Origin of the sequence: Bartonella sp. PS7NMGDW, from assembly GCF_042193585.1 — a bacterium.
GTDB lineage: Bacteria > Pseudomonadota > Alphaproteobacteria > Rhizobiales > Rhizobiaceae > Bartonella > Bartonella grahamii.
Map to the genome: position 1 here is coordinate 1 of NZ_JBHILX010000005.1, position 57,671 is coordinate 57,671.

General features: G+C 36.4%; 43 protein-coding genes, 2 tRNA genes and 1 pseudogene (1 of these 46 running past the window's edge). 37 read left to right on the top strand and 9 right to left on the bottom strand.

Annotated elements, in window-relative coordinates:
- Positions 1-135: 135 nt before the first annotated feature.
- Positions 136-211, bottom strand: a tRNA-Val gene (locus ACFIKJ_RS03750).
- A 173-nt stretch (positions 212-384) separates the two neighbouring features.
- Between ACFIKJ_RS03750 and ACFIKJ_RS03755 the strand changes: the two genes are divergently transcribed.
- The 23 genes and pseudogenes from ACFIKJ_RS03755 to ACFIKJ_RS03865 all read left to right on the top strand — a co-directional run bounded on the left by ACFIKJ_RS03755 (position 385) and on the right by ACFIKJ_RS03865 (position 27,569).
- Positions 385-461 (top strand) — tRNA-Asp (locus ACFIKJ_RS03755).
- Between the two features lie 298 nt (positions 462-759).
- Positions 760-1,125 carry an NADH-quinone oxidoreductase subunit A gene (locus ACFIKJ_RS03760; protein ID WP_005773599.1) on the top strand — a complete coding sequence of 122 codons (366 nt, stop codon included), beginning with the start codon at positions 760-762 and terminating at the stop codon, positions 1,123-1,125.
- Entirely contained in the window at positions 1,116-1,697 is a 582-nt protein-coding gene (locus ACFIKJ_RS03765; protein WP_273723174.1) for an NADH-quinone oxidoreductase subunit B family protein, read from the top strand. Before ACFIKJ_RS03760 ends, ACFIKJ_RS03765 begins: the two co-directional genes overlap by 10 nt.
- Before the next feature lie 14 nt (positions 1,698-1,711).
- Positions 1,712-2,323, top strand: a complete 612-nt coding sequence (locus ACFIKJ_RS03770) for an NADH-quinone oxidoreductase subunit C (RefSeq protein WP_375670268.1) — start codon at positions 1,712-1,714, stop codon at positions 2,321-2,323.
- 121 nt (positions 2,324-2,444) lie between these two features.
- Positions 2,445-3,635 (top strand): NADH-quinone oxidoreductase subunit D, encoded by a 1,191-nt coding sequence (locus tag ACFIKJ_RS03775; protein WP_375625911.1) that lies wholly within the window; start codon positions 2,445-2,447, stop codon positions 3,633-3,635.
- A pseudogene (gene nuoE / locus ACFIKJ_RS03780) lies at positions 3,635-4,307 on the top strand (NADH-quinone oxidoreductase subunit NuoE). The gene ACFIKJ_RS03775 and the pseudogene nuoE overlap by 1 nt, the downstream one beginning before the upstream one ends.
- Positions 4,308-4,453: 146 nt before the next feature.
- Positions 4,454-5,761 carry an NADH-quinone oxidoreductase subunit NuoF gene (gene nuoF, locus ACFIKJ_RS03785; protein ID WP_375627308.1) on the top strand — a complete coding sequence of 436 codons (1,308 nt, stop codon included), beginning with the start codon at positions 4,454-4,456 and terminating at the stop codon, positions 5,759-5,761.
- A gap of 63 nt (positions 5,762-5,824) precedes the next feature.
- On the top strand, positions 5,825-7,894 hold the full coding sequence (gene nuoG, locus ACFIKJ_RS03790; protein WP_375670296.1) for an NADH-quinone oxidoreductase subunit NuoG: 2,070 nt from the start codon (positions 5,825-5,827) through the stop codon (positions 7,892-7,894).
- A gap of 21 nt (positions 7,895-7,915) precedes the next feature.
- The gene (gene nuoH / locus ACFIKJ_RS03795) at positions 7,916-8,962 is read left to right on the top strand and encodes an NADH-quinone oxidoreductase subunit NuoH (protein ID WP_375625919.1); all 1,047 of its coding nucleotides are present in this window, start codon (positions 7,916-7,918) and stop codon (positions 8,960-8,962) included.
- Between the two features lie 14 nt (positions 8,963-8,976).
- Positions 8,977-9,468, top strand: a complete 492-nt coding sequence (nuoI, locus tag ACFIKJ_RS03800) for an NADH-quinone oxidoreductase subunit NuoI (protein WP_273723184.1) — start codon at positions 8,977-8,979, stop codon at positions 9,466-9,468.
- 93 nt (positions 9,469-9,561) lie between these two features.
- The gene (locus ACFIKJ_RS03805) at positions 9,562-10,182 is read left to right on the top strand and encodes an NADH-quinone oxidoreductase subunit J (protein WP_273723185.1); all 621 of its coding nucleotides are present in this window, start codon (positions 9,562-9,564) and stop codon (positions 10,180-10,182) included.
- A gap of 14 nt (positions 10,183-10,196) precedes the next feature.
- Positions 10,197-10,505: an NADH-quinone oxidoreductase subunit NuoK gene (nuoK, locus tag ACFIKJ_RS03810; protein WP_015856359.1), complete on the top strand. Its 309-nt coding sequence runs from the start codon at positions 10,197-10,199 to the stop codon at positions 10,503-10,505.
- 6 nt (positions 10,506-10,511) lie between these two features.
- Positions 10,512-12,476, top strand: a complete 1,965-nt coding sequence (gene nuoL, locus ACFIKJ_RS03815) for an NADH-quinone oxidoreductase subunit L (protein WP_375625917.1) — start codon at positions 10,512-10,514, stop codon at positions 12,474-12,476.
- Positions 12,476-13,945 (top strand): NADH-quinone oxidoreductase subunit M, encoded by a 1,470-nt coding sequence (locus tag ACFIKJ_RS03820; protein WP_375625906.1) that lies wholly within the window; start codon positions 12,476-12,478, stop codon positions 13,943-13,945. Before nuoL ends, ACFIKJ_RS03820 begins: the two co-directional genes overlap by 1 nt.
- 17 nt (positions 13,946-13,962) lie before the next feature.
- The gene (gene nuoN, locus ACFIKJ_RS03825; protein ID WP_375627305.1) at positions 13,963-15,417 is read left to right on the top strand and encodes an NADH-quinone oxidoreductase subunit NuoN; all 1,455 of its coding nucleotides are present in this window, start codon (positions 13,963-13,965) and stop codon (positions 15,415-15,417) included.
- Positions 15,417-16,226, top strand: coding sequence for a biotin--[acetyl-CoA-carboxylase] ligase (locus ACFIKJ_RS03830; protein WP_375627304.1), 810 nt, complete (start codon positions 15,417-15,419; stop codon positions 16,224-16,226). The genes nuoN and ACFIKJ_RS03830 overlap by 1 nt, the downstream gene beginning before the upstream one ends.
- A gap of 46 nt (positions 16,227-16,272) precedes the next feature.
- Positions 16,273-17,949 carry a ribonuclease J gene (locus ACFIKJ_RS03835; protein ID WP_375627303.1) on the top strand — a complete coding sequence of 559 codons (1,677 nt, stop codon included), beginning with the start codon at positions 16,273-16,275 and terminating at the stop codon, positions 17,947-17,949.
- Positions 17,950-18,151: 202 nt separating this feature from the next.
- Entirely contained in the window at positions 18,152-19,477 is a 1,326-nt protein-coding gene (gene proS, locus ACFIKJ_RS03840; protein ID WP_375670269.1) for a proline--tRNA ligase, read from the top strand.
- Positions 19,478-19,488: 11 nt separating this feature from the next.
- Positions 19,489-20,757, top strand: coding sequence for a lipoprotein-releasing ABC transporter permease subunit (locus ACFIKJ_RS03845; RefSeq protein WP_375625897.1), 1,269 nt, complete (start codon positions 19,489-19,491; stop codon positions 20,755-20,757).
- Positions 20,757-21,437, top strand: a complete 681-nt coding sequence (locus ACFIKJ_RS03850) for an ABC transporter ATP-binding protein (protein ID WP_375653707.1) — start codon at positions 20,757-20,759, stop codon at positions 21,435-21,437. Before ACFIKJ_RS03845 ends, ACFIKJ_RS03850 begins: the two co-directional genes overlap by 1 nt.
- A gap of 66 nt (positions 21,438-21,503) precedes the next feature.
- Entirely contained in the window at positions 21,504-21,791 is a 288-nt protein-coding gene (locus ACFIKJ_RS03855) for a succinate dehydrogenase assembly factor 2 (RefSeq protein ID WP_375627300.1), read from the top strand.
- Between the two features lie 5 nt (positions 21,792-21,796).
- Positions 21,797-25,297 (top strand): transcription-repair coupling factor, encoded by a 3,501-nt coding sequence (mfd, locus tag ACFIKJ_RS03860; protein WP_375670270.1) that lies wholly within the window; start codon positions 21,797-21,799, stop codon positions 25,295-25,297.
- Positions 25,298-26,957: 1,660 nt separating this feature from the next.
- Complete coding sequence (locus tag ACFIKJ_RS03865; protein ID WP_375627298.1) at positions 26,958-27,569, top strand: invasion associated locus B family protein; 612 nt, start codon at positions 26,958-26,960, stop codon at positions 27,567-27,569.
- 89 nt (positions 27,570-27,658) lie between these two features.
- Here ACFIKJ_RS03865 and ACFIKJ_RS03870 read toward each other — a convergent pair whose 3' ends face one another.
- Positions 27,659-30,280, bottom strand: a complete 2,622-nt coding sequence (locus ACFIKJ_RS03870) for an Rne/Rng family ribonuclease (RefSeq protein WP_375670271.1) — start codon at positions 30,278-30,280, stop codon at positions 27,659-27,661.
- 588 nt (positions 30,281-30,868) lie between these two features.
- Between ACFIKJ_RS03870 and ACFIKJ_RS03875 the strand changes: the two genes are divergently transcribed.
- From ACFIKJ_RS03875 to prfB, 3 genes are all read left to right on the top strand, one after another.
- Complete coding sequence (locus ACFIKJ_RS03875; RefSeq protein ID WP_375670272.1) at positions 30,869-32,098, top strand: N-acetylmuramoyl-L-alanine amidase; 1,230 nt, start codon at positions 30,869-30,871, stop codon at positions 32,096-32,098.
- A gap of 168 nt (positions 32,099-32,266) precedes the next feature.
- Complete coding sequence (locus ACFIKJ_RS03880) at positions 32,267-34,732, top strand: penicillin-binding protein 1A (RefSeq protein ID WP_375627295.1); 2,466 nt, start codon at positions 32,267-32,269, stop codon at positions 34,730-34,732.
- Positions 34,733-34,899: 167 nt separating this feature from the next.
- A protein-coding gene (prfB, locus tag ACFIKJ_RS03885) for a peptide chain release factor 2 (RefSeq protein ID WP_375627294.1) occupies positions 34,900-36,028 on the top strand; the annotation gives its coding sequence in 2 pieces (ribosomal slippage) (positions 34,900-34,968 and positions 34,970-36,028; 1,128 coding nt in all).
- Positions 36,029-36,363: 335 nt separating this feature from the next.
- Here the strand turns inward: prfB and ACFIKJ_RS03890 are convergent.
- From ACFIKJ_RS03890 to ACFIKJ_RS03900, 3 genes are all read right to left on the bottom strand, one after another.
- Positions 36,364-36,849, bottom strand: coding sequence for a peroxiredoxin (locus tag ACFIKJ_RS03890; protein WP_375625879.1), 486 nt, complete (start codon positions 36,847-36,849; stop codon positions 36,364-36,366).
- 186 nt (positions 36,850-37,035) lie between these two features.
- On the bottom strand, positions 37,036-38,289 hold the full coding sequence (gene tyrS / locus ACFIKJ_RS03895; RefSeq protein ID WP_375627293.1) for a tyrosine--tRNA ligase: 1,254 nt from the start codon (positions 38,287-38,289) through the stop codon (positions 37,036-37,038).
- A gap of 314 nt (positions 38,290-38,603) precedes the next feature.
- A complete protein-coding gene (locus ACFIKJ_RS03900) occupies positions 38,604-39,284 on the bottom strand; it encodes an alpha/beta hydrolase (RefSeq protein WP_375625875.1) in 681 nt (226 codons plus the stop codon).
- 161 nt (positions 39,285-39,445) lie between these two features.
- Here ACFIKJ_RS03900 and ACFIKJ_RS03905 point away from each other — a divergent pair, with 161 nt between their 5' ends.
- The 9 genes from ACFIKJ_RS03905 (at position 39,446) to ACFIKJ_RS03945 (ending at position 51,989) form a co-directional block, all read left to right on the top strand.
- Entirely contained in the window at positions 39,446-40,591 is a 1,146-nt protein-coding gene (locus ACFIKJ_RS03905) for a cysteine desulfurase family protein (protein ID WP_375670273.1), read from the top strand.
- 170 nt (positions 40,592-40,761) lie between these two features.
- On the top strand, positions 40,762-42,273 hold the full coding sequence (gene sufB, locus ACFIKJ_RS03910; protein ID WP_375670274.1) for a Fe-S cluster assembly protein SufB: 1,512 nt from the start codon (positions 40,762-40,764) through the stop codon (positions 42,271-42,273).
- A gap of 158 nt (positions 42,274-42,431) precedes the next feature.
- Positions 42,432-43,187 carry a Fe-S cluster assembly ATPase SufC gene (gene sufC / locus ACFIKJ_RS03915; RefSeq protein WP_375627291.1) on the top strand — a complete coding sequence of 252 codons (756 nt, stop codon included), beginning with the start codon at positions 42,432-42,434 and terminating at the stop codon, positions 43,185-43,187.
- 11 nt (positions 43,188-43,198) lie between these two features.
- Positions 43,199-44,461, top strand: coding sequence for a Fe-S cluster assembly protein SufD (gene sufD / locus ACFIKJ_RS03920; protein WP_375625870.1), 1,263 nt, complete (start codon positions 43,199-43,201; stop codon positions 44,459-44,461).
- 10 nt (positions 44,462-44,471) lie between these two features.
- Positions 44,472-45,716, top strand: coding sequence for a cysteine desulfurase (locus ACFIKJ_RS03925; RefSeq protein WP_375625868.1), 1,245 nt, complete (start codon positions 44,472-44,474; stop codon positions 45,714-45,716).
- Entirely contained in the window at positions 45,709-46,110 is a 402-nt protein-coding gene (locus ACFIKJ_RS03930) for an SUF system Fe-S cluster assembly protein (protein WP_273787976.1), read from the top strand. Before ACFIKJ_RS03925 ends, ACFIKJ_RS03930 begins: the two co-directional genes overlap by 8 nt.
- Before the next feature lie 83 nt (positions 46,111-46,193).
- Positions 46,194-47,834, top strand: coding sequence for a site-specific DNA-methyltransferase (locus ACFIKJ_RS03935; protein ID WP_375625866.1), 1,641 nt, complete (start codon positions 46,194-46,196; stop codon positions 47,832-47,834).
- Positions 47,835-47,856: 22 nt separating this feature from the next.
- Positions 47,857-50,607 carry a DEAD/DEAH box helicase gene (locus ACFIKJ_RS03940; protein WP_375670275.1) on the top strand — a complete coding sequence of 917 codons (2,751 nt, stop codon included), beginning with the start codon at positions 47,857-47,859 and terminating at the stop codon, positions 50,605-50,607.
- Positions 50,608-51,050: 443 nt separating this feature from the next.
- Positions 51,051-51,989, top strand: a complete 939-nt coding sequence (locus tag ACFIKJ_RS03945) for a COG2958 family protein (protein ID WP_375670276.1) — start codon at positions 51,051-51,053, stop codon at positions 51,987-51,989.
- A gap of 648 nt (positions 51,990-52,637) precedes the next feature.
- Here the strand turns inward: ACFIKJ_RS03945 and sodC are convergent.
- The 4 genes from sodC to ACFIKJ_RS03965 all read right to left on the bottom strand — a co-directional run bounded on the left by sodC (position 52,638) and on the right by ACFIKJ_RS03965 (position 55,844).
- The gene (sodC, locus tag ACFIKJ_RS03950; protein WP_375625860.1) at positions 52,638-53,165 is read right to left on the bottom strand and encodes a superoxide dismutase [Cu-Zn] SodC; all 528 of its coding nucleotides are present in this window, start codon (positions 53,163-53,165) and stop codon (positions 52,638-52,640) included.
- Positions 53,166-53,547: 382 nt separating this feature from the next.
- Positions 53,548-53,904 carry a hypothetical protein gene (locus ACFIKJ_RS03955; RefSeq protein WP_375625858.1) on the bottom strand — a complete coding sequence of 119 codons (357 nt, stop codon included), beginning with the start codon at positions 53,902-53,904 and terminating at the stop codon, positions 53,548-53,550.
- On the bottom strand, positions 53,882-54,226 hold the full coding sequence (locus ACFIKJ_RS03960) for a hypothetical protein (RefSeq protein ID WP_375625856.1): 345 nt from the start codon (positions 54,224-54,226) through the stop codon (positions 53,882-53,884). Before ACFIKJ_RS03960 ends, ACFIKJ_RS03955 begins: the two co-directional genes overlap by 23 nt.
- A 391-nt stretch (positions 54,227-54,617) precedes the next feature.
- Entirely contained in the window at positions 54,618-55,844 is a 1,227-nt protein-coding gene (locus tag ACFIKJ_RS03965) for a UbiH/UbiF family hydroxylase (RefSeq protein ID WP_375653717.1), read from the bottom strand.
- Between the two features lie 182 nt (positions 55,845-56,026).
- Here ACFIKJ_RS03965 and pcsA point away from each other — a divergent pair, with 182 nt between their 5' ends.
- Complete coding sequence (pcsA, locus tag ACFIKJ_RS03970) at positions 56,027-56,845, top strand: phosphatidylcholine synthase (RefSeq protein ID WP_375653718.1); 819 nt, start codon at positions 56,027-56,029, stop codon at positions 56,843-56,845.
- 21 nt (positions 56,846-56,866) lie between these two features.
- Positions 56,867-57,671, top strand: partial view of an enoyl-CoA hydratase/isomerase family protein gene (locus ACFIKJ_RS03975; RefSeq protein ID WP_375651952.1) — the 5' portion only. 242 nt of this gene lie beyond the right edge of the window; 805 of the gene's 1,047 nt are visible here — the first part of the coding sequence; its start codon is at positions 56,867-56,869; the stop codon falls past the right edge of the window.

A 57,671-nucleotide genomic window follows, 5' to 3' on the forward strand; every position in this document is an offset into this window, starting at 1 on the left:
AACATTAGAAACATTGTGCGAAGCGTGCTTTATAGAGAAATGTTAGAAAATCCTATTCCCTAACTTTTATTTACGCGCCCCTCACTTAAAAAAACATATGAAAAATCAACAGCTTAATAGGAATATAAAGCTATATGGTGGGCGATGAGAGACTCGAACTCCCGACATCCTCGGTGTAAACGAGGCGCTCTACCAGCTGAGCTAATCGCCCAATGCAATGACCAGCAATTGAATGGAGACTCTTTAAGGAAAAATTTTTCTAAACGCAAGAATAAAGATGGTATTTGATAATTTTTTTTAAAAATGCATAATCCTTCTTGACATAAACGCATGAACCCCTTACACGACCGCTTGTACCAAATTAAATTGGTTCGAAAAAAATGCGCGGGTGTAGCTCAGTTGGTTAGAGTGCTGGCCTGTCACGCCGGAGGTCGCGGGTTCGAGCCCCGTCACTCGCGCCATTTCATGATTCCTTATGAAATTTTCTTTTTTTAATATCCATATGCTATGAGTGAGGTGGTGGAGTATTCGATTGGGGGATAAATGTGTTTTTTCTTCCTTTTTATATGGTTTATAAGAATAGGGCTTGCGTCTTTCTTTGCTCTGCGTTACCTATGCCGATAAGAAAAGTATCGCTCTGTATGCCTTTGAAGCAGTATGAATAGAGTTAATAGAGCGATTGTTAAATTTGTCTGTTTGGTTTCGCAATATTGAATCATTGTGTTAAACTCAGGTGTTTCGTTACGATGGAAGAGGGTTATGGCTTATTTATTGAGCTCTTATTTGCCAGTCTTGATTTTCATTATTGTGTCAGCGGTTATTGCTGGAGTTTTGTTGATTACACCTTACATTGTAGCATATCGTTCCCCCGATCCTGAAAAGTTATCGGCTTATGAATGTGGGTTTAATTCATTTAGTGATGCACGCATGAAGTTTGATATTCGTTTCTATTTGGTATCAATTTTATTTATTATTTTTGATCTTGAAGTTGCTTTTCTTTTTCCTTGGGCTGTTTCATTCGAATCGATAGGTATGTTTGGCTTTTGGTCGATGATTGTGTTTTTAGCGATTTTGACTATTGGATTTATATATGAATGGAAAAAAGGAGCCCTGGAATGGAATTAAGATCTAATAATTCAACGATTGCAGCTCCAAAACCAAAAGGAATCATTGATCCAAATACTGGTGGGCTGATAGGATCTGATGATAAGTTTTTTCGTGATATTAATGCTGAATTATCAGATAAGGGTTTTTTAGTTACCTCGGCAGATGCTTTGATTACTTGGGCTCGCACCGGTTCTTTAATGTGGATGAGTTTTGGTTTGGCTTGTTGTGCTATCGAAATGATGCAATGCTCAATGCCTCATTATGATAATGAGCGTTTTGGCTATGCACCACGAGCTTCACCCCGTCAGTCAGATGTAATGGTGGTGGCAGGTACTCTAACAAATAAGATGGCTCCTGCTTTAAGAAAAGTGTACGATCAGATGCCAGAGCCACGTTATGTGATTTCTATGGGATCATGTGCAAACGGTGGGGGATATTATCATTATTCCTATTCAGTGGTGCGTGGATGTGATCGTATCGTGCCTGTCGATATATATGTTCCAGGGTGTCCACCTACAGCAGAGGCATTATTATACGGCATATTGTTGCTACAGAAAAAAATCCGTCGTACCGGATCCATAGAGCGATAGAGAGTTTTCTTGTCATGATGGATGAAACTTTGGTTGAACTTGCTGCTTATTTGGAAAATAAGTTAAAAAATAAGCTTGAAGAGACTGTTATTGCTTTTGGTGAATTGACCGTTGTGGCACGTCTTGATGCAATTATCGATGTCTTAATGTTTGTTCGTGATGATTCGCGCTGTCAATTTATTAATCTCACAGACATTAGTGGTGTGGATTATCCTTCTCGCGATAAGCGCTTTGATGTTTCTTACCAATTGTTATCTCCTCGTGAGAATTTACGCTTACGTGTAAAAGTTCGTACGGATGAAAATACTCCTGTTGCTTCAGCTTGTACGGTTTATCCTGGCGCAGAGTGGTATGAACGTGAAACGTATGATATGTATGGGATTTTATTTTCAGGACATCCGGATTTGAGACGAATTTTAACAGATTATGGGTTTGAAGGATATCCTTTACGCAAAGACTTTCCTGTGACAGGATTTGTTGAATGTCGTTATGATAATGAAGCAAAGAGGGTGATTTATGAACCTGTTGTTTTGCGCCAAGAGATGCGTAATTTTGATTTTCTTTCTCCTTGGGAAGGGGGCCAGTATACTTTGCTATGTGATGGAAAAGCGGATGAAAAAAAATAATATTGGTTTTGATAAGGCATTATATTAGAGTACTGTGTTTCTTAAATAATTAAATATTTTTTAGTATGATAGATTTTTTTGATATTTGATATGAAGTTTTTTAAAAGGCAAGGGGTTGATTGTGGCTGAGGTCAATGTTCGAAACTTTAATATCAATTTTGGTCCGCAGCATCCTGCCGCGCATGGGGTTTTGCGCATGGTTTTGGAGTTGGACGGCGAAGTTGTTGAGCGTGTGGATCCACATATTGGGCTATTGCATCGCGGTACCGAAAAATTAATGGAAACAAAAACTTATCTTCAAGCGGCTCCTTATCTAGATCGTTTGGATTATGTTGCTCCTATGAATCAGGAACATGCTTTTGTTCTTGCTGTTGAAAAGTTATTGGATATTAAAGTTCCTAAAAGAGGGCAATTAATACGTGTTTTGTTTTCTGAAATTGGGCGTATTCTTAATCATTTGCTTAATGTAACGACACAGGCAATGGATGTTGGTGCTTTAACGCCACCGCTTTGGGGATTTGAACAGCGTGAAAGATTGATGATTTTTTATGAGCGTGCCTGTGGCGCTCGTCTTCATGCAAATTATTTTCGTCCCGGTGGCGTGCATCAAGATTTACCAGAATCTTTAGTTGAAGATATTGGTGATTTTATTGATCCATTTCTTGTTTCTCTCGGAAAACTTGATGCGCTTGTGACCCCGAATCGGATTTTTAAGCAGCGTAATGTGGATATTGGCGTTGTAAGTATTGATGAAGCTTGGGCACGTGGTTTTTCTGGGGTTATGATTCGTGGAGCTGGTGTTCCATGGGATTTACGTAAAAGTCAGCCTTATGAATGTTACGATGAAATGGAATTTGATATTCCTGTAGGTAAGAATAGCGATTGTTATGATCGCTATCTTATTCGTATGGAAGAAATGCGTCAATCAGCAAAAATTATGCGCCAATGTGTGGAGCGTTTGCTGAGTACTGAAAAAAATGGACCGGTTTCGAGCTTGGATCGCAAAGTTGTACCACCGAAACGGAGTGAAATGAAAAGTTCGATGGAAGCACTAATTCATCATTTCAAGCTTTATACGGAAGGTTTTCATACGCCTCCTGGAGAAGTATATGTTGCTGTGGAAGCTCCGAAGGGTGAGTTTGGTGTTTATCTTGTTTCTGATGGAACCAATAAGCCTTATCGTGTCAAGTTGCGTGCTCCTGGGTTTGCGCATCTCCAAGCTATGGATTTTTTAACCAGAGGTCATATGCTGGCGGATGCTACAGCTATTTTGGGTTCGATTGATATTGTTTTTGGGGAGGTTGATCGCTAATGTCCGTGCGCCGTCTTGCAGATGAAGTTTATCAGCCCGCTGAGTTTTCTTTTACAAAAGAAAATCAGATATGGGTAAAAAATACTATAGAGAAATATCCTGTAGGGCGTGAGCAGTCTGCTGTAATTCCGTTATTAATGCGTGCTCAAGAGCAAGATGGTTGGGTGACACGTGCCGCGATTGAGCATATTGCTCAGATTCTTTCTATGGCTTATATTCGTGTTCTGGAAGTTGCAACTTTTTACACTCAGTTTCAGCTTAAGCCTGTTGGAACAAAAGCGCATATTCAAGTTTGTGGTACAACCCCTTGTATGTTACGTGGATCTGGTGAATTGATTAAAGTTTGTCAGAAAAAAATTCATCATGAACCTTTTGTTACCAATCAGAATGGAACCTTATCATGGGAAGAGGTAGAATGTCTTGGTGCTTGTGTGAATGCTCCGATGGTTATGATTTTTAAAGATACTTATGAAGATCTTACAGCTGAGCGTCTTGAAGAAATTATTGATGCATTTGAAGCTGGGAAAGGTTCTGAGATAACGGTTGGTCCGCAAAGTAGCCGTAAGTCGTCGGAACCGATTAGTGGTTTAACTTCTCTTATTGATGATGAGAAGGAAAAAAAGATCTCTTAAGTCTTCACCCAAAAAGGATAAGGAAAGAGTGGGAACATAATTAAGTATTTTTCTTGAGAAAATATTTTATTATTCTACCCATGATGGCAACATTTAATGAAAAGTAAGAAGTTTTGAAAAGATATTTAAAAATTGCATTTGAGGAAAAGCGGAAAATGCTATGGGTAATAGAAAAAAAGGTGGGGTATGCTAGCTGATAAAGATCGTATCTTCACCAATATTTATGGTTTAAAAGACAAATCATTAAAGGCTGCGATGTTGCGTGGGCATTGGAATGGTCTGAAAGAGATGATTGACAAAGGTCGTGATTGGATCATTGATGAGGTGAAGGCATCGGGTTTACGCGGTCGTGGTGGTGCTGGTTTTCCTACCGGAATGAAGTGGTCCTTTATGCCAAAGCAGAATGATGGGCGTCCTCATTATTTGGTTGTCAATGCCGATGAATCTGAACCTGGAACTTGTAAAGACCGTGATATTTTACGTCATGACCCCCATACTTTGATTGAAGGATGTGCAATCGCTACTTTTGCTATGGGAGCCAATGTTGCTTTTATTTATATTCGTGGTGAATATATTCGTGAACGTGAAGCGCTTCAAGCTGCCGTTGATGAATGCTATGATGCGGGTTTACTTGGCAAAAAAACGAAATATGGGCATGCTTGTGATATTGTTATTCATCATGGAGCTGGTGCTTATATTTGTGGTGAAGAAACAGCTCTTCTTGAAAGTCTTGAGGGGAAAAAGGGACAACCTCGGCTTAAACCACCATTTCCTGCCAATATGGGGATTTATGGCTGTCCAACAACAGTAAATAATGTAGAGTCCATTGCTGTAGTTCCAACAATTTTGCGGCGGGGTGCTTCGTGGTTTTCATCAATCGGACGAGCAAATAATGTTGGAACGAAATTATTTATGGTTTCAGGGCATGTTAATGCACCTTGTACATTTGAAGACGCTCTTGGTGTTTCATTCCGTGAATTAATTGAAAAACATACGGGTGGTGTTCGTGGTGGATGGAATAATCTTTTAGCAGTTATTCCAGGGGGAGCTTCTTGTCCAGTTGTCCGTGGTGAGGATATGATCGATGCAATCATGGATTTTGATGGGATGCGAGATGTTGGGTCTTCTTTTGGCACGGGGGGAATGATTGTTATGGATAAATCAACCGATATTATCAAGGCAATTTGGCGTATAGCTGCTTTTTTCAAGCACGAGAGTTGTGGTCAGTGTACACCGTGTCGTGAGGGGACGGGGTGGATGATGCGTCTTTTAGGGCGTATGGTTGAGGGAAGAGCGCAAAAACGCGAGATTGATCTTTTGTTTGAAGTGTCGAAACAGGTTGAAGGACACACTATTTGTGCGCTTGGTGATGCTGCCGCATGGCCTGTACAGGGGTTGATACGTAATTTTCGTCCGGAAATCGAGCGTAGAATTGATGAATACACGCGAAATGTAGTCCAAAGCAAAAATATTGCTTTAGAAGCTGTAGGATAGAAGATTTTTTAAAGAGCAGCCGAATGCAAATTTTAAGTGGGTTATCCGCAGGTTGGATGGGTGATGATAAATATCAAAGTTGATGGCAAAGAGATTGAAGTTCCTGATTACTACACGTTGCTTCAGGCTGCTGAGGCGGCTGGGGCAGAAATTCCACGTTTTTGTTTTCATGAATCTTTGTCAATTGCTGGAAATTGTCGTATGTGTTTGGTTGAGGTTAAGGGTGGTCCTCCGAAACCTCAGGCTTCTTGTGCTATGGGGGTTCGTGATTTACGATTGGGGCCTAACGGTGAAGCACCTGAGATTTTTACCAATACGGCGATGGTAAAAAAAGCACGTGAAGGTGTTATGGAATTTCTTCTCATTAATCATCCTTTGGATTGTCCTGTGTGTGATCAAGGGGGAGAATGCGATCTTCAAGATCAAGCAATGCTTTATGGGCGTGATTGTTCTCGTTATAGTGAAAATAAGCGTGCTGTAGAAGATAAATATATTGGGCCACTTGTGAAGACAGTTATGACACGGTGTATCCATTGCACACGCTGTGTTCGATTTACAACAGAAGTCGCAGGTATTTCTGAGCTTGGTTTGATCGGTCGCGGCGAAGATGCTGAAATTACGACATATCTTGAAAAAGCTATGACATCTGAATTACAGGGAAACGTTATTGATCTTTGTCCGGTGGGAGCTTTAACTTCAAAACCTTATGCGTTTCATGCTCGTCCGTGGGAATTGGTAAAAACGGAATCAATTGATGTGATGGATGCGCTTGGTAGTGCGATCCGTATTGATAGCCGTGGCCGTGAGGTTATGCGGATTATGCCGCGTACGAATGAAGATGTAAATGAGGAATGGATCTCTGATAAAACGCGTTTTATTTGGGATGGATTGCGCACTCAGCGGCTTGATAGGCCATATGTACGCAAATATGGAAAGCTTCAGCCTGTCAGTTGGACAGAAGCTTTTGCAAAAATTAAAATGGTGGTTTCTAAAACCTTGCCAGAAAAAATTGGAGCGATTGCTGGAGATCTTGCGTCTGTTGAGGAAATGTATGCCCTTAAAGCATTATTGAGTTCTTTGGGCTCAACGCTTTTTGATTGTCGCCAAAGAGGGGGGGCTTTATCGCCTGAGTTTGGGCGTTCGAGTTATATTTTTAATCCTACAATTGCAGGTATTGAACAGGCTGATGCACTGCTTATTGTGGGATCTAATCCACGTCATGAAGCGGCTGTTTTAAATGCGCGTATTTTAAAGCGCCAACGGATGGGAAATTTTCCTATTGCATTAATTGGAGAGAAAGTCGATTTACGTTATCCTTATTCTTATCTTGGATCTGGGAGTGATACATTAACGACACTTATTCGTGGAGAGGATGTTTTTTTAAATGTCTTAAAAGAAGCGAAGAGGCCCCTTATTCTTATCGGAGAGGGAGCTGTTTCAGGAAATGAAGGTTTATCTGTTTTAAAAAGTCTTGCTAAATTAGCTGACAATATTGGTGCTCTTAGTGAAGAATGGAATGGGTTTGGGATTCTTCATAATGCAGCATCGATTGTTGGAGGATTGGACATAGGCTTTACTTCTAAGCTTGGGGTTGCAAATATTCTTAAAACCTGTGAAGTTTTATTTTTACTTGGTGCTGATGAAGTAGAATTAGCCAATACAAAAGCTTTTACAGTTTATATTGGTAGCCATGGTGATAATGGTGCACACGCTGCTGATGTTATTTTGCCTGCATCTGCTTACACTGAAAAATCAGGGCTTTATGTGAATACAGAAGGACGTGTCCAAATGACAAATCGGGCTGGTTTTGCTCCAGGTGAAGCAAAAGAAGATTGGGCTATTTTGCGTGCTTTATCGGATATTTTAGGACAAAGGCTCCCTTTTGATTCTCTTTCTCAATTAAGACAATGCTTGTTTAATGATTATCCACACCTTTGTGCTGTTGATGATATAGTACCTTCTGATATAAGTGGTCTTAAGGCGCTTGGTTCAAAAATGGTTTCTCTAGAGAGTCACACCTTTACTTCTATGGTTAAAGACTTTTATTTAACAAATCCGATAGCACGTGCTTCTGCTGTTATGGCTGAATGTTCATCTCTTGCAAAAAACCGTGCTACGCAAACTATAAAGTAAGGCAAAGGAAAAGGAATAATGATGTATGATTTCTTTATGACTTGGCTGTTGCCATTACTCATTATAGTTGGAAAAACACTTCTTCTTTTGGTCGTTCTTTTGATCTTAGTTGCTTATCTTCTTTACGCAGATAGAAAGATTTGGGCAGCGGTGCAATTGCGTCGTGGACCAAATGTTGTTGGTCCATGGGGTTTGTTACAGTCTTTTGCAGATTTAATTAAATTTGTTGTTAAGGAGCCTATTATCCCTGCAGGTGCAAATAAGGGTGTTTTTCTTTTGGCTCCTTTTGTTTCAGCGACACTTGCTTTATCAACTTGGGCTGTTATTCCTGTCAATGAGGGCTGGGAGGTTGCGAAGATTAATGTTGGCTTGCTTTATATCTTAGCCATTTCATCTCTTGAGGTTTATGGTGTCATTATGGGGGGATGGGCATCGAATTCAAAATATCCTTTCTTAGGAGCCCTTCGTTCGGCGGCACAAATGGTTTCTTATGAAGTTTCCATTGGTTTTGTGCTTGTGACTGTCATTTTAATAAGTGGTTCGTTGGATCTCACAACAATTGTTCATAAACAAAGTTCTGGAATTGGTACAACTCTTGGTCTTCCTTTTAACAGCTTTCTCGATTGGAATTGGTTGGTCCTTTTTCCAATGTTTATTATATTTTTTATTTCTGCGCTTGCAGAGACAAACCGTCCTCCATTCGATTTGGTGGAAGCAGAATCTGAACTTGTAGCTGGTCATATGGTAGAATATTCTTCAACGCCTTACATGCTTTTCTTTCTTGGTGAATATGTTGCGATTGTTTTAATGTGCGCATTAACAACTATTCTATTTTTAGGCGGTTGGCTGCCACCTTTAGATGTTTGGTGGCTTAATTGGGTTCCTGGTATCATTTGGTTTATTTTAAAAGTCTGTTTTGTATTTTTTTGGTTTGCTATGGTTAAAGCATTTGTTCCACGTTATCGCTATGATCAGCTCATGCGGCTTGGTTGGAAGGTTTTTCTTCCTCTCTCACTAGCAATGGTTGTGATAACTGCTGCTTTTTTAAAGTTTACGGATTTCGTTTAAGAGGAGATTTTACGATGTCAGGTTTTATTCAAGCGGCAAAGTCACTTCTTCTATTGGAATTTGTGAGTGCTTTTTTCTTAGCCATGCGTCAATTTTTTTCACCAAAGCCCACGATTAATTATCCTTATGAAAAAGGCTTTGTATCTCAGCGTTTTCGCGGTGAGCATGCATTGCGTCGCTATCCAAATGGTGAAGAAAGGTGTATTGCTTGTAAATTATGTGAAGCAATTTGTCCTGCTCAAGCGATTACAATTGAAGCTGGACCACGGCGCAATGATGGTACGCGTAGAACTGTTCGTTATGATATCGATATGGTTAAATGTATCTACTGCGGTTTTTGTCAAGAGGCTTGTCCGGTTGAAGCTATTGTCGAAGGTCCAAATTTTGAGTTTGCGACGGAAACACGTGAAGAACTTTATTATGATAAAGAAAAGCTTTTATTAAATGGAGATCGCTGGGAGCGAGAAATTGCTCGCAATATATTGATGGATGCGCCTTATCGCTAAGTGTATCGTTAAATGAGGTGTCGGATATTTTCCGATAAATTGTAATCTGGTATGAAGTTTATACCAATTGTTTGAATAATTAAGGAGAAGCCTATGCTAACAGATCTAGCGGCGGCATTTTTCTATTTGTTTGCTTTTATTATGCTAACAAGTGCAGTTATTGTTATTACAGCACGCAATCCAGTGCATTCTGTTTTGTTTTTAATTCTCGCATTTTTTAATGCAGCAGCTTTATTTTTGCTTGCAGGAGCAGAATTTTTAGGGCTTATTCTGCTTGTTGTGTATGTAGGAGCTGTCGCTGTTTTATTTTTGTTTGTCGTTATGATGCTTGACGTTGATTTTGCTGAGTTAAAGAGTGGAACTCTTCGGTATGCTCCTATTGGAGCTCTTATTGGTGTTATTATCGCTGTAGAATTGATTGTTGTTTTTGTGAGTAGCTATTTTTCTCCAGTTTTGAGAACACATGTTACGCAACCAATGCCAGATTTAGCGCAGCGAACAAATACACAAGCATTAGGAGATATTCTCTATACGGATTATGTTTTCTATTTTCAAATTGCTGGAATGATTTTATTGGTTGCAATGATTGGGGCTATTGTTTTAACACTTCGTCATAAATTAGGAGTAAAGCGGCAATCTATTGCGGAGCAAGTTTCTAGAACGGTAGAAAGTGCCATTGAAATCAAACAAGTTGAATCAGGTAAAGGTATGTAAGGGGGGCTATGTAGATGTATATTGATATTACACATTATCTCACTGTTTCTGCTTTGATGTTTACAATTGGTATTGCTGGAATTTTTCTCAACAGAAAAAACGTGATTATTATCTTGATGTCCATTGAGCTTATATTGCTTTCAGTTAATCTCAATTTTGTTGCGTTTTCAGCATTTCTTCATGATCTCGTTGGTCAGATATTCGCTTTATTTGTCTTAACCGTAGCAGCTGCCGAAGCTGCCATTGGTTTAGCAATTCTGGTCGTTTTTTTCCGTAATCGTGGTTCTATTGCGGTTGAAGATGTTAATGTAATGAAAGGCTAACCACTGATGTATTATACGATTGTCTTTCTTCCGCTTTTGGGTTTTTTAATTGCTGCACTGGGTGGAAAAACGATAGGAGATCGTGCGAGTGAATTGATAACATGTAGCTTTATGGTTGTTGTTGCCATATTATCGTGGATAGCATTTTTCAGTATTGCACTTGGTCATATTCCAAAGATTGACGTATTGGTATTACATTGGATGACTGTTGGTGACTTAAGCTTTAACTGGGCTTTACATGTTGATGCATTAACAGCTGTCATGCTTATTGTTGTGAACAGTGTTTCGGCATTGGTACATATTTATTCAATTGGTTATATGCACCATGATCCTTCAAGGTCTCGTTTTTTTTCTTATCTTTCTTTGTTTACATTTATGATGCTTATGTTGGTTACATCCAATAATTTGATTCAGATGTTTTTTGGATGGGAAGGTGTAGGACTTGCTTCTTATTTACTCATTGGTTTTTGGTTTCAGCGCGATTCTGCTAATAAGGCTGCAATGAAAGCTTTTGTGGTCAATCGTGTTGGAGACTTTGGTTTTCTCTTAGGAATCTTTAGTATTTTTGTTTTATTCCAATCGGTTGATTTTGCCTCTATTTTTGCAAAAGCTGCAAACAATAGCTTTATACAAAATATGACATTTTTAGGTTGGCAATTTGATGGGCAGACGGCAATTACCATTACATGTCTTTTATTATTTATTGGTGCGATGGGAAAATCAGCACAATTTCTTTTACATACTTGGCTGCCTGATGCAATGGAAGGGCCAACCCCTGTATCAGCGCTTATTCATGCCGCTACAATGGTAACGGCTGGTGTTTTTATGGTTGCGCGTATGTCGCCAATTTTTGAACTTTCTTCGACTGCTTTGACCGTGATTATTATTGTTGGTGCAACAACAGCGTTTTTTGCAGCAACTGTGGGGTTGGTGCAGAATGATATTAAGCGTGTTATTGCTTATTCTACATGCTCTCAACTTGGTTATATGTTTGTGGCATTAGGTGTTGGAGCTTATGGCGCTGCTGTCTTTCATCTTTTTACGCATGCTTTTTTTAAAGCCTTATTGTTTCTTGGTGCAGGTTCTGTGATTCATGCTGTATCTGATGAACAAGATATGCGAAAAATGGGTGGGTTACGCAAACATATAAAGGTCACCTATTGGATGATGATGGTCGGGACCATTGCATTGACCGGTGTTGGGATTCCAGGAACACTTTTCGGGACTGCAGGTTTTTTCTCGAAAGATGCGATTATAGAGTCTGCTTTTGCATCCCATAATATTGCTTCAGGATATGCTTTTTATCTTCTTGTTTTTGCTGCCTTTTTAACAAGTTTCTATTCATGGCGGCTTATCTTTATGACATTCCATGGTAAACCACGGGCAACAGTTGATGTTATGCATCATGTTCATGAATCGCCTCCAGTTATGTTGATTCCACTCTTTCTTTTATCTATTGGAGCAATATTTTCTGGTGTCGTTTTCCAACCTTACTTTTTTGGTGACTTGTATAATGCTTTTTGGAAGGGAGCATTATTTACAAGCAGCCACAATCACATTCTTCATGATTCCCACCATGTTTTTAATTGGGTAAAATGGTCGCCATTTATAGCGATGGTTCTTGGGTTTATTTTAGCTTATTTATTTTATGTTTCTATTCCATCTCTTCCTAAGAAAATGGTTCGTATTATGCCAAGAGCATATAATTTTCTTTACCAAAAATGGTATTTCGATCAATTATATAACTTTTTATTTGTTCGTCCTACCTTTAGAATTGGTTCTTTTCTTTGGAAAGTGGGAGACGGTAAAATTATTGATGGTTTAGGTCCTAATGGTATCGCAGCGCGTGTTGTTGATATTACAAATAGAATTGTTCGAATGCAAACAGGCTATCTTTACCACTATGCATTTGCAATGCTTATCGGCGTTGCATTACTCATTACATGGATGATGATCGGGGGCGTAAACTAATGACCGATTGGCCTATTCTTTCTACGGTTACATTTTTGCCACTTATTGGTGTGCTTCTGATTTTGTTTATCAAAGATGATAGTGAAGTAGCACGCCATAATATACGTAATGTCGCATTTTTTACGACTCTATTTGTTTTTATTATTTCTTTAATTATTTGGATAGGATTTGATTCTAGCAACCCAAATTTTCAAATGGTTGAAAAGTCCAGTTGGTTAGGGGGGGGCATTAGCTATCATATGGGGGTTGATGGTATTTCTATTCTTTTTGTTGTTCTCTCTGCTTTTCTTTTGCCTTTTTGTATTTTAGCAAGTTGGGAAAATGTTAAAGAGAGATTAAAGGCTTATATGATTGCATTTCTTCTTCTAGAAGTTGCGATTATTGGCGTTTTTTGTGCTCTTGATGCAATGCTATTCTATGTTTTTTTTGAAGGTAGCCTTATTCCAATGTTTATCATCATAGGTGTATGGGGTGGAGCACGTCGTGTTTATGCAAGTATAAAGTTTTTCTTATATACTTTACTTGGTTCAGTGCTTATGCTGGTTGCTCTTATGGCTATGTATTGGGAGGCTGGGACACTTGATATACCAACTTTACTCAATTACCAGTTTCCTGCTCATATGCAAATATGGTTATGGCTTGCATTTTTTGCTTCTTTCGCAGTTAAAATGCCAATGTGGCCGGTTCATACATGGCTTCCTGATGCTCACGTGGAAGCACCGACAGCGGGTTCCGTTATTTTAGCTGGTGTCTTACTCAAATTAGGTGGGTATGGTTTTCTTCGTTTTTCTTTGCCTATGTTTCCTATCGCTTCAGCAGATTTTGCACCTTTGATTTTCACATTATCACTTATCGCTATTATTTATACGTCGTTGGTTGCACTTGTTCAAAATGACATCAAAAAGCTTATTGCTTATTCTTCAATAGCTCATATGGGGTATGTGACAATGGGCATTTTTTCTGCGAATGAACAAGGGATACAAGGGGCTATTTATCAGATGCTATCCCATGGAATTGTTTCAGCAGCGTTGTTTCTTTGTGTTGGGGTTATCTATGATCGCTTGCATACACGTGAAATTTCAGCGTTTGGTGGTTTAGTGAATAATATGCCTAAATATGCTGTTGTTTTCTTAATTTTTACTATGGCAAATGTTGGTTTGCCTGGAAGCTCAGGATTTTTGGGTGAATTTTTAACCTTAATAGGTGTTTTTCAAGTAAATAAATTGGTTGTTGTTTTAGCAACAACAGGTGTTATCTTATCGGCAGCCTATGCCCTTTATCTTTATAGGCGTGTGGTTTTTGGTTCCTTGGATAAAGAGAATTTAAAAGTATTAATAGATCTTTCTTTAAGAGAAAAATTCATCCTTTATCCAATGGTTGTTCTTACAATATTCTTTGGTATCTATCCAACGCCTATTCTTAAAGCAACGGCGTTTTCCGTAGAAACCCTCATCAATAAACTGCACTAGATAAGGGAAGAATGCACATGCAAACTGAAATAATAGCGCAATTAGTCTTAATTCTTCCGGAGCTTTTAATCGCATTAGGAGCTGTCGTGTTGCTTATGTTTGGTGTTTATTCCAATACACGTGCTTCTTTAACAGTGACAGGTTTAGCCATGGCACTTCTTGTGGCAACTATTATTATTCTTATAGTTTTTCCGAAAAATGGTTCATTTCAAACCAATGCGCTCGTTATCGATTCCTTTAGTCGTTATATGAAAATTTTAATGCTTATTGGTGCACTCTTTTCTCTTATCATGTCTGTTGGTTTTGCCAATGCACAAAAGTTTAATATATTTGAATTTCCAGTGCTTGTTCTTTTAGCAACCCTTGGAATGATGTTTATGATTTCAGCTGGTAATATGCTGTCGCTTTATATGGGGTTAGAACTGCAATCTTTAGCTTTATATGTTTTAGCAGCGATTAATCGTAATAATGTAAAATCTTCTGAAGCTGGTATAAAATACTTTGTTTTAGGAGCATTATCTTCAGGATTGCTGCTTTATGGTATTTCTTTACTTTATGGTTTTACCGGTCAAATTGGTTTTCACGAAATTGCTCTTGCTTTAAAAGGTAAAAATTTACAATTGGGGGTCATTTTTGGAATTGTTTTTATTTTAGCTGGTTTGGCTTTCAAAATTTCTGCTGTTCCATTTCATATGTGGACACCTGATGTTTATGAAGGAGCGCCAACACCGATTACGGCATTTTTTGCTGGTGCCCCTAAAGTTGCTGCAATGGCTTTAATCATCCGTATTATTGTGATGACCTTTATTCCCCTAGGGCGTGTTGATAATGTGATGCCTGCATGGCAACAAATTTTGGTCTTCATGGCGATTGCATCAATGATACTTGGTGCATTTGCTGCAATTGGTCAAAATAACATTAAGCGCTTAATGGCTTATTCGTCGATCAGTCATATGGGCTATGCACTTGTTGGTTTATCTGCTGGAGATATGCTAGGAATAAAAAGTGTTATTCTTTATATGACGATTTATCTTGGAATGACGATTGGCTCATTTGCTTTTATTCTTGGAATGCGCTCTCAGAATGGCAATGTTGAAAATATTTATGATCTTTCAGGGTTAGCAAAGACAAATCCGTTTATGGCTATTGTTATGACAATACAGCTTTTCTCGTTAGCCAGTGTACCACCTATGGCTGGTTTTTTTGGGAAGTGGTATACATTTTCTGCTGCTGTCCATGCTGGTCTGACGCCACTTGCAGTCGTTGGGATGATAGCGTCTGTCGTTGGAGCTTTTTACTATTTACGAGTCATTAAAATTATGTGGTTTGATGACGCAAAAGCGCATTTTGTTGTTTTATCGAATGAGCTTCAATTTTGTCTTGGTCTTTCTGCATTGTTTATTTTATTTTATACACTTTTTGGAGTTTGGTTTGCTGAATTAGCAGAAAAAGCAGCAGCTGCATTGTTTTAATGAATATGGTTTATATTTTATCAGATTTTGCTCAAGAACAAGGATACACTATTGAAGCGTACGATAGTGTTGACTCAACAAATCTCACTGCGCAACGAAAAGCGCAAACTGGTCATCAAGGTAATCTTTGGATTGTTGCACAAGAACAATCACAGGGAAGAGCAAGAAGAGGGAGGACTTGGTCTAGTCCCAAAGGGAACCTTTATTCTAGTCTTTTATTAATTGATGATATTGTTCATCAAACTGCAGCTCAACTTGGTTTTGTTGCTGGAATAAGTGTGGTAGAGGCAATAAAACAATTGATAAAAGATGAAAATCAGACAAACAATATTGTGAGTTTAAAATGGCCAAATGATATTTTGTTACAAGGAGCTAAAAGCTCAGGAGTTTTGCTTGAGATTTTAAAGTTGTCATCACAACAATATGCATTGGTTATTGGTATTGGAATAAATGTGAAATATAATTATGAAGATGCACCTTATCCCACTTCAAGCTTAAAGAATATCGGTTTGCATATTGAAGCAGAACAATTATTTACGGTTTTGACGGAGTGTTTTTCTAGAAATTACCTTCTTTGGAAACAACCAAAAGGATGTGAAATAATCCGAAAAAAATGGCTTTTATATTCTGCTCACCTTGGGAAACATGTCAAAGTGGTGAATGATGAAAAAGTCATTGAGGGTGTTTTTGATGGTCTTGATAGTGATTTTAACTGCATCATAAAGCAAAAAAATGGTCAGACAGCCATTATAACAGCTGGAGATATTCATTTTGGTTCGGCTGCTTCTATTAATGCAGGTTGTTATTAAAAAATTATTTTACCATCAGATACCTTAATGATTTTGGGAGATGTTTATGGTTGCAGCTAATAAGAATGAGTTTGTTTTTTTACCTCTGGGGGGGGTAGGTGAAATAGGGATGAATTTAGCTGCTTACGGATTTGGTCCCCAACATCTTCGTGAATGGCTGCTGGTTGATATGGGAATTAGTTTTGCTGGTTCTGAATTACCAGGAGTCGACCTTGTTTTTCCTGATATTCGTTTTCTAGAAAGTGAAAAACATAATATACGGGGTCTTGTTTTAACACATGCACATGAAGATCATTATGGGGCCGTTCTTGATTTATGGCCAAAGCTACAAGTTCCAATTTACTGTACGCCTTTTACAGCAGGATTATTGGAAACTAAAAAACAATTAGATTTTGAATCTCAAAAAAATTTACTCAATATTTTTCAAGCTGGTGATTGTTTTCAGGTAGGTTCCTTTACTGTAGAGGCTATAGCTGTTAACCATTCAATACCAGAATCTGTATCTTTAGCAATTACAACCTCTTTGGGGACTGTGATTCATACTGGTGATTGGAAAATTGATCATACTCCTTCACTTGGGGCTGTGACGGATGAAAAAAGATTTCGTGCGTTAGGAAAAAAAGGTGTTTTAGCATTACTTTGTGATTCTACAAATGCGTGTCGGGATGGTATATCTCCATCAGAGCAGCAGGTTCAAGCAAGTCTTTCTGAGATTATTTCCAAAGCTGAAGGGCGCGTTGCAATAGCAACTTTTTCTTCTAATATTGGTCGGATACGTTCTATTGCTCTTGCAGCTGAAGCTGCTGGACGTAAGGTGCTTGTCATTGGGCGTTCCCTTAAGCGAAGTATTATGGTTGCACAAGAGCTTGGTTATATGAATGGTTTAGCACCATTTGTAACGGAAGATGATTATGGTTACATTTCGCGAAAAGATCTTGTTTTAATTGTCACAGGGAGCCAAGGTGAGCCATGTGCTGCTTTGGCTAAACTGTCACGTGATGGAATGAGAAATATTACACTTTCTGCTGGTGATACCGTTATTTATTCATCACGAAGTATTCCAGGAAACGAAAAAGCGATTATTGAGGTACAAAATCGTTTCATTGATTTGGGTATTGAAATTATCACGAATGAAGATGCACTTGTTCATGTTTCCGGTCATCCCCGTCGTTCAGAACTTTTACAGATGTATGATTGGGTAAAGCCACAGATACTTGTTCCTGTACATGGGGAAGCAATGCATCTTAAGGCTCAGGCAACTTTAGCGCGTCAAGCGGGTATTAAAATTGTTACAGATATCAGAAATGGACATATGTTACGTTTTGCACCGGAGCCTGTAGAAGTTGTTGATCAAGTTCCTGTTGGCCGCATCTATAAGGATGGTTGCCTAATTGGAGATGAAAATGAACTAGGGATTCGTGAACGTCGCAAACTAAGTTATGCTGGTCATGTTACTATTTCTCTCCATATAAATAGTAAGCATGAATTATTAGGGGATATAGGTCTAACAACATTCGGGTTACCTGAAAGTAATGGAAAGGGAGAAAGTTTAAAAGATATTCTTTTAGATATTATAGAAAATACAGTTTATAATATCCCACGCATGAAACAGAAAAATAATGAACTTATTCGAGAGGCAACACGACGTGCTGTGAGGGCGGCTGTTCATGAAATTTGGCAAAAAAAACCTATCTGTACAGTTTTTTTACATCGGTCAAAATAAAAGAGCTTTCATATTACGTTATTTAAAAAGAGAAGAGCATTTTTATTTTATTGCTAAATAAGAAAAATAAAGAATAAAGCCTGGTAAATTTTTAAATAGTAAGATCGTTATATTTGCAAGTATTCAGAATGCGGCTATAGATGAATAGAGGGTGTGATAAATTGTTCCGATATGATAGGTGTGATTAGGAGTTAGTTATTTAATGCGTCTTACTCAATATTTCCTTCCACTTTTAAAAGAGAATCCTAAGGAAGCAGAGATTGTTTCTCATCGGCTCATGTTGCGTGCCGGTATGATTCGCCAACAAACATCAGGAATTTATTCTTGGCTTCCCTTAGGAAAAAAAGTGCTTGATAAAGTTTGTAAAATTATTCGTGAAGAGCAAGAACGTGCGGGTGCAATAGAAATATTGATGCCTACAATTCAATCTGCTGATCTTTGGCGTGAAAGCGGTCGTTATGATGATTATGGTTTGGAAATGCTTCGCATTAAAGATCGCCAAAAGCGTGATTTACTTTATGGTCCAACCAATGAAGAGATGGTAACAGATATTTTTCGCTCATATGTTCGTTCTTATAAAGATCTTCCACTTAATTTATATCATATTCAATGGAAATTTCGTGATGAAATTCGCCCACGTTTTGGTGTGATGCGGGCACGAGAATTTTTAATGAAAGATGCTTATTCTTTTGATCTTGATTATGAAGGTTCTAAAACATCTTATAATCGTATGTTTGTTGCTTATTTACGCACTTTTTCTCGTCTTGGTTTAAAAGCAATTCCTATGCGTGCAGATACAGGTCCAATAGGGGGGGAACTCAGTCATGAATTTATCATTTTGGCTGAAACGGGAGAGAGCGCTATCTTCTGTGATAAACAATTTCTTGAACTTACTGTTCCTGATAGTTCAATCGATTTTAGTGATAAAGCTGTTTTGGATGATATTGTTAAACAATGGACATCTTTTTATGCAGCGACGGAAGAAATGCATAATGAAGAGGAGTGGGCTAAAATTTCTGATCATAATCGTCTTTCAGCGCGTGGTATTGAAGTCGGGCATATTTTCCACTTTGGCACGAAATATTCTGCTCCAATGGGAGCAAAAGTTATGGGACAAGATGGAAAAGAGCATGTAGTCTCTATGGGATCTTATGGTATTGGACCTTCGCGTCTTGTTGCGGCCGCTATAGAGGCTTCTCATGATGAAAATGGTATTATTTGGCCAAAGTCGATGGCACCGTTTGATTTTGGAATTATCAATATGAAATCCGATGATGAAAAATGCACAAAGACATGTGAGTTTCTCTATCAGGGATTAAAGGAGGCTGGTTTTGATCCATTATTAGATGATGGAAATGAACGTCCTGGATCAAAATTTGCAACAATGGATTTGATTGGTTTGCCAACGCAAATCATTGTTGGTCCTAACAGCATTGCACAAAATGAAGTTGAAATTAAAGATCGAAAAACAGGTGTAAAAAAATCTCTAAAGGTTGAAGATGTACTCAGCCAACTTTCTATAAATTAATAGGAAATGTTATGAAGAGGCTGAAAGACAAATGGTTTTCATCTTATGAGTGGATGATCGCTTTTCGTTATATGATTCCCAATAAAAAACATGTCGTTGCATCTGTTATTTCAATTATTTCTCTTATTGGGATTATGTTGGGCGTATTTGCTCTGGTTGTTGTTATGGCGGTGATGAATGGCTTTCGTACAGAACTTCTCAATCGTATTCTTGGTATGAATGGGCATCTTATTGTTCAAACTGTTGATTCTGGTTTTTCTGATTATAAGACTCTTATTTCTTCTTTAGAATCTACAAATGGTGTGAAGTTTGCTTTGCCTGTTATTGAAGGTCAAGCGCTTGTTCAAGGTGAAGTTCAAGGTGGCTCTGGCGCATTAGTTCGTGGTATGCGCAAACAAGATCTAGAAAAGCTTAAAACAGTCTCTCAAAACATTAAATTAGGATCGATTTCTCGGTTTGATGAAGAAGAAGGTGTTGCAATTGGAAGTGGCTTAGCAGAAAAATTGGGACTGACAGTTGGAAGAGATATTCGTATTATTACTCCAGATGGTGATGAGACTCCTTTTGGCGTTACCCCACGTGTGAAAGCTTATAAAGTCGTTGCTATTTTTGAAGTTGGTATGTCTGAATATGATTCAATATTTATCTTTATGCCTCTCCATGAAGCACAAATATTTTTTAATTTGGGAGATAAGGTTCAGTCTTTAGAATTATTTCTAAATGATCCTGATGCTGTTGATCAAATAAAACCTATTGTAGAAAAAACAGTTGATCAACAGGTCTATTTAATTGATTGGCGTACACGCAATCAGGCTTTTTTTTCAGCCTTACAGATTGAACGAAATGTTATGTTTTTCATTCTTTCTCTGATCGTTCTTGTTGCTGCTTTAAATATTATTTCAGGGCTGATTATGCTTGTAAAAGATAAAAGTCATGATATTGCGATTTTACGCACGATGGGGGCTCAGCAGAGTGCGATTTTGCGTATATTTATCATTACAGGAATGATGATTGGTTTTATTGGAACTATATTGGGTTTAGTTTTAGGTGTTATCGCGACCGCTAATATTAATCATATCCAAGACTTTATATCTTGGTTATTTAATGTCGACGTTTTTAATCCTCAACTTTATTTTTTAACAAAATTGCCTGCACAAATTGAGTGGAAACAGACCATCTTGGTTGCTATGATGGCTTTATTTTTGTCGTTTCTTGCTGCTCTCATTCCGGCATGGCGTGCTGCTAAGCTAGATCCCGTACAAGCTTTGAGGTATGAATAATGACAGCTATTTTAGAGCTTGTAGAGATTGAAAGACACTTTTTCGAGAGTCATAAGCCGCTTATTGTTTTAGATAAAGCGAATTTTATTCTTAATCGTGGAGAGCTTGTTGCACTTGTTGCACCATCTGGTGCTGGAAAATCAACACTTCTTCATATTGCTGGATTATTAGAAAAACCAACAGCTGGTGATGTGATGTTACGGGGTATTTCTTGTGCAAAGCGCTCTGATAGTGAGCGAACAGCTATAAGACGAAATGATATTGGTTTTGTTTATCAATTTCATCATTTACTTCCAGAGTTTACGGCGTTAGAAAATGTTATGATACCGCAAATGATAGCAGGATTAAAAAAATCCATAGCAGAAGATCGTGCGCGCAAATTATTGACGTATCTGCGTGTTTCTCATCGTGCTAACCATCGTCCCTTAGAGTTATCGGGAGGAGAACAACAACGTGTTGCTATTGCACGTGCAGTAGCAAATGGCCCTTCGGTTCTTTTGGCTGATGAACCTACAGGAAATCTTGATCCCGTAACTTCAGCTTATGTTTTTCAAGCTTTATCTATCCTTGTTCGCCAGTCGGGTCTTTCTGCTCTTATTGCAACACATAATTACGCTTTGGCTAAGCAAATGCATCGTCGAATTACACTTAAAGAACAAAAGATTATAGAACTTCCTTAAAAGCAAGGTACAAATTTTATACGACTAATTGAATAGTTTATATTACTTTATTCAAGGAGATTTTTTATGACAGTTTTTGTCGTTGACAAAAATCAATTAGATGTGCGTCGTCGTCGATTGATTTTTCGTGCATGGCATCGCGGTATTCGTGAAATGGATCTCATTTTTGGACATTATGTCGATACTCATATTACTGAAATGAATGATAAAACGCTCTCTGAACTTGAATATATTATGTCTTTTGATGATCGTGATTTACTCACATGGATTACTGGAGAAGTTTCGCCACCCTCTGAAGTTGATAGTCCACTTTTTCGTGATATTGCCAATTATCGTACTTGCTTAAGTTATTAATCCCGATGCCTATATTTAAAAAAATTGTTATTCCAAAAAATAATTCTGTTCGTATGATTTTTGATGGAGTTCCTGATGGATTTGAAGCCTTTGCGCTTGCGAAATTAAGTTCAGAAATTGCACAAGGTAAACCGCTCATCTATGTTGTCCGCGACGGAACAAAAATTGTTCATTTACAACAAGTTTTAAATTTTATTGAGCCCAATTTACCCATACTTCAATTTCCTGCATGGGATTGTTTGCCTTATGATCGTGTGTCACCAGGAATTTCTGTTATGGCACGTCGATTATCAGCATTGGCACACATAGCAAATTTACGTAAAGATCCGCATCCTGCAATTATATTAACAACAGCAAATGCGATTATGCAAAAGTTACCTCCTCGTGAAATGATAGAAGCTCAGCTTATTCACGCACGTGTTGGCCAGCGCAATAACATGGGAAATCTTATTCAGTTTTTAGAAACCAATGGTTTTGAACGCGTTACGGTTGTCCGTGATGTTGGTGAGTTTGCTGTAAGAGGAGGAATACTTGATATCTTTTCTCCCATGGATGTTGAACCTTTACGTCTTGATTTTTTTGGAGATACCCTAGAAAGTATCCGCATATTTGATCCAGAAAGTCAAAGGACAACAGGCCAAAAAACTGAACTTTTATTACAGGCAATGAGTGAGGTTGTTCTCACACCAGAACGCATAAGCCGTTTTAAGAGCAATTATACCCGTACATTTGGTGTATCACAAAAAAATAACATGCTTTATGAAGCAATTGCTCAAGGTCGGCGTTTTGCCGGTATGGAACATTGGCTTCCATTTTTTTATGAAAACCTTGATAGTTTTTTTGACCATTGTGGCAACTTACCGATAGTTTTTGAGCATCTCATAGAAGAAGCCTTCATTGAACGCTATCGTCTTATTGAGGACTATTATAACGCGCGCAAAGAGCGCGAAAATGATGAAAAAAATTCTACTTCTTATCATCCAATAGATCCTAGTCTTTTTTATTTAACGCCAGAGCGTGTTTTGGAAAGTGTGCAACAATCTTCACAGCGTATTGATTTTTCGCCTTTTAATATTCCACAAAGTTCGGAAAAAACTGTTATTCACACCAATGTTAAACAGGGATATGATTTTGTAAAAGAGCGTAATGCGCAGGAAAAAAATGTTTTTTCAAGTGTTATTGATCATATCGCATCTTTACGCACTGCTGGTAAAAAAGTGCTTTTAGCGTGTTGGAGTGAAGGATCTCTCAATCGTTTGTTACAAGTTCTCGATGAGCATGGATTGAAAAAAATAGATGTTGCAAAATCCTTGCAAACTGTCAAAGCAACACCACGAGATCGCATATTAGCAGCTGTTATCATGATAGAACATGGTTTTGAGGCTGAAGATTTGGCTGTTATAGCAGAGCAAGATATCCTTGGCGATCGTTTTATAAGATCGCCAAAGCGGCGTAAAAATAATACAAATTTTATTTCTGAAATTTCTGCTTTAAATTCTGGTGATATTATTGTGCATATCGACCACGGTATTGGCCAATTTGTTGGTCTTAAAACCATCAAAACCACTGGAATTTTACGAGATTGCCTTGAAATTAGATATGCTGGAGGTGATTTACTCTTTTTACCTGTTGAAAATATTGAGCTTCTCTCACGTTATGGCTCAGAAGGAACAGAGGTAACTTTAGATAAATTAGGGGGTGTTGCTTGGCAAGCACGTAAAGCTCGGCTTAAAAAACATTTATTGGAAATGGCAGGGCAATTAATTCGTATAGCTGCAGAACGTATAACTCGTGCTGCGCCTGCTTTACTTCCACCAGTTGGACCATTTGATGAGTTTGTTGCTTGCTTTCCCTATGAAGAAACGGAAGATCAAATGAATGCAATTGATGCTGTTTTAGACGATTTAGCCTCAGGAAAGCCTATGGATCGCTTGATATGCGGTGATGTTGGTTTTGGAAAAACCGAAGTAGCCATTCGAAGTGCTTTTGTCGCAGCATTAAATGGATATCAGGTTGCTGTTGTTGTACCGACAACTTTGCTTTCACGTCAACATTACAAGACATTTATTTCGCGGTTTCAAGGATTACCGGTTAAAATTGGACATGCTTCAAGGCTTGTAAAAGCAAAAGAACTTGCACAAGTAAAAAAAGGTGTTTCAGATGGTACAATCGATATTGTCATTGGAACCCATGCATTGTTAAGTGGTGCAGTTAATTTTTTACGATTAGGCCTTCTCATCATTGATGAGGAGCAGCATTTTGGTGTCAAACACAAAGAGCGTTTAAAAGAGCTTAAAAGTGATATTCATGTTCTCACACTTTCAGCAACTCCCATACCACGCACTTTAGGGTTAGCATTATCCGGTGTACGTGAACTTTCATTGATAACAACGCCCCCCATTGATAGAATGGCCGTTCGTACTTTTATTTCACCCTTTGATGCACTTGTTATACGAGAGACCCTGCTTCGAGAATATTATCGTGGCGGACAAAGTTTCTATATTTGTCCTCGTATTTCTGATCTGACTTTTGTAGAAGAATATCTCAAAACACATGTGCCAGAACTGAAATTCGTTGTGGCTCATGGACAAATGCCGGCTGGACAACTTGATGATATCATGAATGCATTTTATGATGGGCAATATGATGTTTTGCTATCGACAACCATTATTGAATCTGGTCTTGATATTCCAACAGCCAATACCCTAATTGTGCATCGCGCTGAGATGTTTGGTCTTTCTGCACTCTATCAGTTACGAGGGAGGGTAGGGCGCTCAAAACAACGTGCTTATGCACTCTTTACATTTCCTGCTGGTAAAGTTTTAACAGCTGCTGCTGATCGTCGTCTTAAAGTTTTACAATCTCTTGACACCTTGGGGGCTGGTTTTCAATTGGCAAGCCATGACATGGATATCCGTGGTTCAGGCAATTTTTTAGGTGAAGAGCAATCGGGGCATATTAAAGAAGTTGGATTTGAACTCTATCAAAAAATGCTTGAAGAAGCTGTTGCTGAATTAAAAGATGGAGAGCTAAATGAAGATAAGCAATGGTCTCCTCAAATTTCACTTGGTACAACAGTGATGATACCAGAAAGTTTCGTGCCTGACTTGCCATTACGTATGGGGCTTTATCGTCGTTTAACAGAACTTGATGATTTAGAACAAATTGATGAATTTGCAGCGGAGTTAATTGATCGCTTTGGTCCTTTACCGCTTGAAGTTCAACACCTTCTTAAAGTCTTTTATATCAAAACATTGTGTCGAAAAGCGCATGTAGAAAAATTGGATACTGGACCAAAGGGGATTGTTATACAGTTTCGCAATAATTATTTTGCAAATAGTGTTGCTCTTGTTCAGTGGGTTGGAAAACAAGGTTCGATGGCAAAAATTCGACCAGATCAAAGTATCGCTCTTATTCGTGATTGGTCCACAGCGGATGAAAGGCTTGTTGGAGCAGCGAATATTATGACACAGCTTGTCGAAATGGCAGAACAACATTCTGGTTAAAAACTTCTTTGTTGTTTCAGAATTGTTACTCGTTTTTATAAAATTATTATATAAAAACAAATAGTTATTAATTTTTTATAAGAATAAAATTTAAGTTTATAATAAAAGAACTTCTTACATATTCATTTTGCGTTCTTCATCATAAGACATATTGATATAATGAAGAAAATAGCTTAGACGGTGTAACCGCAATAAATAGAACGTGCATATAAGTATCTTCTCTAAAAAGCAAAAACTTAAGCCAAGATAACATGCTTTCTTCATTACAAAAGTTACTAACGATAGTTTTTACTCCCTGTAATGTATGGCATAAAAACGCTCACGCTGATTTATCTTCTAAGGAACAATACCAACATTAAAAAACAAAAGAAAGAATACTAAAGATAGCATATAATTTATTGAAGATAAGTATTTATCATTTAGATATTTTGGGAAAAAATTTTCTAAAGCAGAATACTATAAGCGTTTGCAGAAACGAAATAAGTTTTTAAAAGAACTGAAAAATCTGAAGAATAAATATTATAATCTTGGTTCGAAATTACAGGATCTATTTGAAAAAATAAAAATTTATCTCTAGGGTAGATATAGCGAGAGAGTACGAAGTAGGAGAATACGAAGAAAAGCTGAATTATTTAATAAATGGAAAATTATCCTCATATTTATTATTAGTTGCAAAGTTTTAGTGGATATATTGCAGAGTGATATAGGTGCTATTTTACGCAAAGATTTTGATTGGAAAGATAAAGATTTTTATTGAGTAAAAGACGCAATTAATTCGATAAGCCCCAGTTTCTAGCAATATAAAAGAATTGCTAACAGAAGGCTCTTAATAGCTATGAAAAACAAACATTTGATGATGTAAAAGATAAATTATTATTATAAATTAATATGTTGTTATATTTTAAGGAAGTTTATTATAAATAAAATATTTTCAACAGTTATAAATTTTCTCTCTAAGAAAATATGTTTTTTAATTAAGAAAAAAGCACTTCTTTAGTAGCGTATTTTTAAATTAAACTTTTTGGTTAGGAGCTGTAAAATATAAAACTTTTATTACAAAAATGTATCGCCATTGTTTTGTAAACAAGGGCAGAAAATTGTCCATTAGGAAAAAGTTCTCTTACAATTATGCAGAAATTTTAGACAATCAGTGGTTTTAATTTATGAAATGTTTCAATAATACAGTAAATGATTTTATTTTTTCGTATCATACGAATCACATAAGGAAAAAAGTAAAATTTATCTGATATTTCGGAGCTTCATGCATTACAACAGCTGTTGCTAAGGCTCCACGAACTTAACATGAAGAGTAACAAATGTAAAAAGTTTAATTAGTAAGATTTTTAGAGTAGTATAGGAGTTTATTCTAATTAATATTGCAATATTGATTCGTTTGTGTAATCTTAGCTTAAATGCACAGAGGTGTTTTATGGATAGATTGCATCAAACACCAATATGATAAAGAGGGGAATTATATGGGTGTATAAAAATTAGAATAGCTCGTCGTATTTTTTCTCTAAATTTGATTTTTTTTTTTATATTGAAGTAAAAATAGTAAAATTAAGTGTTATTTCATTATAATTTAATAAATTTAAGTTGGAATTATATTTAATATTTTTTTGAAGTTACTTAAGAGCGCGTTGAAAGGATTAACTTAATCATGTCGCATAAAAATGTTTATTCTGCTGTTTCAGTATTAGTTGGAGCCGCTGCCCTTTTTCTTATAGCTGGTATTTCTGCAAATGCGCAAACTTTATCACAAGGTTGGTACAAAGTTTGCAGTAAGCAGCATGATGTTGATATTTGTAATACAATGAATACTGTATTATCGAATACGGGACAACCTTTGACGGCTTTTAATCTTGTTGAAATAAAAGGGAAGCAAAATGAAAAACGTATAGGTATTCAAGTACCTACAGGTCGTTTTTTGCCAGAAGGTGTTCACATTAAAATTGGTGACGACTTCTCTAAAAAAATTCCTTATATTATTTGTAATGGACCAAGTTGTATTGCCAATGATGTCTTAGATGATAAGCTTATAGCAGCTATGAAAAGTGGTACAAAAATGGTTGTAACCACAGTTAATTTCCGTGGTTCAGCTAATCCTATTGAATTTTCTCTTAATGGGTTTACAGCAGCCTATACCGGTCCTGGTATGGAGGAAAAAGATTTCCAACAAGAACAAATAAAGATGCAGCAAGCCATTCAATCAAAGCAAAAAGAAATTGAAGATCGTATGCGGGCTGAGCAAGAAAAAGCAAAGCAAAATTGATAAACCCACACCATAGAATTGGTTGAAACGTTTTCTATAATTTTTTATTTAAACCGCCACAGTTTTCTGTGGCGGTTTTTTTTAAATCTTTAATTTTTCGAAAGAATTCTACGTTTCCACCAACCAATACGTTCAGTTTTGGAAGAATTGTTAGGCGTTGATGAAACAACAACGGGTTGATTAATTGTTTCTTCAATTTTGGAAGGAGAAGTTTGGACAACTTCCTCCATCTCGATTATAGTTTCTTTCTCTAATATTTTTTGTATTTGCGTTGTCTCTTTAGAAGATGATTTTTTACGTGTTCCACGTGTTGACTTTTTACTATTTTCAAGAGTTTTATCTTCTACTTTATGAATAGATTTGTCTGCTTTTTTTGTTTTAGCTTTACGTACTGAACTAGTTTTAGGTTTTTCTTCAAGAGATTTTTGTTCTACGACATTTTGATCATTCTCTAAAGAAAGTTGATTTTCTACTACTTTTGAAGAACGTTTTTTAGGTTTAATACTTGTATCAATTTTTTTAGATTCACCCTGTTGTTGTATATCTAGAGCTTGCGTATTATTTTTTGTTTCTTCAAGTTCAAAAGATTTAGCAGGTGAAACACGATGTTTGCGGTGTGCTGCTTTAATTTCTGCTAAAGCCTGCTTAGCAAAATCTCCCACTGGTTCTGCGTAAGGAATACGAATCTGATGAAAATTATTATCTTGATTGCGTCGACCACCACGACGTCCTCGACGACGTCCTCGACGATAAGAATCATCACTCAAGGTATCTTCTTTTTTATGAACGTTGGAAAGAGAATGATCAGTAATTTCATCGTGACGATTTTTGCGCCGACGCTTTTGGTTTGTTTCAATGGGAGAAGGATTTTCAATAGATTCACTTTCTATGAAAACAGAATCTCCAATTTCTTGCTTATTAACATCTTCCAATGAAGATCGAGAAATTCTCTCTGCTATTGAGCCTTTAGAAATAACAAGATGTTGCGTTCCAATACTATCATCTGCTTCAATACTAATATTAAGCTTAAAGCGAGTTTCTAAATTAACAAGAATGTTGCGTTTATGATTTAATACATAAAGCGCTGTTGCTACAGGTGTGCGTACGATAATATTATATTGCGAATTATGAAGAAGATATTCTTCAATTGAGCGCATGACATGTAATGCAATTGATGATTCAGAACGTATATTTCCTGTTCCTGCGCAATGCGGGCAGGGCTGTGTTGTACTTTCTAAAACCGATATGCGAATACGTTGACGACTCATTTCTAAAAGGCCGAAGTGTGAAATATGACCTACTTGAATACGAGCACGATCATTTTTTAAACAATCTTTTAATTTTTTTTCGATCAGCTTTACATTGCGTTCTTCAAGCATATCAATAAAATCAATCACAATTAAACCAGCAAGGTCACGCAAGCGTAATTGACGCGCTACTTCTTCAGCAGCTTCAAGGTTAGTTTGTAAAGCTGTCTTTTCGACAGAGAATTCTTTCGTAGAGCGGCCAGAATTCACGTCAATAGCAACGAGTGCTTCTGTTTGATTAATAACAAGATAACCACCAGATTTTAAAGAAACCTGTGGTTGCAACATTTTATCAAGTTGAATTTCAATATTATTTCTTGCAAAAATGGGTGTAGGATCACGGTAAGGTTGCACAACTTTTGCATGACTTGGCATGAGCATACGCATAAAGTCTTTCGCTTCACGATATCCTTGCTCTCCAGAGACAAGAATTTCACTAATGTTCTTATTGTAAAGATCTCGTATAGAACGCTTGATGAGATTACTTTCTTCATGGACAAGGCATGGCGCCGTTGACTCGAGTGTCAAAGTGCGAATAGTATCCCATAACCGCATAAGATATTCATAATCACGTTTAATTTCAGCTTTTGTTCTATTGGCACCAGCTGTTCGTAAGATAACGCCCATACCTTTTGGAACGGCTAATTCTTTTACGATTTCTTTAAGACGCTTACGGTCTTGTACGTTCGTAATTTTTCGTGAAATACCACCACCACGTGCTGTGTTGGGCATTAGAACAGAATAACGACCTGCTAAAGACAGATATGTTGTAAGGGCAGCACCTTTATTACCACGCTCTTCTTTGATGACTTGTACCAACAAAATTTGACGTCGTTTAATGACTTCTTGAATTTTATACTGGCGCCCTTGTTTTCTTTGATAAATTGGGAGCTCTTCACGGATGTCCTCAGCACCAACCATTTCGATCTCATCATAAGAGATATCGGTATTTAATGCTTCTTCTGTATTATCAATTATTGTTGATTCAGATGTGATATCATTTTCAATATCGGCTGCTATGACATTGTTTTTTCCATTTTTTTTTGTTCTTCTGGAGCGTTTTTTATTTTTAGTTGCTTCTTCCGTAAAGGAATCTACAGAATTTTCTCCTACAGCTGCGTTTTCCTCTTCTTCAAGAAGAGCAAGGCGATCAGCAATAGGAATTTGATAATAATCAGGATGAATTTCAGAAAATGTTAAAAAACCATGTCGGTTTCCACCATATTCAACAAAAGCTGCTTGGAGAGACGGTTCTACACGCGTAATACGTGCGAGATAAATATTCCCCTTGAGCTGTTTTCTATGTTCTGATTCAAAATCAAGTTCTTCAATTTTGTTGCCGTGAACAACAACAACACGTGTTTCCTCCGGATGGGAGGCATCTATAAGCATTTTGTTTGACATAAGCTAATATCCTGAAGGCGACATGCACAATTTTATTCAAACGAACGCTATAACTATTCGTAAATATAAAAGGCTGTCTGCCATAAAAGGGAGATACCAGAAAAACAGGACGGAACACCACGTGCAAAGGCATGACTGCATTTACACCATTTCTCATCATTATCTCCATCTGTTTTTTATGACTCATATTTCTTAAAAGTCTCCGGTAAAATAATCTTTAAAACAGTTCGGATATCCGAACCAACGAATCTTAAGTAATGCAATCCTAATGTTATAACATAGAATTTTTTCATCCATAAACAAAGTCTCAATGCATAATAGGCAAAAAACCTCTAAAGACAACTTAATATGAGTTACAGATAATTTAGATGACTATTATCAGCTAGGAAGCATAAATATTCTTTTATGTTGATATCATGCGTTTGGCAAGTAACAATGTAAATCATGTATAATGATAATGTCTTTAATGACCTTAATTTCGTTTTTGGGTGTTTATTTAGCTTTTATTGAAAAATAGAGAATAAATTGGTGTATCGTTTTTATATAACCAAGATAAGTTATTCAAATGTAATGTAGAGTATTTTGCTTATGATAAGAGTTTTCTTTACCAAAAAGCTGAAAATAGCTTATGGGAATGTTATTGTGCTTGTCACATACCTTTTATTATTATTTTTGCTATTCCAAACCAGTGTTCAAGCCGCAGATCCTCTGAAACTTATTAATTTTCGAACCATTGGTGATAGTGTTCATACGCGTATTATTGCGGTTTTCAATTCAAAACCAAATGTTCGTTTACAGATTTTGGACAGGCCAGCACGGTTGGTGATCAATTTACCTACAATTGACTTTTCGATGCAAAATACGCCTTTAAAGAAACAGAATACATTATCCGTTATGCTTTCAGATGTGCGTTATGCTTTTTCTGACATGCAGACTTCACGCATTATTTTGACAAGTAAAACGGCCTTTGTAATTGAAAAAAGTGTCGTAAAAAAATTAAATAATGGTTTATGGCAGTTGCTGATTGATATTCGTAAAACTACACTAGAAAAATTTGATGAAATATTAAAAAAACAGCAAAAAACCAATTTTGATACAAAAACGCAGTTAATGCCAGCATATAATTTCCGTGTTGTTCTTGATCCTGGTCATGGTGGTATTGATGGCGGTGCACGGGGTGTTACTGGAATTTTAGAAAAAGATGTGACTTTAGACTTTGCGCGTGCATTGCGAGACGAATTACAAAAGGATTCTCATATTACTGTTGCTTTAACACGAGATTCCAATATTTTTTTAAGACTAAGTGAAAGAGTTAAAAAAGCGCAAGAGTTCGATGCTGATCTTTTTATATCTATTCACGCAGATACGATTGATCTACATTCTCTTCGCGGTGCCACAGTGTACACCATATCAGACAAAGCCTCTGATGCCATTGCAAAATCTTTAGCTGAAAATGAAAATAAAGTTGATTTGCTGGATGGTTTACCTGCAGATGAAACGCTTGAAGTTACAGATATATTGATGGATCTTACACGACGTGAAACACATACATTTTCGGTTAATTTTGCAAATAGTGTTATTTCAAGTTTATCAAAGAATCATATTAACTTGATTAATAATCCACATCGGTATGCTAATTTTCAAGTTTTAAGAGCTTCAGATATACCCTCCGTCTTGATAGAGATAGGTTATTTATCCAATAAAGAGGACGAAAAGTTATTAAATGATCCTCATTGGAGAAAACAAATGGCAGCCTCTATTGCTCATTCTATTCGTCAATTTGCTCATTATAGGCAGAAAATGATACAGCCTCTTTAAATTTGTGAGAAAATAGAGTATCAATATGGGGTTCTAGTATACCCTAGTATAAATAAAAGATAGAAAACAATTTCTCTTGATCTCAATCTTGTGGTGATATCCGCTTGGTGTGTTTGAAGTAACGTATTTTTTCTTTGATTAATTCTTAAGAAAGCGATAGCCGTTTTTATGATGATTTTTTTAAGATATCTTCTTCGTTTTTTTGTTGCTATTGGACTTTGTGGAGCAATAACGTGGGGTGTTGTGACCAGTGGTCAAGCAAATGCACTCCCTGATTATGAAGTTCTTTCACTTTATGAACCGCCGGTAATGACCCGCGTTCATGCTTCTGATGGCCGTCTTATGGCAGAGTTTGCAACAAAACATCGCCTCTATTTACCGATTCAATCAATACCAAAGCTTGTTATAAATGCTTTTATTTCGGCTGAAGACAAAAACTTTTATCATCATTTTGGTTTAGATCCCGAAGGACTTTCTCGAGCTTTGATCAATAATATTCGTAATATTGGTTCTGGAAGACGTCCAGAGGGTGCATCAACTATAACGCAACAAGTCGCTAAAAACTTTCTTTTAAGTTCAGAAACAACGTTAGAGCGTAAATTTAAGGAAGCTATTTTAGCAATGCGTATTGAGAAAACTTATTCAAAGGATCATATTCTCGAACTTTATCTCAATGAAATTTATCTGGGTCGTGGTACTTATGGTATAGCAGCTGCTTCTTTGACCTATTTCAATAAATCCGTCAATGATCTGACGCTAGAACAATGTGCTTATTTGGCTGCTCTTCCAAAAGGGCCAGCAAATTATGATCCATTTAAGAATACACAACGTGCTATTGATCGGCGCAATTGGGTTATAGATCGGATGATTGCAAATGGATATGTAACGCGTGAACAAGGTGAAAAAGCGAAAGCTAAACCTTTAGGAGCGACAATACGTGGGAGTGATAGCTATGTTTTTGCGGCTGATTATTTTACTGAAGAAGTGCGACGTCGTTTAATACATCGCTATGGGGCTAAGACACTTTATGAAGGTGGGCTTTCCATTCGTACAACGCTTGATCCGCATTTACAACTTATTGCGCGACGTGCTTTGCACGCTGGATTAATTAAATTTGATCATTTGCAAGGATGGCGTGGAGCTTATGCGCATATCGATGAAAAAGGTGATTGGGGGATAGAACTTGCAAATATCACGGGGCTCAGTGATGTTCCTGAATGGCGTTTAGCTGTTGTTCTTTCTACTAATCCCAATAAAGTAGAGATTGGTTTACAGCCACAGCGTGAAGCTTCGGGTATATTATCAAAAAAACGGGAAATTGCTGTTTTATCTGAATCTGATTCAAAATGGGCCCTCCATGTTGTAAAAGAAAACGGTTATCGAAAAACTGTTCAGAACTTATCTCATGTTCTGCAAGTTGGAGATGTGATTTTTGTTGAAAAACTATCCAATGCAAACAACACTTATCGTTTACAACAAATTCCAAAGGTTGAAGGTGCGATTGTTGCTATGGAACCTCATACAGGGCGCGTTCTTGCTATGGTGGGAGGATTTTCTTTTGCTGCATCTGAATTCAATCGTGCAACCCAAGCTTATCGCCAACCGGGGTCTGCTTTTAAGCCTTTTGTTTATGCAGCAGCCCTTGATAACGGGTATACACCAGCATCTGTTGTTTTAGATGGCCCCATTGAAGTTCGTCAATATAATGGTGAAGTTTGGCAACCCAAAAATTATGGTGGTACCTTTGCAGGACCTTCAACGTTGCGTTATGGTATTGAGCGTTCTCGTAATCTTATGACAATACGGCTTGCCAATGATATGGGAATGCCTCTTGTCGCTGAATATGCAGAACGCTTTGGCATAGTGGACAAATTGCAGCCTTATCTTCCCATGGCTTTAGGGGCTGGTGAAACAACAGTATTACGAATGGTTACAGCTTATTCAGTTATTGCCAATGGGGGACGCTCTATTAAGCCTTCTCTGATAGACAGAATTCAAGATCGTTATGGAAAGACAATTTATCGTCATGATGATCGTATTTGTGAAAATTGTAATACGCCTTCATGGAATAATCAACGTGAACCCACATTGATTGATGAAAGAGATCAAGTTCTTGACCCTATGACGGCTTATCAAATTACCTCGATGATGGAAGGGGTTGTTCAGCGTGGTACTGCAGCACGTTTACGTTATCTTAATCGACATATTGCGGCTAAAACAGGAACAACCAATGACTCTAAGGATGTCTGGTTTATGGGATTTACTCCTGACATTGTCGTTGGTATTTTTGTCGGTTATGATCAACCAGCTCCGTTAGGATATAATGGAACAGGAAGTTCATTAGCTGCACCTATTTTTGGTGATTTTATGGCAGATGCTCTTAAAGGAAAGCCAGATGTTCCCTTTAAGATGCCAAAGGGCATGATTTTAATGCCAATTAATCGGAAAACAGGAATGCTTGCCGAAAGAGGAGATCAAGATGTTATTATAGAAGCATTTAAACCAGGGACTGGTCCTGCTGATATATATCAAGTTATTGGGAGTACAAATTCTTTTCAAGAAGGTGTTCCTGCAGTAACTACTTCTCCACAAGTCAATAAAGCCCTTGAAAGTGGGACAGGTGGGCTGTATTAATCAACAAAATCTCCTTTCGCCATGAGTCTATAGTTTTTATTTTTTTACAGTGTCGGTCCTGTAAATAGAATGATAAGTCCGTGCTATTTCCTCACAGCAGCTATCAGATTTGTATAAAATTCTAGAGACATAACCAGAAAGAGTGTTAAAAAATACGGTGTTAAATTATGCGAGCAGAAATAGAAACATTAGTTGATGAAATCCAGAAAGCAATTCAATTGCTAAGGGGGCATCTTTGACTGGGATCAATCACTAAAGCGTCTCGAATATCTTAATCAAAAAGCGGAAGATCCGTCATTATGGGATGATGCACAACAAGCACAGGATATGATGCGTGAGCGTCAACGTCTTGATGATTCAATCAATGGTCTTTTATCATTTACAAAAACACTTGAAGAATGCATTGAGCTTATCGCGATGGGCGAAGAAGAAAGTGATGTTGAAATTATCGCTGACGCAGAAAATTCAATACGTAATCTTAAAAATGAGATAGATAAAAGGCAAATTGATGTACTTCTTTCAGGAGAGGCGGATCCGAATGATACCTATTTAGAAGTTCATGCTGGAGCAGGGGGAACAGAAAGCCAAGATTGGGCTTCTATGCTCTTACGTATGTATATGCGCTGGGCTGAGCAGCATGACATGAAGGTTGAAATTTTAGAAATTCATGATGGAGAAGAAGCAGGAATAAAGTCAGCAACTATTCTTGTAAAAGGGCATAATGCTTATGGAATGTTAAAAACAGAATCAGGCGTTCATCGCTTGGTTCGGATTTCTCCATTTGATTCGAATGCAAAGCGCCATACCTCTTTTGCAAGTATTTGGGTTTATCCAGTTATTGATGACAATATTGAAGTTGATGTTTCAGAGGCAGATGTGCGTATTGATACATATCGTGCATCAGGAGCAGGAGGACAACATGTTAACACGACAGATTCCGCTGTTCGCATCACACATATAAAAACGGGTATTGTTGTTCAATGTCAAACAGAGCGTTCTCAACATAAAAATCGCGCTACGGCTTGGTCGATGTTGCGTGCACGGCTTTATGAAGAAGAGCTTAAAAAAAGAGAAGAAGAAACCAATGCTGCTGAATCTTCTAAAACAGAAATCGGATGGGGACATCAAATTAGATCTTATGTTCTTCAACCCTATCAGCTTGTCAAAGATTTGCGTACAGGGATTGAAAATACGGATCCACAATCCGTACTGAATGGTAATTTAGATGCATTTATAGAGGCAGCACTCGCACGGCGCATTTATGGACAAGACAAAGAAATTGAGGATATTCGTTAATTATATATCCTTCCTTCAAGCTATGTAGATTTTTTTCTTAAGTTGTTTGTTTTATTGATGTTGTGATATTACGATATTCTTGATACTTTAAAGGTTCAAAGAGGGATTTTCTTGTTCCTTTCTTCAATTTTTTCTCACACACCAATCCTGCTTATGATATTGCAAGTGATAGAAAGCTGAAATAAGAAAAATTTGCGATATTCGGAGGACTAATATAAATATAAAACAATTCATTATCCTTATAAATCAATATATTGTAAAAATTGAATCCGTTGAAAAACTAAAATCAATTCGGGGGATGACTTTTGCTTTTTAAGGTAAATCAAACACTCAATTTATAAGTTACCGTTATGATGTAAAAGTGTTGCAGTAGCTAAAACATTTTCAGCATGCCCAGATACGCTTACTTTGCGCCATTCTTCTGCTATTATTCCATTTGCATCAATTAAAAAAGTGCTCCGTTCAACGCCCATATATTTGCGTCCATACATGCTTTTCTCAACCCAAACACCATAAGCTTCGAGGGTTGTTTTTTCTTCATCAGAAACCAAGATGACATCAAGTTCATATTTTACTTTAAATTTATCATGTTTTTTTACATTATCTGGAGAGATTCCAATAACAGCAACACCGATTTCATCAAATTTCATCTTTAATTTTGTGAAATCAAGTGCTTCGTTTGTGCAACCGCTGGTGTCATCTTTTGGATAAAAATATAAAACAACAGGTTTTCCTTTAAAGTCAGAAAGACATACTGTCTCTCCTCCATCGCGAGGCAAATTAAAATCAGGAGCAAGAGCACCTTTCATTGATCTTGTCATTGTTTTCATCTTTCTTGTGTAATAAGTATAAGATATCAAAGTACACAGAAGAAAAGAACTATTCAACTCTCTAGAATATTATTATTTTGAAGAGACCTTTATTTTCTTAACAAAACTCGCTCTATCACAACGATTGGATTGAAAGAACAAGATCGGCGTGAACAACATAAACAAAACAACAAAAGATTATACTGGTTTTATCACAACATGTTTTTTCTTACCGAAAGAAAGCTTAATGATTCCTTCTGCACTGACATCCCCTTCAATAATAAGATGTGTTTCATCCTCAATAATTTGATCATTTACACGGACACCTCCACCTTGAACGTGTCGGCGTGCCTCACTATTAGATTTAGCGAGTCCTGCTTGTACTAAAAGGGTGAGCAATCCAACACCTTTTTTTAATTCTGAGGCATTAATTTCAACAGTTGGAAGATTTTCTCCCAAAGTTTTTTCTTCAAACGTTTTGCGAGCAGTTTCTGCTGCAGCATTGGCGAGAGCACGTCCATGCAACATTGCTGTAACTTCTGTTGCAAGAATTTTTTTTGCTTCGTTAATTTCTGTCCCTTGTAATACAGAAAGTTTAAGAATCTCATCCATTGGCAATGGGGTATAGAGCTTTAGAAATCGTATTACATCAGCATCTTCTGTATTGCGCCAATATTGCCAAAATTGATAAGGTGAAAGCATATCCGCATTCAGCCATACAGCTCCATTCAATGATTTACCCATTTTGGCACCGGAAGAGGTTGTCAGTAATGGTGATGTTAACGCATATAATTGTGGTGTTCCTAAACGATGCCCTAATTCGATTCCGTTAATAATGTTACCCCATTGATCAGAGCCCCCCATTTGCATACGCAACCCATAACGTTTATAAAGTTCAACAAAGTCATAAGCTTGCAGAATCATATAATTAAACTCTAAGAATGACAAAGAGTGCTCACGCTCAAGTCTCAGTCTGACAGAATCAAATGATAACATACGGTTGACAGAAAAATGTTTTCCTACATCACGCAAAAATTCTAAGTAGTTTAAATTGCATAACCATTCAGCATTATTCACAATACAAGCATCAGTTTCTCGGTCACCGAATGTCAAATAGTTAGCAAATACCTTTTTAATACCATCAATATTTGCAGCAATATCATCTTGTGTCAGAAGACGTCGCGCTTCATCTTTGAAGGAAGGATCACCGATCAATCCGGTTCCTCCGCCCATTAAAGCAATGGGGCGATGACCAGTTTTTTGTAACCAATAAAGCATCATAATCTGAAGAAGACTTCCAGCATGTAAACTCGATGCTGTTGGATCAAATCCAGTATAAGCGCTTACGGTTTCTTTTGAAAAAAGATCATCTAAGCCTTTTTCATCTGAAATTTGGTGGATAAAACCACGTTCGCTCATAATGTGTAAAAAATCAGATTTAAAGGCAAACACAGATTCAATTTCCTAATTTAAGAGTGCATTCATTTCATATAATAAGTGATTATATAACGGAGCGTTATCTATCATAACTGATGCACACATCACAAGAAAAAGAGACATATTGATAATATAAAGATAACAATACAGGTATTATTTCCTTTTTACGCTAAAAAGAGAGACCTCTCAGTGAGAGAAAAAAGGCATTTTGTTATTCTCATTTCTATCCTGAAATAAAATTTAGAAAAGTTTTAAGTACGGACTAAAAAAATTACTTTCTTATGATCGGAGACGACTTTTGCTGATTTTTATAAATCTATCGTGTTTTCCTAAGTTAGTGAAAGTATTTCAGGAGGAGGAGCGAGAAATTCATTGGTGATATGGTTATCCAAATAGTGGGCACATCGTTCAATAAGTTCTTCATGACATCCACTGAAAAAGTGATTAGCCTCTTCCAATATTTCTTGTGTGATGATGATTCCTTTTTGTGTTTTCAATTTATCGACAAGTATTTGAACATCTTTTGGGGGGGCAACTTTATCGATACCGCCATGAATGATAAGTCCAGAGGAGGGACAAGGTGCAAGAAATGAAAAGTCATAAACATTAGGCTGAGGGGCAACAGAGATAAATCCCTCAATTTCCGGTCGGCGCATTAAAAGCTGCATACCAATCCATGCTCCAAATGAATATCCTGCTACCCAACAATTTTTAGAGTCTGGATGTTGTGTTTGCACCCAATCGAGAGCAGCAGCAGCATCTGAAAGTTCTCCTATTCCATAATCAAATTCACCCTGACTACGACCAATACCACGAAAGTTAAAACGTAAAGTTGTAAAGCCACGTTGTTGGAACATATAAAAGAGGTCATAGACAATTTTATGATTCATAGTTCCACCAAATTGGGGATGAGGATGCAAAATGATCGCAATGGGTGCATTTTTTTGTTGTGAAGGTTGATAACGCCCTTCGAGCCGACCCGCGGGACCGTTAAAAATAATTTCTGGCATAAAATGCTCCTTAAATGCAATAAAAGGCTCTCATTGACCTTGGTCGACTTTTACCATAGAATCTCTTAAATAATCATTAGATATTCTTTTTTTAGTGCACTTTTCAAGAAAATTGCGCTATTTTTTTAATCAATTCATAAGATTAATGATTGCGATGTAAAATGGTTATAAAACGCCGATATTTTGATCATAACGCAACAACACCGCTCAAAAAAGTGGCACGGATGGCGTTACTGGAATCTTTAGAGATATTTGGTAATCCATCATCGGTTCATAAGGAAGGGCGTGCGGCTAAAACCTTGTTGCAAAAGGCTCGTCGGCAAATCGCTGAAAATCTTAAAACAGATCCAGATCACGTGGTATTTACCTCTGGTGCGAGTGAAGCAGCAATGACTTTGCTAACGCCCTTTTACAATATGGGGAATGCAAAAGTTCAATTTTCTCGTCTTTACCTTGGAGCAACTGAACATCCCTCTGTGGCAGAGGGAGGGCGTTTTTCTAAAGAATTGATAAGCGTCATTGCTGTTAATCAAGATGGGCTCATACAACAAGATAAATTAATAGCACTCTTAACGGTTCACGATAAAACAAAAGGTTTACCTCTTGTTGCTATTCAAGCTGCAAATAGTGAAACGGGTGTTATTCAACCGTTAACAGAAATCGCCGCTATTGTTCGGGATTTAGGAGGCACTCTTATTGTTGATTTGACACAATATGTCGATAAGAATTTCGTGGATATTAATCAGTTAGGAGGAGATTTTTTTATACTGTCTGCACATAAAATTGGCGGTCCTAAAGGAATCGGTGCTTTTGTTTCATGTGGCAATCTTCTTATGCCACACCCTCTTATTATTGGAGGAGGACAAGAAAAAGGTCTCCGTGGAGGAACAGAAGCATTGCCTCTTATTGCTGCTTTTGGGGCAGCAATGGCTGATTGTTTCACACAGGAGGAAATAAAACAGTTAATATATTTACGCAATAAATTAGAAGATGGACTACAAAAAATAAGTAAAAATGTTGAATTTTTTGGCAAAAGAGTTCAACGTTTGCCAAATACAACTTACTTTACCGTGAAAAATATAAAAGCTGAAACGATGCAAATAGCTTTTGATTTAGAAGGGTTTTCTATATCATCTGGCTCTGCTTGTTCTTCGGGAAAAGTAAAACAGAGCAAAGTGTTGGAGGCAATGGGGTATCATGTTCCAAATGGTGCCATTCGCATTTCGCTAGGGCGGGACACAACTTCTGAGGATATTGATGATTTTCTATCGTTTTTTTCTCAAATTATAAGCAAGAAAAAAGGGTAAAATTTATCATCAGAAAGTTATAAAAATTAGAATTATTTTAAAAATAAGATAAGTTTGATTGAAATTTTTGCACTTTACCTATAGCCTAGGAAATAACTTGCTTACTTTAATCTTGGAAAAAACAAGACTTTTAGTTACCGGTTTTTGACGCCAAAAAATGGAGAAAATTTATGCCGGCAGTACAAGAAACAATACGCCAAGTACGTGAAATAGATGTTGACCAATATAAATATGGTTTTGAAACCAATATTGAAACAGATAAAGCTCCAAAAGGCTTAAATGAAGATATTATCAAATTTATTTCTGCTAAAAAACATGAGCCTGAATGGATGCTAACATGGCGCTTAAAAGCTTACCGCCGTTGGCTGACAATGCAAGAGCCTCATTGGCCGCGTCTTGAATATCCTAAAATTGATTTTCAGGAGCTTTATTATTATGCTGCTCCAAAAAATCATACAGGACCAAAATCTTTGGATGAAGTGGATCCTGAGTTATTAGCAATGTACGAAAAACTTGGCATTCCCCTTAAAGAACAAGAGATTTTGGCAGGAGTAAGAAAACAGTCTGATCCCTCTACTTTTGATGACAGTATGTCTGTATCGGGGCAGGTGGCTGTTGATGCAGTCTTTGATTCTGTTTCTGTTGTAACAACATTCAAAAAAGAGCTGGCACGTGCTGGTGTGATTTTTTGTTCTATTTCAGAGGCGATTATTGAACATTCTGAGCTTATTAAGGAATATTTAGGAACAGTTGTACCTATAAGTGATAATTATTATGCAGCCTTAAATGCAGCTGTCTTTACAGATGGTTCATTTGTTTATATTCCCAAAGGGGTTCGTTGTCCTATGGAGCTTTCAACTTATTTTAGGATTAATGAACGCAACACTGGCCAATTTGAACGAACATTGATTATCGCCGCTGAAGATTCCTATGTTTCTTATCTTGAAGGATGTACAGCACCCCAACGTGATGAAAACCAACTTCATGCTGCTGTTGTTGAGCTTATTGCCCTTAAAAATGCAGAGATTAAATATTCTACAGTACAAAACTGGTATCCTGGCGATAAAGATGGAAAGGGCGGTATTTATAATTTTGTGACGAAGCGTGGAGATTGTCGAGGTGATAACTCTAAAATTTCATGGACACAAGTTGAGACTGGTTCTGCGATTACTTGGAAATATCCATCCTGCTTACTCCGTGGTGATAATGCGCGTGGAGAATTTTATTCTATTGCTGTTGCAAATGGTCATCAACAAATTGATTCCGGTACAAAAATGATTCATTTGGGAAAAAATACATCCAGTCGTATTATTTCCAAAGGCATTTCCGCAGGTTTTTCAAATAACACTTATCGAGGACAAGTTACAGCACATCGAAAAGCACAAAATGCGCGTAATTTTACGCAATGTGATAGTTTGTTAATCGGGAATGATTGTGGTGCGCATACAGTTCCTTATATTGAAGCAAAAAATGCAACAGCTCAGTTTGAACATGAAGCCACAACATCAAAAATTTCTGATGACCAACTTTTTTATGTTATGCAGAGAGGAATTCCCGAAGAAGAAGCTATCGCATTAATTGTAAATGGTTTTGTAAAAGAGGTCATTCAAAAACTTCCCATGGAATTTGCTGTCGAAGCACAAAAGCTTATTGGTATCAGCCTTGAAGGTAGTGTTGGATAATTTATTGAATTAGATAAATAGAAGACTTGATGTAAAAAGGCTGTAACAGTAGCAAATCATGCTAAAAATGACCTCTATGGTAATTACAAAAGTAGATGGATGCTAAGGCAAAATAATATGCATTGGTATCTGAAAAACAGCCAAAACAGGATTAAATTATGTTAGAGATAAAAAATTTGCACGCCCGTATTGCTGGAACCGATACAGAAGTTATTCGTGGTTTAAACTTGACAGTTCAAGATGGAGAAGTTGCCGCTATCATGGGACAAAATGGAGCCGGAAAATCAACTTTGTCTTATTTGCTTGCTGGTCGTGATGATTATGAAATAACAGAAGGAGATATTCTCTATAATGGACAATCACTTTTAGAAATGGATCCAGCAGAACGTGCTGCATATGGTGTTTTTCTTGCATTTCAATATCCAATGGAAATACCAGGGGTAGCAACAATGGAATTTTTAAAAGTTGCGATGAATTCTCAACGCAAAGCACGCGGTGACAGAGAGCTTAAAATTCCTGAATTTATAAAATGTGTTAAGGAAGTTTCAGCCAAACTTGAAATAGATATGGATATGCTAAAGCGTCCATTAAATGTGGGTTTTTCAGGTGGAGAAAAAAAACGCGCTGAAATTTTACAAATGGCACTTCTTGAACCTAAACTTTGCATTTTAGATGAAACGGATTCTGGTTTAGACATTGATGCACTAAAAATTGTTGCAGATGGTGTTAATAAACTTCGGGATTCAAAACGTTCATTTTTGGTGATTACCCATTATCAACGGCTGCTTAATTATATCATTCCTGATACTGTACATGTTCTTTATAAAGGACAAATTATCAAAAGCGGAGATAAATCCTTAGCGATTTATTTAGAGCAAAATGGGTATGCTGATCTTATCAGGGAAGCAGTTTGAGGTTATTGAATATGAATACACAGCAAAACTTGTTAGCAATTGAAGAAAATATACTCAGTAATTTCAATCAGTATGTAAACGACTTACCTGGTGATAAAGCTATACGGGAAATTCGCAAGAAAGCTATTGAGCAGTTTCAAACGACACAGCTTCCTTCCCGTAAAATCGAAAGCTGGCATTATACCAATCTGCGTACCTTACTGAAGTCTATTAGCAATTTTTCAAAAGTTCAAAACAATCAATTGATTGATGCTTTGCTTTCAGAAAGTGCTGTTTTTTCTATAAACAATGGAAAAACATCAATAGAGTCAAAGGTAGATAACATTACAGTAAAACGCCTTTCAGACGCATTAAAAGATAATTCTGTACAGGTAAATCAAAACATTTCTGATGAGGATTTTATTGGACAGTTGAATACAGCTTTTGTTACAGATGGTTGGCTTTTTCACATCCCTGAAAATACAAAGTTAAATATTCCCATTGAATTACAAAATATACAAATGGGGGGACAATCTCATATTTTTTCGGATATAAAAGTTGATAAAAATAGTCAAGTTATATTTATTGAACATCAGGTTGGCAATGATAAAGATACCTTTGTCAGTTCAATATTTTCATTAAATATTGCTGCTGATAGTGATGTTACGTGGATTCTCATTCGCAATCGTGATTTTAATTCTACACAATTTGGTCGATTTTGTGCTGTTCTTGCTCAAAGAGCGAAGTTATCACTTTATGTCATTAATATAGGGAGCCAATTAAATCGCCAAGAAATCGATATTGAATTACAGGGAGAAGAATCTAATTTTCAATTACGTGTCATAAATTTATTATCAGGACAAACACATAGTGATCTTACAATGACTGTTCGTCATGTGGAAGAAAAGTCAACATCAACCGAAATTATACGCAATGTAGTTACAGATAAGGCTGTTGGTGTTTTCCAAGGAATAATACGTGTGTCTCAAAAAGCGCAAAAAACAGATGCACGCATGGCTTGTAATAGCCTTATTCTTTCAGATGATGCAGAATTTAATGCAAAGCCTGAACTTGAGATTTTTGCGGATGATGTTGCATGCGGTCATGGTGCAACAGTTGCTAATATTAATCATGATTATCTTTTTTATCTTATGGCGCGTGGTATCCCATTTAAAACGGCTCGTGCACTTTTGATTAAAGGATTTATCTCTGAGCTCATTGATGACATCAAGCAGGATAAGATTCAAATCGTTTTGGAGAATATCATTAGTAAATGGCTTGAAAAAAATGTTTAAGGTAGAAAAAATGGAAAATAACGTACAAACATTTACTTATAATGTCGAAGAAATTCGGCGTGATTTTCCTATTTTGCACCATCAAGTTTATGGAAAGCGATTAGCATATCTTGATAGTAGTGCTTCTGCCCAAAAACCAATGTCAGTACTCAATGCAATGAATAATTATTATCACTATAGTTATGCTAATGTGCATAGGGGAATGTATTTTTTAGCCAATATAGCAACACAATCCTATGAAAATTCTCGTGAAACCGTTCGTGTTTTTCTAAATGCTCAAAAAGCTGAAGAAATTGTTTTTACGAAAAATGCAACAGAAGCTATTAATACTGTTGCTTATGGTTGGGCGATGCCCAAACTCAAAGAAGGTGATGAGATTGTTCTAACGATCATGGAACATCATTCAAATATTATTCCTTGGCATTTTCTCCGTGAACAAAAAGGTGTTAAACTTATTTTTGTTCCTGTCGATGAAAATGGTGTTCTGCACATTGAAGATTTCCAAAAGGCTTTAAGCGAAAAAACGCGGCTTGTTGCTATAACGCATATGTCCAATATATTAGGAACTGTGCCTCCTGTTAAAGAGATTATTAAACTAGCTCATCAAGATTCTATTCCGGTTCTTGTTGATGGTTCTCAAGGAGCAGTACATTTAACCGTTGATGTGCAAGATCTCGATTGTGATTGGTATGTCTTTACAGGTCATAAGCTTTATGGTCCCACCGGTATTGGTGTTCTGTATGGTAAGAAAGATAGATTAGAAGAAATGCGTCCTTTTCAAGGGGGAGGGGAAATGATCGAGGAGGTAACAACCGATAAGGTTTTCTATAATGCTCCTCCTTACCGTTTTGAAGCAGGCACTCCTCCTATCGTTGAAGCTATTGGATTAACTGCGGCTATTGATTATATACAAGAGAAAGGTCGTAGCACGATTCATGCCCATGAGAGATCCCTTTTAGCTTATGCGCAGGAAAAACTTAAAATGGTTGAGTCATTGCGTATTTATGGTCATTCTCCCAATAAAGGAGCTATTATATCATTTACAATTGAAGGGATTCACGCCCATGATATCGCTATGTTTATTGATAGAAAAGGAGTTGCAATACGCGCGGGAACCCATTGTGCACAGCCTTTATTACAGCGCTTTGGTCTAACATCTATTTGTCGGGCATCATTAGCCATGTATAACACTCAAGAAGATGTAGATCAATTAGTAGAAGCATTGAAAGAAACAAGGACATTTTTTAATGGCTGAATCAATTGAAGAGCGTCATTCTACAGAATCTGTTGAAACTGTAAGCGAAAATAAAAAATCTTATATATCAGCAATTCCAGCAGATGAAATTGATCGTATGACGAATGATATTATTGCTGCTCTCAAAACAGTTTATGACCCAGAGATTCCTGCTGATATTTATGAGCTTGGACTGATTTATCGTATTGATATTGAAGATGATCGTTCAGTAAAAATTGAAATGACTCTTACAGCACCGGGATGCCCTGTTGCTGGTGAAATGCCGGGGTGGGTAGAAAATGCAGTCAGTGCAGTTGAAGGGGTTTCGTATGTTGAAGTCACTATGACTTTTGATCCACCATGGACACCTGATTGTATGTCAGAAGAAGCTCAAATTGCTGTCGGATGGTACTAAAAGTATTGTTAAGAGACTCTAATTTAGCCATTCATGAATAAGCTGTTTACTTTTCACAAGCATTTGAATTTAAAGACGATCGCATGAGTTATAATAAACAAAAATTAGAACTTAACTGGATTGGAAAAGAAAAACGCCCAAAACTAGAGCCTCGTATCTTATTAGAAGATCTTGAAAAATCTTATCACGCTTCGCATCAAATATCATCTCAGGACATTTTTGATAATAAACTTATTTTTGGTGACAATTTGCTCGCACTCAAAGCACTTGAACAAGAATATATGGGGAAGGTAAAATGTATCTATATCGATCCGCCTTATAATACAGGCAATGCCTTTGAACATTATGAAGATGGTTTAGAGCATTCTATATGGCTAAGCCTTATGAGAGACAGGCTAGAATTGTTACATCATTTACTGGCAGATGATGGAAGTATCTGGATATCAATTGATGATGACGAGCAAGCTTATCTTAAAGTGTTAATGGATGAAATTTTTGGTCGAAAAAATTTTATAAACAATATCATTTGGCAAAAAAAATATGCTCCACAAAATGATGCAAAGTGGCTTTCAGACAACCATGATTTTGTAATGGTTTATGCTAAAGATAAAACTGTTTGGCGCCCTCAATTGCTTCCTCGTTCAAGCGATATGGATGCGCGCTATAAAAACCCTGATAATGATCCTCGCGGTCCTTGGCAATCTGGAGACTTATCCGTAAAAAGAGTAACACCTAAGGATATTTACGAAATCATCACACCTTCTGGACGCAAGGTGATGCCTCCTGCTGGAACGAGTTGGCGGGTTAGCAAACACAAATTCTCTGAATTATTAAAAGATAATCGCATTTGGTTTGGAACAGATAACGGTGGAGTGCCAAGGATTAAACGTTTTGTTTCTGAGGTTAAGCAGGGCATAACCAGTATGACGATTTGGCCCTACACAGAAGTGGGACACAACCAAGATGCCAAAAGAGAAGTCAAAGTTTTTAATTCTGATAGTGTCTTTACAACTCCCAAACCTGAGCGTTTAATGGAACGCATTATTCAACTTGCCACTAATCCCGGTGATCTTGTACTGGATTCTTTTGCTGGTTCTGGCACAACCGGTGCTGTTGCCCATAAAATGGGAAGAAAGTGGATTATGGTTGAGCTTGGTGAACATTGTCATACCCACATTATCCCTCGTTTAAAACAAGTCATTGATGGAACTGATCAAGGGGGAATTTCCAAAAGTGTTAATTGGCAAGGTGGCGGTGGATTTCGCTATTATCGCCTTGCACCTTCTCTGTTACAAAAAGATCCATGGGGACAATGGATTATTAGTCGCGAATATAATGCTGCGATGCTTTCAGAAGCAATGTGCAAACATATGGGATTTACCTACGCACCTGATGAAAATCATTATTGGATGCAAGGGTATTCAACCGAAACAGATTATATTTATGTCACAACAAGCGCTATGACCCATGAACAACTCCGTATAATGAGTGAAGAGGTAGGCTCTCATCGCACGTTGCTGATTTGTGGCACAGCCTTTGATACAAAATCAGCATCCTTTGAAAATCTGACACTCACTAAAATCCCCCGTGCAATATTAGAAAAATGCGAATGGGGAAGGGACGATTACAGTTTAAATGTAGCCAATCTTGAACCAGTGATTGTAGTAAAAGAAAACAACAAAAATAAAGATATTGCGCAAGCAGAATTAGATCTATTTGAATAATATATAAAAAGCGGAGTTTTTCATGAACACTGTTGAAAAAAGGATTTCTGCTCGCTTATCGTTACGTGATCCTCAACGTGAATCTTTAAATATTTTGGTAAAAATCTTAGAAAATATAGAGCTTTCTAAAAATGCTGATTTGGTTGCAGAGTTAGAAGTGATAAAAAATCTTTATCCTTCTGTGCAAGATTTTGAACGAAACTTTCCCTCTTTTTGTTTTGCCTTAGCAACAGGTGTTGGGAAAACGCGACTTATGGGGGCTTTTATTAGCTATCTTTATTTAACAGGTCGCAGTCGCCATTTTTTTGTTTTAGCGCCAAATTTGACTATTTATGAAAAGTTAAAACAGGATTTTAGTCCCCAAAGCCCAAAGTATGTCTTTAGTGGAATAAGTGAATTCATTGCAAATAGACCTGTTATTATTACAGGTGAAGATTATGAAAGTGGTAAAGGTATTCGCACTGATGAACACTATTTTCAAGGACAAAAGCGTTTGTTTGAGAATAGAGACACGGCCTTTATCAATATTTTTAATATTTCTAAAATTAATACAACAGATAATAAAAAAGGCGCACTAAAATCTAGTATGCCGAGGATTAAACGCTTACAAGAGACAATTGGCGAAAGTTATTTTGATTATCTCGCAAATCTTCCTGATTTAGTTTTGTTAATGGATGAAGCTCATCGTTATCGTGCTTCTGCTGGTGCAGCGGCAATTAATGAGTTAAAACCTGTTTTAGGAATAGAGCTTACAGCGACACCAAAAACAATAGGTGCAAAACCCGTAGATTTTAAAAATGTTGTCTATAGTTATTCACTTGCAGAGGCTATGAGGGATGGTTTTGTAAAAGAACCTGCTGTTGCTACACGTAAAGATTTTCAACTTCAAAATTATACATCTGAGCAATTAGAACATATCAAATTACAAGATGCAATTCATGCCCATGAAAATGTGAAAGCAGATTTAATTGTCTATGCAAAAGATTATAACAAAAAGTTCGTTAAGCCTTTTATTTTAGTTGTTGCTCAAGATACAAATCATGCACAAAAACTACGGAATTTATTGGAATCAGATGAATTTTTCGCAGGGGCTTATAAGGGAAAAGTTATAGAGATTCATACAAAACAGTCGAATATAGAAGAAGATCAAAATATTCAAAAGCTTATTGCAATTGAAGATTCTCATGACCCAACAGAAATTGTTATTCACGTTAATAAATTAAAGGAGGGGTGGGATGTTACGAATCTCTATACTATTGTACCGTTGCGTGCATCGGCTTCAGAAATTTTAACAGAGCAAACAATTGGGCGTGGATTGCGTTTGCCTTATGGGTATAGAACAGGCGTGGAAGCTATTGATCGTTTAACAATTATTGCGCATGATCGTTTTCAAGATATTATTGATCGTGCAAACGATCCAAACTCAATTATAAAAAAGCATATTGAGATTGGAAGAGAGGGGGATGTACCCTCTGAAAAGTCAGATATTGTGACGGTTCCATGTCAAGTAGAAGCTTTATTGATGCAAACGATGGTAACACGTAATTCCGATATAAATGGAGCATCTGATTTACAAGGTATCATATTACGTAATCCAGATTCCCCTACATTAACGCCTGAAGAGCGAGATATTGCAGCGATCGCGTGGGATCTTATCAAAGAGAATGATAAATTGCCAAGTTCTCAAATGCTTTATTCTGCACCGATACAAGAAAAAATTGCTAATAAAGTTATGAATATTAAGCCTTCATCACAAAAGTCTCTTGTATCAAAAGTGGTTACAATTTTGACAAAAAAATTAGCAGAATTGATGATAGATATTCCCAATATTGTACTCATTCCTTCGCGTGAGGTTACTTATGGTTTTTCTGATTTTGATTTGGAAAATTTAGAAAACTTAAATTTGCAACCTGTTAGTAAAGAACTTTTAATTCGAGAATTGCGTACCCATAAAAGCATTTTTCTCACTTCTAAGAATGAATATGTCAAAGAGCCTTATCTCGAAAATTACATCATTCGTGGTTTGATTGATAATGACTTTGTCGATTATGATAACCATACGCTCTTATTACGAAAATTAGCTAGTCAGATAGTAGAACATTTCCGATCTTATTTACCCAATGATGCAGCCGTTGAGAACGTATTAATTCACTATCAGCATAAGCTTATTAGTTTTATTGTTGCGCAATTAAGAGAACATCAGTGGGAAACGCAAAAAGATTATGAGGTTAAAGTGACACGGGGTTTTACAACTTTATCGCCTATCCATTATGTATTACCGCAGGGGACGTCTCCTCTTGATTTTCGTAATATTCCTGCCATTAAAAGCGATATTAAGAAACTTGTATTCAGCGGCTTTAGAAAATGCTGTTATCCTTTACAAAAGTTTGATTCAGTAGAAGGGGAGTTACGATTTGCTCAGATATTAGAGGATGATGCACAAGTATTGAAATGGATGAAACCTGCTCGGGGGTTTTTCAGAATAGAATATGATAAAGGATCAACTTATGAACCGGACTTTGTTGTAGAAACGGAGGATGCCAAGTATCTTTGTGAGCCTAAAAAAGCCTCTGAAATGCAAAATCCTATTATTTTAAAAAAAAGAGAAGCTGCAGTTCAATGGTGTTGTCATGCAACGCGCTACGCAGCTACTTATGGCGGTAAAAAATGGTATTATGTTCTTATTCCCCATGATGCTATTAAAGCAAATAATAGTTTTGAAGGTTTATGTGCAGAGTTTACCATTTCAGAATCTATACTTGAGAGCTCATAATTTATTTTTTTCAAAAATAAAACACATAAGTTTTTTAATTGACGGATGTGAGGTGCAATCAAATGTTTGGATAATTATTTTTAATTTTTTGCACTATCGCATCATTAACTTAAAAATATTAGGGATTTTTTAAATCAAAAAATTAATATTTTTTTCTAACAACATTAAAATAAAAGGAAAAATGTATAGAAAAGTTACACAAGATTATGATTTTTTATGGGAATTTTTAGCACATTTACAATTTTTGATAAAAGTACAATCTTACTTTCCTTATGTGAAAAGATCTTTGAATTTATAGTCACAAATTCAAAAAATATTTTAATTTTATTGGGTAATTTTATAAATATGCTTTCTTTAAAAAACTTAAATAGTTTATTGTTCTTTCATTTAAAAAGCCTGAATATAATGAAATATCCAGAGGGTGAGAGGGGAGAATTTTTCATATGACTTTGAATTTAATAAACACTGTTTTTAATTTTTTAAAGAAAAACCCGACAACAAAATTTACAGCTCGAGAAATTGCTCAATGGGTATTTGAAAATTACCCAGATAAATGCCGTCAAAAACAAAAGCATTCAACGGCAATAATCACTCCCCTTAAGAGTGATGCAGCTCTTATTCAGCAAATTGTTGCTGAAATAGGATCTCAGCGCCCTCAGTTACAAAAGCGTTATTCAGAAATTAAAACCACTGAAGGACGACCACGGCAATATTATTTTACTAAACAAACAGATAGTGCTGAAATTGATGCAGTAGAGGACAATGCAAAGAGTAGAACAGAAGATGGTTCTATTAAAGAGCATGATCTTTATCCGTTATTATCTAAATTTTTATGGTCAGAGCTTGCAGTTTACAGCAAGCGCATTAATGAGAAATGTTCTCGTAATAAACATGGTGCAGGCGGAAATAAATGGCTTTATCCAGATCTCGTAGGAATGCAAGATTTAAGCAGTGAATGGAATCGTGAAATCAAAGATTGTGTTTTGCAAGATTTTGATAAAAAAACGAAGCTTTGGTCTTTTGAAGTAAAAATTCTCATCAATCGTTCAAATTTACGAAAAGCATTTTTTCAAACAGTTAGTAATTCTTCATGGGCTAATTTGAGTTATTTAGTTGCTAGTGAAATTGAAGGGGTTGACACATTAAAAGAGCTTCGAATGCTTTCAAGTTTGCATGGAATTGGATTTATAAGACTCAATAAGGAAAACTCTTCCGAGAGTGAGATCTTAATTCCAGCCAAAGAACGTAGTGATATTGACTGGGATACTGCTAATAGATTAGTTGAGGAAAACAAAGATTTTCTTGATTATATTAAACTCATTCGTCAATTTTATCAAACTGGCGAGATGCGTCCACTAGATTGGGATCATATGTATCCATGAGGGGATGTTTTAAAAAGACTCTATTGTTTAAAAGCCCTTTTTTCAGAGTGATAAAAAATTACTCTAACTATTTTATTTGACTTATTATATTGATATAACATATTGATTTGTAATGATAATTAGTCTTTTTTAAACTTAAATGAGGGAGGGAATATCCTAGCATTCAATCCTTTCAAACGATCTTATATTGATATTGTATCAATCAAAATTGTTTGCGTGCATCTCATGAGTAGAGTTGAGTAGGGGAAGAGTTAAAATTCTGTTTTAGACCCGTTCTATTTTGTGCGTGGGGCGTGATTCCATTAGATACTAGTTTTAATGATTATAATTTATTACAAATTTTCTATTGTAGAGAGTGAAATTCAAATTTTTTTCTTTTTTTACATCAAGCATTGAAAATATTACTTCCTCATATTGAAGTCTTCTTTATGGAGAATTTATAATACTATTTTTTTAATTTTCATTGCTGTTCGCTTTGATTATTATTAAGTTTTTTGTTATCCGAAGTGAACATTCAAAAAAACATTGATTTTATAAAACACCCACACAGTTTACTCAATTTCTTGCAATAGATTTAAAAAAATAAATTTCTCTCACATCTTATGGTAAAGGGAGTGTGTACTGTCACAGTTTGCCATAATACTCTCTTTATTTATCAATAATACCGCACGCCAAACGCGCACCACCTCCGCCAAGCGGTAATGGTTTATCTGATTGATTATCTGCCCCTAAATGAATGACTAAAGAGCGCCCTTTAATTTCAGAGATTTTTTTTAATCGTGGAGCAAGAACGCTCATCGTGGCATATCCTTGCTTATCAACATAAAGTGCTGGTAAATCACCAAGATGACCATTGACATTATAAGGTCCTAAATGTTTTCCGGTATGTTCTGGATCATAATGTCCACCTGCGCTTCCACCAATGATGCCATCTTTTGTATCACATGAAGGATTTACATGCACATGAAAACCATGCATCCCTTCTGATAAAGTAGATAAATTAGGGATGAAAATCAAACCGTATGTGGTTTCTTCAATTTTAATGCTACCAATAGCCTTTTTTGAATTATTATCTTCTAGTTTATAAATATTTACTTGTGTTGATAGTGCTAATGCAGAATTTTTATGAATTAAAAATGCCATAAAAACCAATAATGATAATAATATTTTTTTCATAAAATACCTTTATACTTATCTTTAAATAAATTTTATCTATAAAAATATTTATAATTTTCTTAAATTGAAATTTAAGTAAAATAATTTACATAGAAATATTAGTTCTTAGAAAGAGCAAATAAATTAAATTATATATATGTGCTCTGAACATAACTCTCATTTTTTGATCTATAAAAAATGTAGCTTTCATAGATTGATAATTATATCTCGCTGACATTTCTTCAAGAGATGCTTTAAAAAATCTACTTTTTGAGGTGTAATAAAGCAATTTTAATAAGTTAGATATTATTTCATTTATAATAGATAACTATTTTATCAAAAAACAGAACATATAATTTGTTGATGATTTAATTGTTTTTCATAGAAAAAATGATAAAAATTTCTATTCATTATGAAATTTATAAGAGAAAGAATTATTATGATTCATATAAATTTCCCATAAAATACAGCATATACCAACACTCCCTCCCATTCCTGATCCTATCAGTGCTCCTATTATCATTCCAGCAGAAAGTGCTACTCCTATACCCATTGCGATAACTGGACCAAATCCTGGAAGAGCAATATAACCATAAGCTGCAAGAGTTGCTGCGATAGCTCCAGATACGCTACCATTTAAACCGCCAATGAAAGCAAATTCTTTCATAGAATGGCAGTACTTTTTTAATTTTCTTTTCTTACAGCTATGAAAAGAAACGTTGCTGTAAGTTTTAAAATCAATCATATTTTTTTCTTTCATTTTGAATGCTAACTGTTCCTGAATAGTCAACGGATACGAAAAAATGGGACTTTTTAAATTTTACTAAAGCACGCCAGATGCCTTTGTCATCTAGACGTAATCGTTTAATATTCTCAAAACCGTTTTGCATAAGACAATTTTTAACTTGTGAAGCAGTAAATGAGTTCTGACCTATTTTAGTGACATTTTGAGTAGAGGTATAGGTAAAGGTTTGACAATAAGGAAGATGAAAAACTTCACTGATTGAAGTAGTGACTGTCAACGAGAAACATAAAATCATTATAAAAAAAATACTTAATTTCAAAAAATTATTTATTTTCATCTGGTCACCATTTGTTGAAACAACACTTTATTAACCTCTGTGTTACTAACAAGTTCCCAAGATGATTTTATTTTTAATATTATACTTAACAATAAAAATTTTTGAAAATCTATTTATTAAATAAAAATGTTTTTTATTATTTATTTTCTTGTTAAAATTAATGTTATAAAATAACTATTTCAAAACGGTATTATTTTTTATTTGCTTTATATTGCAAAATTTAACAGATATGATTTAGCAAGATATCTTTACAATTTCAGCTGTAGTCTATAATTAATTTTCTCTATTTCATATCAGTATGCTAAATATATATAATATTTTTTACATCAGTAATAGATATTATTCAAAATGCAATATTAAACCATAGAGCGATTATATCGCTTATTATTGCTCAGTAGAGCTGTTTAGATGATTTTGTTGGAAATATTTGCATAATTTCCTTGAATCCGTAACCGGGATACATTCCTTCGCGCATAAATAAATTACGTAATGGTGAGAAACTATGTAACAAACCAAGCCCAACGCTTCGTATGATATGAACAGGCAACATGTGAGAAAGTAGAGCAGAGTTAAGTGTATGAACAGCTCCACTTCGGATTAATGTATCTGGTTTGCGGCATTTGTTATAATGCGCAACAATCATTTCAGAGTTAGAATTGGATATTTTGTTAGGTAAAATATCAATCAAAGTTTGGACATCACGGAATCCTAAATTCAATCCCTGTGCCCCAATAGGGGGGAAAACATGAGCGGCTTCACCCATTAAAATTGTTCGATTAGCAGCAAAATGATGAGAAAGAAGTCCTGAAAGCGGCCATGCTTGAATTGATGTTTCTAAGCGTAGCTTTCCAAGCATTGATTGCATTTTGTTTTCGATCATTTTTGCAATTGCATTTTGTTCTATATGCAACAATTCCTCAGCACGAGAAGGATGAACAACCCATACAAGACTAGATCTTCGCCCTGGTAGAGGAACCTGTGTAAATGGACCATGTTCTGTATGAAATTCGGTTGATGTATTTTGATGAGAAAACTCATGAGAAAAGTTGAGAACAAGTGCTTTTTGTGGATAATTCCACTGTTTGACACTTATCCCTGCTGCTGCACGTGTAAGAGAGTGACGCCCATCAGCTGCAACAACAAGTGGTGCTTGAATGACACTACGATCAGCAAGAGTAATACATACATGATTTTTTGTGTGATGAAACGATTTGGCTGCAGAAAAAAATCTTGTAATATTAGGGGTATGTGTAACAGCATCGACTAAAGCACTGTTCAATTTTACATTAGGTATATTGTAGCCAAAAGCTTTTTCACCAATTTCAGCAGAAGAAAAATGCACCGTAGGAGCATGCACAATTCTAGAAGTTATATCTATAATTCTCATGGATGATAAAGCAGCAGCATGTTTTTGAATATTATTCCAAATATTGAGTTTTTGAAGCATGCGTATTGCAGGCATCATAAGAGCAGTTGTCCGCAACTCATCTGTATGAGCAGGGGGACCAACAAGAAAAACAGAAAGCCCCTCATGTGCAAGACTCAGTGCGGCTAGCATTCCGACAGGACCTGCACCAATAACAGCAATATCTTTATGTTCTTTCTTTTCAAATATCACAACGATTTGAACCTTTCTCCATTGAAAAAATATTTTAATATTTCCAAATAATCACTCTCTTTTTATTATATGAACCTCTCCTATTATAGTATGTAATAAATAACACGATATAAAAAAGTAACCTTTTTATGATTTTTTTAAATGCTGAGTTATATCATCGGTAAGAAATGGCGTATTGATAGATGGTTGAAGACTTAAAAAACGAGGATAAGAAAACCTTGAAACGTAAACTAACAAAGAAAATCAAAACAAATGCAAACTTATTACGCCATAAAAAAGTAACAATGCCACAAGCAAAGGCTTTTTCTGTTCATTTACTAACAGCTTCGGGATCATTCTTAGCGTTTCTTTCTCTTATATCAGCCTCTCAAAAAGAATGGACAGCTATGTTCTGTTGGCTTGGGCTTGCACTTCTCGTTGATGGTATAGATGGACCAATTGCACGTAAACTTGATGTTAAATACGTTCTTCCAACATGGTCTGGAGAGCTGTTAGATAATATTATTGATTACGTGACTTATGTTTTAATTCCTGCCTTTGCACTCTATCAAAGTGGTTTCATGGGGGTAGGGTTATCATTTTCATTGAGTGCAATTATTGTTATTTCATCTGCTATTTATTATGCAGATACTAGTATGAAAACCAAAGAAAACTTTTTTAAAGGATTTCCTGTTGTTTGGAATATGATGATTTTTACGCTTTTTGTCGTCAGACCCGAAGAGTGGATTACTTTTATCATTATTGTTTTATCGGCGATTATATCTTTTTTGCCAATTTATTTTATTCATCCAGTAAGAGTTCTTCGTTTACGTAGGATTAATTTTCCAATTTTTCTCTTATGGTGTTTTTTTGGTGTTTCTGCATTCTTTTATCAACTAGAGGCTCCCTATTGGGTTAAAATAGGAATTTCGGTAACAGGAATTTACATATATTGTATCGGCGCAATCATGCAAATATTTCCTCAACTTGGGGCAAAAAATATAAAAAAGACAATAAAATAGTTGTTTTAAGAAGGGTATAAGATGAAAATTGATTTTGGAGCAGATGATGATATTTCTTTTACGAAAGATGGGCGTGCTGGTATTATAAAGCTCACACGCCCTTCAGCATTAAACGCTCTTAATCAACGAATGGTTTCAGCTTTAAAAAAAGCTCTCAGGACATGGGAAACAGATGATAATATCTCTTGTGTCTTAATTGAAGGGGAAGGGCGCGCTTTTTGTGCTGGTGGAGATGTTGTAGAAATCTATCATATGGGGAAAAGTGCCACTGCTTGTCAGTATTTTAGTGATGAATATAGTCTAAATGCTTATATCAAACGTTTTTCAAAGCCCTACATTTCTTTCCTAAATGGTATTTGGATGGGAGGAGGGGTAGGGATTTCTCTCTATGGTTCGCATCGAATTGTTACAGAAAATACTGTTTTTGCTATGCCAGAAGGTGCGATTGGATTTTTTCCAGATGTAGGTGCAAGTTTTTTCTTACCATCTCTTCCCAATCATTTTGGCATATATCTTGCATTAACGGGTGCACGCATAAAGTGGGGAGATTGCTTAAATTTAGGATTAGCAACACACGCCGTTGCTGAAATTGAATTCGATATGATTAGAAAAGCTATTATTGAGCAAGGAGATCCTACTTTAGCTTTAAACGAGCGAGCAATTACAAAAGACTATGAAACGAGTCATGAAATACGTTGTATTATTAACACTTGTTTTAGTGCCCATACCTTAGAAAAATGTCTTGAGTTGCTACATAAAAAAAGTAATGAAGGTATTTTGTTTGCTAAAGAATGTTATGATATTTTGCAGTTACGTTCTCCGATAA

Bases quoted from the DNA above. Each gene is read 5' to 3' on its own strand.
- ACFIKJ_RS03830 (WP_375627304.1), top strand. From the start codon at position 15,417: ATGAATATGGTTTATATTTTATCAGATTTTGCTCAAGAACAAGGATAC.
- ACFIKJ_RS03760 (WP_005773599.1), top strand. From the start codon at position 760: ATGGCTTATTTATTGAGCTCTTATTTGCCAGTCTTGATTTTCATTATT.
- ACFIKJ_RS03770 (WP_375670268.1), top strand. From the start codon at position 1,712: ATGATGGATGAAACTTTGGTTGAACTTGCTGCTTATTTGGAAAATAAG.
- ACFIKJ_RS03960 (WP_375625856.1), bottom strand. From the start codon at position 54,226: ATGAAAATAAATAATTTTTTGAAATTAAGTATTTTTTTTATAATGATT.
- ACFIKJ_RS03865 (WP_375627298.1), top strand. From the start codon at position 26,958: ATGTCGCATAAAAATGTTTATTCTGCTGTTTCAGTATTAGTTGGAGCC.
- ACFIKJ_RS03820 (WP_375625906.1), top strand. From the start codon at position 12,476: ATGACCGATTGGCCTATTCTTTCTACGGTTACATTTTTGCCACTTATT.
- ACFIKJ_RS03880 (WP_375627295.1), top strand. From the start codon at position 32,267: ATGATGATTTTTTTAAGATATCTTCTTCGTTTTTTTGTTGCTATTGGA.
- ACFIKJ_RS03925 (WP_375625868.1), top strand. From the start codon at position 44,472: ATGGAAAATAACGTACAAACATTTACTTATAATGTCGAAGAAATTCGG.
- ACFIKJ_RS03855 (WP_375627300.1), top strand. From the start codon at position 21,504: ATGACAGTTTTTGTCGTTGACAAAAATCAATTAGATGTGCGTCGTCGT.
- sufC (WP_375627291.1), top strand. From the start codon at position 42,432: ATGTTAGAGATAAAAAATTTGCACGCCCGTATTGCTGGAACCGATACA.
- nuoK (WP_015856359.1), top strand. From the start codon at position 10,197: ATGTATATTGATATTACACATTATCTCACTGTTTCTGCTTTGATGTTT.
- ACFIKJ_RS03875 (WP_375670272.1), top strand. From the start codon at position 30,869: ATGATAAGAGTTTTCTTTACCAAAAAGCTGAAAATAGCTTATGGGAAT.
- sufD (WP_375625870.1), top strand. From the start codon at position 43,199: ATGAATACACAGCAAAACTTGTTAGCAATTGAAGAAAATATACTCAGT.
- nuoG (WP_375670296.1), top strand. From the start codon at position 5,825: ATGATAAATATCAAAGTTGATGGCAAAGAGATTGAAGTTCCTGATTAC.
- ACFIKJ_RS03805 (WP_273723185.1), top strand. From the start codon at position 9,562: ATGCTAACAGATCTAGCGGCGGCATTTTTCTATTTGTTTGCTTTTATT.
- ACFIKJ_RS03955 (WP_375625858.1), bottom strand. From the start codon at position 53,904: ATGAAAGAAAAAAATATGATTGATTTTAAAACTTACAGCAACGTTTCT.
- ACFIKJ_RS03935 (WP_375625866.1), top strand. From the start codon at position 46,194: ATGAGTTATAATAAACAAAAATTAGAACTTAACTGGATTGGAAAAGAA.
- ACFIKJ_RS03845 (WP_375625897.1), top strand. From the start codon at position 19,489: ATGAAGAGGCTGAAAGACAAATGGTTTTCATCTTATGAGTGGATGATC.
- ACFIKJ_RS03835 (WP_375627303.1), top strand. From the start codon at position 16,273: ATGGTTGCAGCTAATAAGAATGAGTTTGTTTTTTTACCTCTGGGGGGG.
- ACFIKJ_RS03890 (WP_375625879.1), bottom strand. From the start codon at position 36,849: ATGACAAGATCAATGAAAGGTGCTCTTGCTCCTGATTTTAATTTGCCT.
- nuoH (WP_375625919.1), top strand. From the start codon at position 7,916: ATGTATGATTTCTTTATGACTTGGCTGTTGCCATTACTCATTATAGTT.
- proS (WP_375670269.1), top strand. From the start codon at position 18,152: ATGCGTCTTACTCAATATTTCCTTCCACTTTTAAAAGAGAATCCTAAG.
- ACFIKJ_RS03765 (WP_273723174.1), top strand. From the start codon at position 1,116: ATGGAATTAAGATCTAATAATTCAACGATTGCAGCTCCAAAACCAAAA.
- nuoL (WP_375625917.1), top strand. From the start codon at position 10,512: ATGTATTATACGATTGTCTTTCTTCCGCTTTTGGGTTTTTTAATTGCT.
- pcsA (WP_375653718.1), top strand. From the start codon at position 56,027: ATGGTTGAAGACTTAAAAAACGAGGATAAGAAAACCTTGAAACGTAAA.
- ACFIKJ_RS03900 (WP_375625875.1), bottom strand. From the start codon at position 39,284: ATGCCAGAAATTATTTTTAACGGTCCCGCGGGTCGGCTCGAAGGGCGT.
- nuoI (WP_273723184.1), top strand. From the start codon at position 8,977: ATGTCAGGTTTTATTCAAGCGGCAAAGTCACTTCTTCTATTGGAATTT.
- ACFIKJ_RS03945 (WP_375670276.1), top strand. From the start codon at position 51,051: ATGACTTTGAATTTAATAAACACTGTTTTTAATTTTTTAAAGAAAAAC.
- ACFIKJ_RS03905 (WP_375670273.1), top strand. From the start codon at position 39,446: ATGGTTATAAAACGCCGATATTTTGATCATAACGCAACAACACCGCTC.
- ACFIKJ_RS03870 (WP_375670271.1), bottom strand. From the start codon at position 30,280: ATGTCAAACAAAATGCTTATAGATGCCTCCCATCCGGAGGAAACACGT.
- nuoF (WP_375627308.1), top strand. From the start codon at position 4,454: ATGCTAGCTGATAAAGATCGTATCTTCACCAATATTTATGGTTTAAAA.
- ACFIKJ_RS03850 (WP_375653707.1), top strand. From the start codon at position 20,757: ATGACAGCTATTTTAGAGCTTGTAGAGATTGAAAGACACTTTTTCGAG.
- ACFIKJ_RS03930 (WP_273787976.1), top strand. From the start codon at position 45,709: ATGGCTGAATCAATTGAAGAGCGTCATTCTACAGAATCTGTTGAAACT.
- ACFIKJ_RS03940 (WP_375670275.1), top strand. From the start codon at position 47,857: ATGAACACTGTTGAAAAAAGGATTTCTGCTCGCTTATCGTTACGTGAT.
- nuoN (WP_375627305.1), top strand. From the start codon at position 13,963: ATGCAAACTGAAATAATAGCGCAATTAGTCTTAATTCTTCCGGAGCTT.
- sufB (WP_375670274.1), top strand. From the start codon at position 40,762: ATGCCGGCAGTACAAGAAACAATACGCCAAGTACGTGAAATAGATGTT.
- sodC (WP_375625860.1), bottom strand. From the start codon at position 53,165: ATGAAAAAAATATTATTATCATTATTGGTTTTTATGGCATTTTTAATT.
- mfd (WP_375670270.1), top strand. From the start codon at position 21,797: ATGCCTATATTTAAAAAAATTGTTATTCCAAAAAATAATTCTGTTCGT.